General features: G+C 61.5%; 48 protein-coding genes, 2 other RNA genes and 1 pseudogene (1 of these 51 cut by a window edge). 24 read left to right on the top strand and 27 right to left on the bottom strand.

The genetic code is table 11. The features are described from left to right. A protein-coding gene (locus ABOA88_RS08930) for a nitroreductase family protein (RefSeq protein ID WP_196169037.1) crosses the window boundary here: on the top strand, positions 1-382 show its 3' portion. It extends 176 nt beyond the left edge of the window; the window shows 382 of its 558 coding nt (coding positions 177-558); its start codon lies off the left edge, out of view; its stop codon occupies positions 380-382. Between the two features lie 33 nt (positions 383-415). On the opposite strand, the gene ABOA88_RS08925 is transcribed toward ABOA88_RS08930, so the two are convergent. The 6 genes from ABOA88_RS08925 to ABOA88_RS08900 form a co-directional block, all read right to left on the bottom strand. Beyond that, positions 416-1,753 carry a sensor histidine kinase gene (locus ABOA88_RS08925; RefSeq protein ID WP_367851274.1) on the bottom strand — a complete coding sequence of 446 codons (1,338 nt, stop codon included), beginning with the start codon at positions 1,751-1,753 and terminating at the stop codon, positions 416-418. A gap of 60 nt (positions 1,754-1,813) precedes the next feature. Continuing rightward, complete coding sequence (locus ABOA88_RS08920) at positions 1,814-2,230, bottom strand: LTXXQ domain protein (protein WP_043214328.1); 417 nt, start codon at positions 2,228-2,230, stop codon at positions 1,814-1,816. A gap of 158 nt (positions 2,231-2,388) precedes the next feature. Next, positions 2,389-3,066: a response regulator transcription factor gene (locus ABOA88_RS08915; protein ID WP_196169039.1), complete on the bottom strand. Its 678-nt coding sequence runs from the start codon at positions 3,064-3,066 to the stop codon at positions 2,389-2,391. 7 nt (positions 3,067-3,073) lie between these two features. Next, positions 3,074-3,460: a translation initiation factor 2 gene (locus ABOA88_RS08910; RefSeq protein ID WP_196169040.1), complete on the bottom strand. Its 387-nt coding sequence runs from the start codon at positions 3,458-3,460 to the stop codon at positions 3,074-3,076. 96 nt (positions 3,461-3,556) lie between these two features. Next, complete coding sequence (locus ABOA88_RS08905; RefSeq protein ID WP_070092114.1) at positions 3,557-3,856, bottom strand: YciI family protein; 300 nt, start codon at positions 3,854-3,856, stop codon at positions 3,557-3,559. A 1-nt stretch (position 3,857) separates the two neighbouring features. After that, positions 3,858-4,454 (bottom strand): septation protein A, encoded by a 597-nt coding sequence (locus tag ABOA88_RS08900; RefSeq protein ID WP_196169042.1) that lies wholly within the window; start codon positions 4,452-4,454, stop codon positions 3,858-3,860. A 67-nt stretch (positions 4,455-4,521) separates the two neighbouring features. Here ABOA88_RS08900 and ABOA88_RS08895 point away from each other — a divergent pair, with 67 nt between their 5' ends. The 5 genes from ABOA88_RS08895 (at position 4,522) to rluB (ending at position 8,896) form a co-directional block, all read left to right on the top strand. Then, positions 4,522-5,382: a PHP domain-containing protein gene (locus ABOA88_RS08895; protein WP_070092112.1), complete on the top strand. Its 861-nt coding sequence runs from the start codon at positions 4,522-4,524 to the stop codon at positions 5,380-5,382. A 13-nt stretch (positions 5,383-5,395) separates the two neighbouring features. Next, positions 5,396-6,025, top strand: coding sequence for an L-threonylcarbamoyladenylate synthase (locus ABOA88_RS08890; protein WP_196169043.1), 630 nt, complete (start codon positions 5,396-5,398; stop codon positions 6,023-6,025). 125 nt (positions 6,026-6,150) lie between these two features. Beyond that, on the top strand, positions 6,151-6,849 hold the full coding sequence (locus ABOA88_RS08885) for a segregation and condensation protein A (protein WP_367851323.1): 699 nt from the start codon (positions 6,151-6,153) through the stop codon (positions 6,847-6,849). Positions 6,850-6,872: 23 nt separating this feature from the next. After that, positions 6,873-7,634 carry an SMC-Scp complex subunit ScpB gene (gene scpB, locus ABOA88_RS08880; RefSeq protein WP_196169044.1) on the top strand — a complete coding sequence of 254 codons (762 nt, stop codon included), beginning with the start codon at positions 6,873-6,875 and terminating at the stop codon, positions 7,632-7,634. A 194-nt stretch (positions 7,635-7,828) separates the two neighbouring features. Beyond that, complete coding sequence (gene rluB, locus ABOA88_RS08875) at positions 7,829-8,896, top strand: 23S rRNA pseudouridine(2605) synthase RluB (RefSeq protein ID WP_196169045.1); 1,068 nt, start codon at positions 7,829-7,831, stop codon at positions 8,894-8,896. A 342-nt stretch (positions 8,897-9,238) separates the two neighbouring features. On the opposite strand, the gene ABOA88_RS08870 is transcribed toward rluB, so the two are convergent. Continuing rightward, a complete protein-coding gene (locus ABOA88_RS08870; RefSeq protein WP_196169046.1) occupies positions 9,239-9,523 on the bottom strand; it encodes a hypothetical protein in 285 nt (94 codons plus the stop codon). On the opposite strand from ABOA88_RS08870, the gene ABOA88_RS08865 reads away from it, so the two are divergent. Further along, the gene (locus ABOA88_RS08865; protein WP_196169047.1) at positions 9,522-10,940 is read left to right on the top strand and encodes an amino acid permease; all 1,419 of its coding nucleotides are present in this window, start codon (positions 9,522-9,524) and stop codon (positions 10,938-10,940) included. The two genes, ABOA88_RS08870 and ABOA88_RS08865, sit on opposite strands and share 2 nt — an antisense overlap. A gap of 96 nt (positions 10,941-11,036) precedes the next feature. Here ABOA88_RS08865 and ABOA88_RS08860 read toward each other — a convergent pair whose 3' ends face one another. Beyond that, entirely contained in the window at positions 11,037-12,386 is a 1,350-nt protein-coding gene (locus ABOA88_RS08860) for an NCS2 family permease (RefSeq protein ID WP_196169048.1), read from the bottom strand. 358 nt (positions 12,387-12,744) lie between these two features. On the opposite strand from ABOA88_RS08860, the gene ABOA88_RS08855 reads away from it, so the two are divergent. Continuing rightward, positions 12,745-13,500 carry a GntR family transcriptional regulator gene (locus ABOA88_RS08855; RefSeq protein ID WP_070092105.1) on the top strand — a complete coding sequence of 252 codons (756 nt, stop codon included), beginning with the start codon at positions 12,745-12,747 and terminating at the stop codon, positions 13,498-13,500. Between the two features lie 238 nt (positions 13,501-13,738). Further along, positions 13,739-14,437, top strand: coding sequence for an aquaporin Z (gene aqpZ, locus ABOA88_RS08850; RefSeq protein ID WP_367851275.1), 699 nt, complete (start codon positions 13,739-13,741; stop codon positions 14,435-14,437). Here aqpZ and guaD read toward each other — a convergent pair. From guaD to xdhA, 4 genes are all read right to left on the bottom strand, one after another. Further along, a complete protein-coding gene (gene guaD, locus ABOA88_RS08845; RefSeq protein ID WP_182818281.1) occupies positions 14,434-15,738 on the bottom strand; it encodes a guanine deaminase in 1,305 nt (434 codons plus the stop codon). The genes aqpZ and guaD overlap by 4 nt on opposite strands. A 10-nt stretch (positions 15,739-15,748) precedes the next feature. Next, positions 15,749-16,594, bottom strand: coding sequence for a xanthine dehydrogenase accessory protein XdhC (gene xdhC, locus ABOA88_RS08840; protein WP_196169050.1), 846 nt, complete (start codon positions 16,592-16,594; stop codon positions 15,749-15,751). Between the two features lie 117 nt (positions 16,595-16,711). Next, positions 16,712-19,111, bottom strand: a complete 2,400-nt coding sequence (gene xdhB, locus ABOA88_RS08835; RefSeq protein ID WP_196169051.1) for a xanthine dehydrogenase molybdopterin binding subunit — start codon at positions 19,109-19,111, stop codon at positions 16,712-16,714. Beyond that, a complete protein-coding gene (gene xdhA / locus ABOA88_RS08830) occupies positions 19,104-20,558 on the bottom strand; it encodes a xanthine dehydrogenase small subunit (RefSeq protein ID WP_367851276.1) in 1,455 nt (484 codons plus the stop codon). Before xdhA ends, xdhB begins: the two co-directional genes overlap by 8 nt. 267 nt (positions 20,559-20,825) lie before the next feature. On the opposite strand from xdhA, the gene ABOA88_RS08825 reads away from it, so the two are divergent. The 6 genes from ABOA88_RS08825 (at position 20,826) to ABOA88_RS08800 (ending at position 30,480) form a co-directional block, all read left to right on the top strand. Next, positions 20,826-21,485, top strand: coding sequence for a GntR family transcriptional regulator (locus ABOA88_RS08825; protein ID WP_196169053.1), 660 nt, complete (start codon positions 20,826-20,828; stop codon positions 21,483-21,485). 3 nt (positions 21,486-21,488) lie between these two features. Then, positions 21,489-24,977, top strand: a complete 3,489-nt coding sequence (gene smc, locus ABOA88_RS08820; RefSeq protein WP_367851277.1) for a chromosome segregation protein SMC — start codon at positions 21,489-21,491, stop codon at positions 24,975-24,977. A 203-nt stretch (positions 24,978-25,180) separates the two neighbouring features. Further along, positions 25,181-26,053 carry a cell division protein ZipA gene (gene zipA / locus ABOA88_RS08815; RefSeq protein ID WP_196169055.1) on the top strand — a complete coding sequence of 291 codons (873 nt, stop codon included), beginning with the start codon at positions 25,181-25,183 and terminating at the stop codon, positions 26,051-26,053. A 99-nt stretch (positions 26,054-26,152) separates the two neighbouring features. Then, the gene (ligA, locus tag ABOA88_RS08810) at positions 26,153-28,507 is read left to right on the top strand and encodes an NAD-dependent DNA ligase LigA (RefSeq protein WP_367851278.1); all 2,355 of its coding nucleotides are present in this window, start codon (positions 26,153-26,155) and stop codon (positions 28,505-28,507) included. Between the two features lie 119 nt (positions 28,508-28,626). Beyond that, positions 28,627-28,723: signal recognition particle sRNA small type (ffs, locus tag ABOA88_RS08805), an RNA gene on the top strand. 80 nt (positions 28,724-28,803) lie between these two features. Further along, positions 28,804-30,480 carry a DUF6538 domain-containing protein gene (locus tag ABOA88_RS08800; protein WP_367851324.1) on the top strand — a complete coding sequence of 559 codons (1,677 nt, stop codon included), beginning with the start codon at positions 28,804-28,806 and terminating at the stop codon, positions 30,478-30,480. Here ABOA88_RS08800 and ABOA88_RS08795 read toward each other — a convergent pair. From ABOA88_RS08795 to ABOA88_RS08780, 4 genes and pseudogenes are all read right to left on the bottom strand, one after another. Further along, positions 30,427-30,657: pseudogene (locus ABOA88_RS08795) on the bottom strand (Rha family transcriptional regulator); the annotation flags it as partial. The gene ABOA88_RS08800 and the pseudogene ABOA88_RS08795 sit on opposite strands and share 54 nt — an antisense overlap. A gap of 103 nt (positions 30,658-30,760) precedes the next feature. Beyond that, entirely contained in the window at positions 30,761-30,997 is a 237-nt protein-coding gene (locus tag ABOA88_RS08790; protein ID WP_135192622.1) for a hypothetical protein, read from the bottom strand. Positions 30,998-31,328: 331 nt separating this feature from the next. Then, positions 31,329-31,472, bottom strand: a complete 144-nt coding sequence (locus tag ABOA88_RS08785; protein ID WP_367851279.1) for a hypothetical protein — start codon at positions 31,470-31,472, stop codon at positions 31,329-31,331. Then, positions 31,472-32,293, bottom strand: a complete 822-nt coding sequence (locus ABOA88_RS08780; protein ID WP_367851280.1) for an antA/AntB antirepressor family protein — start codon at positions 32,291-32,293, stop codon at positions 31,472-31,474. Before ABOA88_RS08780 ends, ABOA88_RS08785 begins: the two co-directional genes overlap by 1 nt. A 1,074-nt stretch (positions 32,294-33,367) precedes the next feature. Between ABOA88_RS08780 and ABOA88_RS08775 the strand changes: the two genes are divergently transcribed. The 3 genes from ABOA88_RS08775 to ABOA88_RS08765 are packed head-to-tail and all read left to right on the top strand — an operon-like array spanning position 33,368 to position 39,381. Beyond that, positions 33,368-34,930: a type I restriction-modification system subunit M gene (locus ABOA88_RS08775; protein WP_367851281.1), complete on the top strand. Its 1,563-nt coding sequence runs from the start codon at positions 33,368-33,370 to the stop codon at positions 34,928-34,930. After that, the gene (locus tag ABOA88_RS08770; protein ID WP_367851282.1) at positions 34,927-36,183 is read left to right on the top strand and encodes a restriction endonuclease subunit S; all 1,257 of its coding nucleotides are present in this window, start codon (positions 34,927-34,929) and stop codon (positions 36,181-36,183) included. Before ABOA88_RS08775 ends, ABOA88_RS08770 begins: the two co-directional genes overlap by 4 nt. Before the next feature lie 15 nt (positions 36,184-36,198). Beyond that, a complete protein-coding gene (locus ABOA88_RS08765; RefSeq protein WP_367851283.1) occupies positions 36,199-39,381 on the top strand; it encodes a type I restriction endonuclease subunit R in 3,183 nt (1,060 codons plus the stop codon). A gap of 49 nt (positions 39,382-39,430) precedes the next feature. On the opposite strand, the gene ABOA88_RS08760 is transcribed toward ABOA88_RS08765, so the two are convergent. Then, positions 39,431-40,015 carry a recombinase family protein gene (locus ABOA88_RS08760; RefSeq protein ID WP_367851284.1) on the bottom strand — a complete coding sequence of 195 codons (585 nt, stop codon included), beginning with the start codon at positions 40,013-40,015 and terminating at the stop codon, positions 39,431-39,433. 595 nt (positions 40,016-40,610) lie between these two features. Here ABOA88_RS08760 and ffs (ABOA88_RS08755) point away from each other — a divergent pair. From ffs (ABOA88_RS08755) to ABOA88_RS08745, 3 genes are all read left to right on the top strand, one after another. Further along, an RNA gene (ffs, locus tag ABOA88_RS08755) (signal recognition particle sRNA small type) lies at positions 40,611-40,707 on the top strand. Between the two features lie 165 nt (positions 40,708-40,872). Beyond that, positions 40,873-41,283, top strand: a complete 411-nt coding sequence (locus tag ABOA88_RS08750) for a hypothetical protein (RefSeq protein ID WP_196169066.1) — start codon at positions 40,873-40,875, stop codon at positions 41,281-41,283. A gap of 17 nt (positions 41,284-41,300) precedes the next feature. Continuing rightward, on the top strand, positions 41,301-43,235 hold the full coding sequence (locus ABOA88_RS08745) for a hypothetical protein (protein WP_367851285.1): 1,935 nt from the start codon (positions 41,301-41,303) through the stop codon (positions 43,233-43,235). Positions 43,236-43,483: 248 nt separating this feature from the next. Here ABOA88_RS08745 and ABOA88_RS08740 read toward each other — a convergent pair whose 3' ends face one another. Beyond that, entirely contained in the window at positions 43,484-44,272 is a 789-nt protein-coding gene (locus ABOA88_RS08740; protein WP_367851286.1) for a substrate-binding periplasmic protein, read from the bottom strand. Positions 44,273-44,403: 131 nt separating this feature from the next. Here ABOA88_RS08740 and dnaX point away from each other — a divergent pair, with 131 nt between their 5' ends. The 3 genes from dnaX to recR all read left to right on the top strand — a co-directional run bounded on the left by dnaX (position 44,404) and on the right by recR (position 47,818). Further along, a complete protein-coding gene (dnaX, locus tag ABOA88_RS08735; RefSeq protein WP_196169069.1) occupies positions 44,404-46,473 on the top strand; it encodes a DNA polymerase III subunit gamma/tau in 2,070 nt (689 codons plus the stop codon). A gap of 65 nt (positions 46,474-46,538) precedes the next feature. Next, positions 46,539-46,865: a YbaB/EbfC family nucleoid-associated protein gene (locus ABOA88_RS08730; protein WP_043212277.1), complete on the top strand. Its 327-nt coding sequence runs from the start codon at positions 46,539-46,541 to the stop codon at positions 46,863-46,865. A gap of 350 nt (positions 46,866-47,215) precedes the next feature. Further along, positions 47,216-47,818, top strand: a complete 603-nt coding sequence (gene recR, locus ABOA88_RS08725) for a recombination mediator RecR (protein WP_367851287.1) — start codon at positions 47,216-47,218, stop codon at positions 47,816-47,818. 55 nt (positions 47,819-47,873) lie between these two features. Here recR and ABOA88_RS08720 read toward each other — a convergent pair whose 3' ends face one another. The 9 genes from ABOA88_RS08720 to ABOA88_RS08680 all read right to left on the bottom strand — a co-directional run bounded on the left by ABOA88_RS08720 (position 47,874) and on the right by ABOA88_RS08680 (position 57,535). Then, entirely contained in the window at positions 47,874-48,422 is a 549-nt protein-coding gene (locus ABOA88_RS08720; protein ID WP_043212282.1) for an adenine phosphoribosyltransferase, read from the bottom strand. 49 nt (positions 48,423-48,471) lie between these two features. Next, positions 48,472-49,206, bottom strand: coding sequence for a Crp/Fnr family transcriptional regulator FnrA (gene fnrA, locus ABOA88_RS08715; RefSeq protein WP_196169071.1), 735 nt, complete (start codon positions 49,204-49,206; stop codon positions 48,472-48,474). A 187-nt stretch (positions 49,207-49,393) separates the two neighbouring features. Continuing rightward, positions 49,394-50,776 carry an oxygen-independent coproporphyrinogen III oxidase gene (gene hemN / locus ABOA88_RS08710; protein WP_196169072.1) on the bottom strand — a complete coding sequence of 461 codons (1,383 nt, stop codon included), beginning with the start codon at positions 50,774-50,776 and terminating at the stop codon, positions 49,394-49,396. A gap of 114 nt (positions 50,777-50,890) precedes the next feature. Next, positions 50,891-51,574 carry a sulfite exporter TauE/SafE family protein gene (locus ABOA88_RS08705; RefSeq protein ID WP_196169073.1) on the bottom strand — a complete coding sequence of 228 codons (684 nt, stop codon included), beginning with the start codon at positions 51,572-51,574 and terminating at the stop codon, positions 50,891-50,893. Then, positions 51,567-51,779, bottom strand: a complete 213-nt coding sequence (gene ccoS, locus ABOA88_RS08700) for a cbb3-type cytochrome oxidase assembly protein CcoS (protein WP_196169074.1) — start codon at positions 51,777-51,779, stop codon at positions 51,567-51,569. The genes ABOA88_RS08705 and ccoS overlap by 8 nt, the downstream gene beginning before the upstream one ends. Beyond that, on the bottom strand, positions 51,758-54,229 hold the full coding sequence (locus tag ABOA88_RS08695) for a heavy metal translocating P-type ATPase (RefSeq protein WP_367851288.1): 2,472 nt from the start codon (positions 54,227-54,229) through the stop codon (positions 51,758-51,760). Before ABOA88_RS08695 ends, ccoS begins: the two co-directional genes overlap by 22 nt. Positions 54,230-54,353: 124 nt before the next feature. After that, positions 54,354-54,884: a FixH family protein gene (locus ABOA88_RS08690; RefSeq protein WP_196169076.1), complete on the bottom strand. Its 531-nt coding sequence runs from the start codon at positions 54,882-54,884 to the stop codon at positions 54,354-54,356. Between the two features lie 14 nt (positions 54,885-54,898). After that, complete coding sequence (gene ccoG, locus ABOA88_RS08685) at positions 54,899-56,314, bottom strand: cytochrome c oxidase accessory protein CcoG (protein ID WP_367851289.1); 1,416 nt, start codon at positions 56,312-56,314, stop codon at positions 54,899-54,901. Between the two features lie 210 nt (positions 56,315-56,524). After that, complete coding sequence (locus tag ABOA88_RS08680; RefSeq protein ID WP_196169078.1) at positions 56,525-57,535, bottom strand: metallophosphoesterase family protein; 1,011 nt, start codon at positions 57,533-57,535, stop codon at positions 56,525-56,527. Between the last annotated feature and the right edge of the window lie 136 nt (positions 57,536-57,671).

Here is a 57,671-nt window from a genome sequence, read left to right as displayed (position 1 = left end):
TGAGCTGTTCGCCGAAGCGGTACAGAAGAAGGGCGATGCCAGCCAGGCCGCGCTGGACAAGGCGCGGGCCATGCCGCTGCGTGCGCCTTTGCTGATCGTGGTGGTGGCTCGCCTGCAGGACCACTTCAAGGTGCCCAAGTCCGAGCAGCGTCTGGCAGCCGGTTGCGCCGCCCATGGCATCCTCATCGCCGCTCATGCCCAGGGGATCGGCGCGGTGTGGCGTACCGGCGACATGGCGTTCGATGCCCATGTGCATCAAGGCCTGGGGCTTGCCGACAACGAGGAGCTGATCGGCTACCTGTATGTCGGCACGCCCATGACCGAGCCACGTACCGCCCCGGTGCTGGCCACCGCCGACTTCGTCAGCGCCTGGGGCGAGTGATGCACCAGGGCCGCTGCGCGGCCCTGGGCCCTGTCAGCTGGCAATCATCTCGCAGGGCAGCTCCAGCGTCGCGACAAACCCACCTTGCGGGTGATTGCCCAGCATCAGGTTCCCACCGTGGCGTTCCGCCGCCCGCCGGGCGATGGCCAGTCCCAGGCCATGCCCTGGTGCTTCCTGCCCAGGAGCGCGGAAGAACGGCTCGCCCAACTGTGCCAGGTGCTCATCGGCCACCCCGGGGCCATGGTCACGTACGCTCAGTACGATGCGCCCAGGCTCACGAGCGGCATGGATCTCGATCGGCTGACCTGGCGGATTGAAGCGCAAGGCATTGCGCACCAGGTTGTCCACGGCACGCTCGATCAGTGTCGGCCAGCCTTGCAGCGTGAGTCCCGGTGCTGCCTCCAGGCGTATCTCCTGCTCCGGGACGCTGAGCTGGGCGTCCTTGCGCACGCTGCCCAGCAGGGCGTTGAGGTCCACTGGCTCGGCATGGGACTGCTCGGCGTCGACCCGGGCCAGGGCGAGGATTTCGCTGATCAGGTCTTCCAGGCGATCGCACTCGCGGGTCAGGCGCGGCCATAGGGCCTGGCGCTGCTCAGGCTCGGCACGTTCGGCCAAGGCCAGAGCGATGCGCAGCCGCGCCAAGGGTGAGCGCAGCTCATGGGAGACATCGCGCAGCAGCTGGCGCTGGCTGCCGATCAGACTTTGCAGGCGTGCTCCCATCTTGTTGAAGTCATTGGCCAGTACACCGAACTCGTCACGCCGGGCCGCCAGTCGCGCCAAGCTGTTCTGCTGGTAACTGGTTTGTCCCAGGTCGTGCACCGCCCCGCGCAGCCGGTTGAGTGGGCGGGTAATCGACAGCGTGACGAACAGGCTGAACAACGTCAGCACCACCAGCGCGATCCCCAAGGCGCTGAGCGGCCACAGCAGGCTCTCGCGGTGCCAGGCATTGAGCGCCGGATGTGGAATGCGGTAGATCAGCAGGTAGGTCTCGCCACTGTCAGGGCTGGTGTATTCCTGGGTCAGGCGACGCCAAGGCAGGCGGCGCTGGTCGTTGTGCTGGCGCGCCTCGAAGGCGGCGGCGCGACGTGGGAAAGTGCCCGGGACCACGGCCTCGCCACTGTCGTTGAGCACTTGCACGTCGATGCCAAAGCGGTGCTTACGCCGTTCCAGAAAGCGCTGGGCGGACTCCAGGCCTTCCTGCTCATAATGCTGGGTCCAGCGGCTGGCCAGGGTATTGAGGCCCGGATGGCGACTGAGGATCCAGGCGTCCTGGTTGAGCATGTGGCCGAGCAGGATCGACAGGCCGGCGACCAGGGCGATGGCCAGCCAGAAGCTGGCCAGGATGCGCCAGAACAATGACCGCAAGAGCACCTCCTGAAAGCAAGAAAAGCCCGGCCCGCCGGGAGGCGGGTCGGGCGCAGGGCTGACAGCTTACTGGGCCTTGGTGCCTTTTTCAGCTTTCCAGGCCTGGAACTCCTGCCACTCGGCCTTGCGGGCGGCGCGTTCCTTTTGCAGCTCGTCGAACTTCTTCTGCTGGTCGGGCTTGAGCAGGGCGCGGATATCGGCCTGGGTCTTGTCGTGGCTGGCCTTGATCTCGTCTTTCATGGCCTTCTGGTCGGCAGCCGGCAGTTTGGCGATGTAACGTTCGGTGATGTCGCGGCGGTGTTTCATTTGCTCGCCCATCAGCTTGCCGATCTGCTGGCGCTGGTCGCGGCTCAGGTCCAGTTGGGCGAAAGGCGCGTCCCCGCGATGATGCCAGCCACCGTGGTGCGGACCGCCTTCGGGCATGGCCATGGCCACGGTCGGCAGGGTGGCGGCGAACATCAGGGCGATAAGGGTCTTGCGCATGGTGTTTCTCCTTTCATGGGCCGGTGGTTACCGGATGAGCCCAGTCTAGGGAAAGCAAGGTCAAGGGCGGTCAGGTGAGCGTAAAGACTTGGTAAAGGCTCGAGCTGCAAGCTACAAGACAGATCCGTGGTGGTAGGCGGCCTTCTTGCAGCTCGCAGCTAGAGGCTGTAGTAGTAACCGCGGCTACGCAGGGCAACGATGCGAGGACGGCCATCAGGGTGCGGGCCGACTTTCTTGCGCAAGTTGCTGACATGCATGTCCAAGCTGCGGTCATAGAGGGTCAGCTTGCGGCCCAGGGCGATCTGTGCCAGCTCCTGTTTGTCCAGTGGGGCGCCGGGCTGACGCAGCAATGCCTCGAGAATGCGGCTTTCCGAAAGGGTGAGGGTCATTTCGCGAGCATCGACACTGACCACGCCCCGCGCAGGGCTGAAGGTCAGGTCGCCGACTTCGAGCTGGGTGCTGGTGGCTGCCGGGTGGCTGCGGCGCAACACCGCGCGCAGGCGGGCGGTGAGCTCGCGTGGGTCGCAGGGTTTGGCCAGGTAGTCGTCGGCGCCCAGCTCCAGGCCCAGGATACGGTCCAGGGGTTCGCCGCGGGCCGACAGCATCAGCACTGGCAACTCCGCATGCTCGGTGCGTAGTTGCTTGAGCAGCTCCAGGCCACTGCCATCAGGCAGCATCACGTCCAGCACCACGGCCGCCGGCGCATGGGCAGCTAGGGCCTGGCGTGCGCTCTGGCCATCGTGGCAGGCACGTACGTCGAACCCTTCCTGGCTCAGCCAGCTGCCGAGCAGCTCGCAGAGTTCCTGGTCATCATCAATCAGTAACAGCTCGCTCATGACTCACTCAATTCAACCATTGACGGCGTCTTCTGTGTCCGCCGCTGGCTAAGATACCGCAGACAGCCGAAAACAGTGCAACGGCCGAGCCGATCACGAACCACAGCTGCTGGTCGCTGAGCAGCGGTACCGGGGTGCTGGCCTGCAGTTCCTTGAGCGAAAGCTTCAGGCGCTGGTTTTCCTGGCGCAGGCGTGCGAGCTGAGCATTGTCTTGCTCGTTTTGGGTGTCTTGCAGTTGCTGGTTGAGCGCGGCGCGTTGCTGTTCACTGTCCTGCAGGCGTTGCTGCAGCGCGGTGATCTGCGCGGCGGCAGTCAACGACAGTGGTTCTTCGGCAATGGCGAAAGGGGACAGCGACAGCAGGCAAAGCAGCAGGGACATCGGACCTCGGCGCATTGGAACTCCTGATTCCTATCGGTTCAGAAGGTTGTCGGCCGAAGGTCGCAATAGATGAGCGCGGGCCTCATGAACCTGTCATGAGGCCCGGTCCGATCAAGGCAGGACTTGCTTGAAGGGCTTGACCACGACTTTGTCGTACACGCCGGCAGCGATGTACGGGTCGGCATCGGCCCAGGCTTGGGCGGCGGCCAGGGAGTCGAATTCGGCGACGATGAGGCTGCCGGTGAAGCCTGCGGCGCCAGGGTCGTTGCTGTCGATCGCCGGGTGCGGGCCGGCCAGGACCACACGGCCTTCGGCCTTGAGCTGCTGCAGGCGCTCGATGTGCGCCGGGCGGGCAGCCAGGCGTTTTTCCAGGGAACCTTCGACGTCGCTTGCGATGATGGCGTAGAGCATGTCAATCCTTAGGTTTGGAAGTGGAGGGGTCGCTGTCATGCAGATGGCGCGACAGGTACACGCCCTGGGCCACCAGGAAGATCACGGTCATGCCCAGGCTGCCGAATACCTTGAAGTCGACCCAGAAGTCCTGGAAGGTGAATGCGACGAACAGGTTGGCCGCACCGCACACCAGGAAGAAGCCGATCCACGCCAGGTTCAGGCGTGTCCAGATAGCATCGGGCAGGCTCAGGGCGTGGCCCATGATGCGTTTGATCAGGACTCGGTCACCGACGAAGTGGCTGCCGGCGAAGGCCAGGGCGAACAGCCAGTTCACCACCGGTGCCTTCCACTTGAGGAAGGTTTCGCTGTGGAAGGCCAGGGTAAGGCCACCGAACACCAGGCAGGCGACCAGGGTCAGCAACTGGCCCTTCTCGAGCTTGCCGTGGCGCAGGAACAGCGCGCCGTAGACCACCAGGGAGCTAAGGATCAGCACCGCCGTGGCGCTGTAGATGCCGCCGAACTCGACGCTGTGACCAGCGATTTCGACCGCGCGCGGGTCGAGTTTGTAGACGATGAAGAACAGCAACAGCGGGATGAAATCGATGAATTGTTTCACAGTGGCAGCCAGAAGCGGGATGTGACGGCATAATAACAAACATCGATTCCAGCGAAAGCGCTCCTCCATGAATGTTGATCTGCACTGTCACAGCACGGCCTCCGACGGCGCCTTGTCGCCTTCGGCCCTGGTCGCCCGGGCCCACGAGCATGGGGTGCAGACGTTGGCACTGACCGACCACGACACCATCGAAGGCCTGGCCGAGGCGCGTCAGGCCTGCCACGCCAACGGCATGCGCTGGGTCAGTGGGGTGGAGCTATCCTGCACCTGGGGTGGCGCCACGATCCATGTGCTGGGCTATGACTTCCCGCTCGACGCACCGCCGCTGCTCGAGGCTATCGAGGCCTTGCACCGTGGCCGCTGGTTGCGCTCCGAGGAAATCGACCGACGGCTCGCGGCCAAGGGCATGCCCGGCACGCTCGAAGGCGCCAGGGCGGTGCAGCAGGAGCTGGGTGACAGCGGCAACGCCCCGGCGCGTCCGCACTTTGCCGAGTTCCTGGTGCGTGCTGGCCACGTCAAGGACCGCGGCGAGGCGTTTCGCAAGTGGCTGGGCGCCGGCAAGCTGGGCGACGTCAAGCTGCACTGGCCGACCCTGGAGGAAACCGTCGCCACGCTGCGTCGGTCCAACGCTTGGGTGAGCCTGGCCCATCCCATGCATTACGAATTGACCCGCAGTAAGCGCAGACGGCTGATTGCAGACTATATTCAGGCAGGCGGGCAGGCGTTGGAGGTGGTCAACGGGATGATGCCGGCCGAACAGGTGGGCACGATGTCCATCCTCGCCCGTGAGTTCGGCCTGCTGGCAAGTGCCGGCAGTGACTTCCACGGCCCCGGCACCTGGGGCGAGATCGGTGCCTACCGGCCATTGCCCGAGGATCTGCCACCTTTGTGGCGCCGATTCAGCCATGAACAGCCTATGGCGGTATGAACAGGACGACTACGTGAGCCAATTTTTCCAGATTCATGCGGAAAACCCGCAGGCGCGCCTGATCAAACAGGCCGTCGAGATCATCCGCAAGGGCGGTGTCGTGGTCTATCCGACCGACTCGGCCTACGCGATGGGCTGCCAGATCGGCGACAAGACTGCCGTAGAGCGGGTCCGACGGCTGCGCCAGCTGGACAAGAACCACAACTTCACACTGCTGTGTTGCGACCTTTCGCAAATGGGGTTGTTCGCCAAGATCGACACGGCGACCTTCCGTCTGCTCAAGGCGCACATTCCCGGGCCTTACACCTTCATCCTCAACGCCACGCGGGAAGTGCCCAGGTTGTTGATGCATGAAAAGCGTCGCACCATCGGCCTGCGGGTTCCTTCCAACCCCATCGCCCGGGCACTGCTCGAGGAACTGGGCGAACCCTTGATGAGCGTGAGCCTCATCCTGCCCGGTGACGAAGAACCGATGACCGACCCCTATGAGATCCGTGCGCGCCTTGAGCACCAGGTGGACTTGATCATCGATGGCGGCTTCGGTGACCTCAAGGCTTCCACCGTGATCAGCCTGGAAGGTGATGAGCCGGAAGTCATCCGCGTTGGCTGTGGCGACCCCGCGCCCTTCCTGGCGCCCGCGTGAGCCCGGTGCAAGAGGTCGAGGCACCGGTCGCTGACAGCGAGGCGCCGCAACAGCTGCAACTGGCGCTGGTCTATGGCGAGGCCCTCACCGAGCTGCCGCTGGATCTGTACATCCCTCCTGACGCCCTGGAAGTGTTCCTTGAAGCCTTCGAGGGCCCGCTGGACTTGCTGCTGTACCTGATTCGCAAGCAGAACATCGACATCCTCGACATCCCCGTGGCGGAGATCACCCGCCAGTACATGTCCTACGTCGAGCTGATGAAGAGCGTGCGCCTGGAGTTGGCCGCCGAGTACTTGGTGATGGCTGCCATGCTTGCCGAGATCAAGTCGCGCATGCTGCTGCCGCGCTCCAGCGAGGTTGAGGAGGAAGAGGGCGATCCGCGTGCCGAGCTGATCCGCAGACTGCAGGAATACGAGCGCTTCAAGGCCGCCGCCGAAGGCCTTGATGAGCTGCCGCGGGTAGGTCGGGAGGTTGTCGTGCCGCGCCTGGAGGCGCCTCAGGCCAAGGTCCGCAAGCTGTTGCCCGATGTTTCCCTGGAAGAAATCCTGCTGTCCATGGCCCAGGTGATGCGGCGCAACGATCTGTTCGAAAGCCATCAGATCACCCGCGAGACCTTGTCGACCCGCGAGCGCATGAGTGAAGTGCTCGAACGCCTCAAAGGTGGCGGCTTCGTGCCATTCATCGAGCTCTTTACCGTCGAGGAAGGCAAGTTGGGGGTGGTGGTCACCTTCATGGCGATTCTCGAACTGGTGAAGGAATCGCTCATCGAACTGGTGCAGAATGACCCCTTTGCCCCGATCCATGTCCGTGCCCGGGCCGAGTGACCACGAGCAAGCCTTTCCTACCGATGAACCTTAACGAACCCCGTGACCTGGCCTCGCTGATCGAAGCCTTCCTCCTTGCTTCTGGCAAGCCGCAATCGCTCGAGCGCTTGTACGAGTTGCTCGAAGAGGCCGAGCGCCCAGCGCCTGCTGTCTTCAAGAAGGCTTTGGAGATCCTGGCCAAGTCCTGCAATGGCCGCGCCTTCGAGCTCAAGGAAGTGGCGACCGGCTACCGCCTGCAGATCCGTGAGGATTTTGCGCCCTGGGTCGGCCGGCTGTGGGAAGAGCGTCCGCAGCGTTATTCCCGCGCTCTGCTGGAGACCCTGGCGCTGATTGCCTACCGTCAACCGATCACCCGTGGCGAAATCGAGGATGTGCGCGGCGTGGCGGTCAACAGCAACATCATCAAGACCCTGATGGAGCGTGAATGGATCCGTATCGTCGGTTATCGCGAGGTGCCCGGCCGGCCGGCGATGTTCGCCACCACCAAGGCATTGCTCGATCATTTCAACCTCAAGAGCCTTGACGAACTGCCGGCCCTGGCCGAACTGCGCGAAATGGATACCGAGCCGTTGCTGGATCCGGATGACGCGCCCGTGCCTGCGCATCTGCAGGCGCTGGCCGATGCGAGCCTGGGTGAGGACGAGGAGGGCGAGGTGCCGCCGCGGGAGGAGACCAGCTTCCGGACGCTGCTGGTGGAGCTCGATGCGATGGAGGATGGGCTCAAGACCGATTTTGATGATCTGCGAGATGAGGCCGCCAATGTCGAGGATGAGCGTGAGCCCTAGACCGTTTGGGCCGCACAGGTACAGCGGGGTGACTCGTCAATAGGATGCCGCACCTTCGGGCGGAAATTCACAGCCCAGTCGAGAAAACCCGCTAGTCTCCAGTGCGTTCGTCCGCCGAACCGCGTATGATGCGCGCCCCTTTGGCGCATCCTTCGCCAAAAAACGCTTTCACTACTACACCGGGAGGTGCCCAGATGAGTGACCAAGACCTGCAAGAAACCCAACCCACCCCTCCGTCCGGCGAAAAGCTGCAGAAGGTACTGGCGCGTATTGGCGTCGGTTCGCGTCGTGACGTCGAGGCCTGGATCAGCCAGGGCCGTATCAAGGTCAATGGCGTCGAGGCCACTCTTGGCCAGCGCGTCGACCTGCACGATGCCATTGCCGTCGACGGCAAGCTGATCAAGCGCGTGGAGGCCGCCGAGGCCACCCGCCGAGTGATCATGTACAACAAGCCCGACGGCGAGATCTGCACCCGTGACGATCCGGAAGGCCGTCCGACGGTGTTCGACCGCCTGCCACGTCCGAAAGAAGGGCGCTGGATCAATATCGGCCGTCTGGACATCAACACCACCGGCCTGCTGCTGTTCACCACAGACGGTGAACTGGCCAACCGCCTGATGCACCCCTCCTACGAGATGGACCGTGAGTATGCGGTGCGTGTGCGCGGTGAGGTCGACGACGACATGATCGATCGTCTCAAGGCGGGTGTGATGCTCGAAGATGGTCCGGCGAAGTTCACCGACATCCAGAAGGCTCCAGGCGGCGAAGGCTTCAACCATTGGTACCACTGCGTGGTGATGGAAGGTCGCAACCGTGAGGTGCGTCGCCTGTGGGAATCCCAGGGTGTGGTGGTCAGCCGCCTCAAACGCGTGCGCTTCGGTCCGGTGTTCCTCAATTCCGACCTGCCGATGGGGCGTTGGCGCGAAATGACCCAGGGCGAGATCGACATCCTGGCAGCGGAAGTCGGCCTGCAGCCGGTGGCGTTGCCAGCGTTGAACCTCAAGGCCAAGGACAAGCTCGAGCGCATGCAGCGCAAGTCCACCCGGCCGCTGGGTCGGGGCGAACGCGTGCGTACCCTGCGTCCCGCCCAGGATGGCCAGGCCGAGCGCCCGGCGCGTGAACGTCCGGCACGTGAAGAGGCGCCACGCAAGGGCGGTCGCAGCAGCACCGTCGCCGAACGCCCGAGCGAGATGCGCAAGCGTCCGGCCAAGCCGGAGGCCGATAAGCCAGCAGGCCGTGGCCGCGGCAAGCCACGCGGCTGATTGCTCAGCGTCATCAAAAGGGGCCCATCGCGGCCCCTTTTTTGTGCCTCGAGAAATCTAACGTCTTGATCCAACGCGTTTTTTCGTGCGATCTGGAAACCCTGTCGACCGGCTTGTAACAAATTTTTTACGAAATGCCCCGTTTTTTGTCGTCACGCCTACGGCTGTAAACAAATTCTGCCAGGAGCCGCGTTCCAGAGCCGCTTCCTCGCCTCTCCCCCCCTTGCCCAACCCTTCGTCGCACGCTGATATAGCGCTCATGCCGTGTGCAGGGCCTGGCCGTAGAGCCGGGCATCGAAAACAACAAATGGAGGCGCCATGTACGCCGATCATCTTGCCTTTTCAGGCCATCCCTCCAGGATCGCTGCGTTTTTTCATCAGGAAATGACGCAACGCGTTGACGCCTGCGCGTTTGCAGGGGTATACAATGCGCCGCGTTTTACCTGTGACCCCAATGCGTACCGCGCACTCTTGTTGACGCCTGGTTGAGTCGCCCTGGGCCTGCCCCTCGGTGTCATCACCCCCGTCCAAGAAACCCAAGGTAACCACCTTGCCCATTCCGCTGCGCCACGAGCGCGGTGGGTCCGATTCCGTCACAGATAAAAACAAGCAGGTGACTTCGTTCATGAGTGGACAAAACATGCCTTCAGGCGAGCTCAAGCGTGGCCTGAAGAACCGCCATATCCAGCTGATTGCCCTGGGTGGCGCAATTGGTACCGGATTGTTCCTGGGCTCTGCCGGCGTGATGAAGTCCGCCGGTCCGTCGATGATTCTCGGCTACGCCATCTGCGGCTTCATCGCCTTCATGATCATGCGCCAACTGGGCGAAATGATCGTCGAAGAGCCGGTTGCCGGCTCCTTCAGCCACTTTGCCCACAAGTACTGGGGCGGTTTCGCGGGCTTCCTGTCCGGTTGGAACTGCTGGGTGCTGTACATTCTGGTCGGCATGTCGGAGCTGTCCGCGGTCGGTAAGTACATTCACTACTGGTGGCCGGAGATCCCGACCTGGGTCACTGCGGCGGGCTTCTTCATCCTGATCAACGCGATCAACCTGATGAACGTGAAAGTGTTCGGCGAGGCCGAGTTCTGGTTCGCCATCATCAAGGTACTCGCTATCGTCGGCATGATCGGCCTGGGTGCCTATCTGCTCACCAGCGGCAGCGGTGGTCCTGAGGCCTCGGTGACCAACCTGTGGGCCCATGGCGGTTTCTTCCCCAATGGCGTGAGTGGCCTGGTGATGGCTCTGGCGATCATCATGTTCTCCTTCGGTGGCCTGGAAATGCTGGGCTTCACCGCAGCCGAGGCCGACAAGCCAAAGACCGTGATTCCGAAGGCGATCAACCAGGTCATCTATCGCATCCTGATCTTCTATATCGGCGCGCTGGTGATCCTGCTGTCGCTGACCCCGTGGAACAGCCTGGTCGCGAGCATCGATGCCTCCGGCGGCAGCTATGGCAGCAGCCCGTTCGTCCAGGTGTTCTCGCTGCTCGGTAGCGACGTGGCGGCGCACCTGCTGAACTTTGTGGTCCTGACCGCGGCGCTGTCGGTGTACAACAGCGGTACCTACTGCAACGCTCGCATGCTCTACGGCATGGCCGAGCAAGGCGATGCCCCGGCAGGCCTGGCCAAGATCGACAAGCGCGGCGTACCGGTCCGTTCGATCCTGGCCTCCGCTGCCGTGACCCTGGTCGCGGTGCTGCTGAACTACTTCATGCCGCAGCATGCGCTGGAACTGCTGATGTCGTTGGTGGTGGCTGCCCTGGTGATCAACTGGGCGATGATCAGCTACTCGCACCTGAAGTTCCGTCAGCACCTGGACCGCACCGGGCAGAAGGCGCTGTTCAAGGCCCTCTGGTACCCGTATGGCAACTACCTGTGCCTGGCCTTCGTGGTGCTGATCCTGGGAATCATGCTGCAGATCCCTGGTATCCAGGTCTCGGTGTATGCGATTCCGGTCTGGCTGGTGGTGATGTATGCCTTCTACATGCTCAAGAGCAAGCGGAGTGGGCAGGCCTCCGGCGCCGCCGGGTCCGTCGCCAAGTAAAGCTGTTACCCACTAAAAAACCCGATGGCAGGAAACTGCCATCGGGTTTTTTGTGTGTGCGAGGGAGGGCGCGAGGCGCCCTCGGCAGCGCCAGGCTCAGAGGAACACGAACTTGGCGATGAAGATCACGCAGAGCACCCACAGGCTTGCAGAGATTTCCTTGAACTTGCCGGTCCCGGCCTTGAGCGCCACATAGCTGATGAAGCCCAGGGCGATGCCGTCGGCAACCGAGAACGTCAGCGGCATCATGATCACGGTGACGATCGCAGGAATGCTGTCGGTCGCCTCGTCCCAGTGGATGTGTGCCATGCTGCCCATCATCAGCATGGCCACATAGATCAGGGCCCCTGCGGTGGCGTAGGCGGGGATCATGCCGGCCAGCGGCGCGAAGAACATGGCGGCGACGAACAGCAGCCCGACCACCACGGCCGTCAGGCCGGTACGACCACCGGCGGCGACGCCTGCGGCGCTTTCCACATAGCTGGTCACAGGTGGCACGCCGACGGCAGCCCCGAACACGCTGGAGGCACTGTCGGCCTTCAGTGCACGGGACAGGTTCTCGATGCGGCCGTCTTCACCGACCAGGTTGGCGCGCTGGGCCACACCCATCAGGGTGCCGGCGGTGTCGAACATGTGCACGAACAGGAACGCCAGCACCACGCTGATCATGCTGACGTTGAATACGCCCGCCACATCCATGGCCATCCAGGTCGGTGCCAGGCTCGGAGGCAGCGAGAACACCCCGCCATACTGGACCAGGCCCAGGCCCCAGCCTGCCAAGGTAACGGTGATGATGCTGATGAGGATCGCGCCGAACACACGGTGGTAGCTCAGTACCGCGATCATCAGGAAACACACTGCTGCCAGCAGCGGGCCAGGCTCATGGAGAGAGCCCAGCTTGATCAGCGTGGCAGGACTGTCGACGACGATGCCGGCGGTTTTCAGGCCGATCAGTCCGAGGAACAGGCCGACCCCCGCACCCATGGCGTGGCGCAGGCTGACCGGAATGCTGTTGAGCAACCATTCGCGCACGCGGGAGAGGGTCAGGGCCATGAACAGCACGCCGGATACGAACACTGCACCCAGTGCCGCTTCCCAGGTGTAACCCATGGTGCCGACCACGGTGTAGGTGAAGAAGGCGTTGAGCCCCATGCCGGGGGCCAGGCCCACCGGCCAGTTGGCGTAGAGGCCCATCAACAGGCAGCCCAAGGCCGCGGCGATACAGGTGGCAACGAACGCCGCACCATGGTCGATACCGGCATCGGCCATGATGTTGGGGTTGACGAAAATGATGTAGGCCATGGTGATGAAGGTGGTCACCCCGGCGATCAGCTCGGTCCTGACGGTGCTGCCGTGTCGCTTGAGTTTGAAAATCCGTTCCAGCCAACTCGTTTCGAGCGGTGGAGCGAGATCCAGCGTAGGGGCTTCGGATTTGCGGCTTTCCACAGCGAGTACTCCTCAAGTCTTTCTTGTTGTTTCGGAACCTTGGTCCTGCGCCAGTGCACTTGGGCGGTTCCGCGAGGGGATTGGCAGACGTCTGATCGATTTGTTGACTTTCGAGTCAGAAAGTTGCTCGCTGGATTATGCTGTTGTGTACAAATAATGCAAATAATGTTTTATTTTTTGTGTGCGCGATCTGTCGCGTAGTGGCTATATGGGAAAGGCCACCTGCAGAAATCGAATGGCCTGTGTACAATAGGTCGATACCTTGGTCCCTTTATTTTCTATCCAGGACTTGCCAGCCACCCTCTGACAGGTATTACAGTCAAGGTCCCGACTGGCGGATCCTCGTGCTCGAGAACCCATGAACGAACAGCTGCAACCTCTGAAGAAACCTGCGCGCAATGGCAAGGCCGGCCGCAGTGGTACCCAGGACGACATCGTCTATGCGCATATTTTCGAGGCGATCCTCGAGCAGCGTCTGGCACCGGGCACCAAGTTGAGCGAGGAAGCGCTGGGCGAGATCTTCGGCGTCAGCCGCACCATCATCCGTCGTGCCTTGTCGCGTCTGGCCCACGAAAGCGTGGTGCTACTGCGGCCCAATCGCGGTGCAGTGGTGGCGAGCCCTACGGTGGAAGAGGCGCGCCAGGTGTTCTTCTCCCGGCGCATGGTCGAGCGCGCAATCACCGAGCTTGCCGTGCAGCACGCCACGATCGAGCAACTGAACGAACTGCGCCAGATGGTACGCGAGGAGCGCGACAGCTTCTCTCGTGGCGACCGGGGCGCGGGTATCCGCCTTTCCGGCGAGTTCCACCTCAAACTGGCCGAAGCCGCTGGCAATGCCCCCCTGATCAGTTTCCAGCGCAGCCTGGTTTCGCAAACTTCGCTGATCATCGCACAGTACGAAAGCGGCAACCGTTCGCACTGCTCCTACGACGAGCACATGCAACTGATCGATGCCATCGAGGCCCGTGACGCGGAGCTGGCAGTGAATCTGATGATGCATCACATGGATCACATCGACACCAAGCTGAACCTGGACGAGGAGGGCGCCTCCGACGACCTGCATGCTGTGTTCTCGCATTTGCTGAAAAAGCCGAAGGTGCCAGTCAAAGGTTGATCGTTTGCCCGGTCTACGGGCAGACCGTAGCTACCAACGCCATCGTTCCCCACTCGGAGCGGTGGCGTTTTTCATTTCAGCCCCGCAATGATCGCTAATGGGGCGGAAAGCCAGTGCTGATGCGGTGTACGAGGGCTGCTGGCCTTTGGCCAAGGCTCTGCTAGATTGTTTTTTGCAAACCTTCATCAAGCAGTTGGGCTTGCGCATCCAGTGCATTCCACTACTTGAGGATTGGTTCATGAGTATGTCCCTGGGCAAGCGCATGGGTGCCGAGCTGGTCGGCACTTTCTGGTTGGTCCTTGGCGGTTGCGGCAGCGCGGTGCTGGCCGCAAGCTTTCCGACCGGCATCGGTATCCTCGGTGTCGCCTTCGCATTCGGCCTGACTGTACTGACCATGGCGTTTGCCATCGGTCATATCTCCGGCTGCCACCTCAACCCTGCGGTATCGTTCGGGCTCGTGGTGGGCGGGCGGTTTCCGGCCAAGGAGTTCGTGCCCTACGTGATTGCCCAAGTGATCGGGGCGATCCTGGCGGCAGCGGTGATCTACTTCATTGCCAGTGGTAAGGCGGGCTTTGAATTGTCATCGGGGTTGGCCTCCAATGGCTACGCCGATCATTCGCCGGGGGGATACTCGCTGGTGGCGGGCTTTGTCAGCGAGGTGGTGATGACGGCGATGTTCCTGGTGATCATCATGGGCGCCACCGACACGCGCGCGCCAGCGGGGTTGGCGCCCATCGCCATAGGCCTGGCGTTGACGCTGATTCACCTGATTTCCATTCCGGTGACCAACACATCCGTCAATCCCGCACGCAGCACCGGCCCAGCCCTGTTCGTCGGGGGCTGGGCGTTGCAGCAGTTGTGGTTGTTCTGGGTGGCGCCGCTGATCGGGGCGGCGATCGGCGGCGCGCTGTACCGAGGGCTGGCTCGGGAGCCTTAGCGCTGGTGCACGCAGCGACCGGCGGCGTAGGTTTCACGCACGGTGCGGTCGTCGCCCAGGGTGGTGAGGACGAATAGGGTTTCTTCGATGCTGTTGGACTGCTGGATGCGGTAGTCCAGAAGTGGGGTGGCCTTGTAGTCGAGCACCACGAAGTCGGCATCGTTGCCTGGGCGCAGGCTGCCGATGCGGTCGTCCAGGCGCAGGGCGCGGGCACCGCCGAGCGTCGCCAGGTATAGGGACTTGTACGGGTGCAGGCGCGCGCCCTGCAGCTGCATGACCTTGTAGGCCTCGTTCAAGGTGTTGAGCAGCGAGAAGCTGGTGCCTGCGCCCACGTCGGTGCCCAGGCCCACGTTGACCTTGAAGCGCTCGGCCTGAGGCAGGTTGAACAGTCCGCTGCCCAGGAACAGGTTGGAGGTGGGGCAGAAGGCCACAGCCGAACCGGTGTCGGCCAGGCGCTGGCACTCTGCGTCGCACAGGTGCACGCCGTGGGCGAACACCGAGCGCTCGCCCAGCAGTTCGTAGTGGTCGTAGACGTCCAGGTAGCCCTTGCGCTCAGGGAACAGTGCCTTGACCCAGTCGATTTCCTTGACGTTCTCCGACAGGTGGGTGTGCATGTACAGACCCGGGTACTCCTTGAGCAACTGGCCGGCCAGAGCCAGTTGTTCGGGGGTGCTGGTGGGTGCGAAACGCGGGGTCACCGCATAGTGCAGTCGGCCCTTGCCGTGCCAACGCTCGATCAGCGCCTTGCTTTGGGCATAGCTGGACTCGGCGGTGTCGGTCAGGTAGTCCGGGGCGTTGCGATCCATCATCACTTTGCCGGCGATCAGACGCAGGTCCAGACGCTGGGCTTCTTCGAACAAGGCATCGACCGACTCGGGGTGGACGCTACCGAACACCAGCGCGCTGGTGGTGCCGTTGCGCAGCAATTCCTTGAGGAAGATCTTGGCCACTTGGTCGGCATGGGCCTTGTCGGCGAACTGCTTTTCGCAAGGGAAGGTGTAAGTATTCAGCCAGTCCAGCAACTGCTCGCCGTAGGAGCCGATCATGCCGGTCTGTGGGAAATGGATATGGGTATCGATGAAGCCCGGGGTGATCAGAGCGTGCTGGTGGTGGATCACTTCGACGTCGGTGCCGAGGCTCGGCAGCAGGTCGCTGGCATGACCCAGTGCACTGATGCGGCCCTCTTCGACCACCAGCAGGCCGTCTTCGTAGTATTCATGGGAAGCGTCGAGGCCCACCTCGGCCGGGTCGGCGATGCTGTGCAGAATGGCGGCTCGGTAGGCTTTGCGGGTTGCGCTCATAACGGTCTCGTCAATTGGCTTGGCTGCGCCGGGAGGGCGGCAGCAGTTGGGCGATTGGGCCTGAGTTGGCGGCAGCGTCGTGCTGGCCGAAGCAGGCGTTGTAGGTGGCGATGATTTCCGCGGCGATGGACACGGCGATCTCGATCGGCAGCTTGCCCTTGACCTCGGCCAGGCCCATGGGGCAGCGCATCCGCGCCACGACGGCGTCGTCGTAGCCGCGTTCGCGCAGGCGGTGCTCGAACTTGACCCGTTTGGTCTTCGAGCCGATCAGGCCGAACCAGGTGAAATCGTTGCGCTTGAGGATGGCGGCGGTCAGTTCCAGGTCGAGCTGGTGATTGTGGGTCATGACGATGCAATAGCTGCCCGCTGGCAGCTCGGCGACTTCGTCGACCGGTTCCTCGCTGACGACCTTGGTCACGCCATTGGGGATGGCCTCGGGAAACTCATGTTCGCGCGAATCGATCCAGCGTACCCGGCAGGGCAACGCGGCGAGCAAGGGTACCAGAGCACGGCCGACATGGCCCGCGCCAAACACCGCGATCTGTGCCTGCACTGCGGCCATCGGTTCGAACAGCAGCACGGTGACGCCGCCGCAGCACTGGCCGAGGCTCGCGCCCAGGCTGAAGCGCTCCAGGTGCGGGGTGGTGCGCTGCTCCTCGAGCATCTGCCGGGCGATGTGCAGCGCCTTGTATTCCAGATGTCCGCCGCCGATGGTGTCGAACAGACCCGCAGCACTGACCACCATCTTCGAGCCGGCGTTGCGTGGCGTCGAGCCGCGCTCCTCGATGATGGTCACCAGAACGCAAGCTTCACCGCGGGCCTGGTGGTCGGCGAGGGCGTTGATCCATTGGTGCATGATGCAACCTCTCTAAGTTGCGCCACGGACCCTGCAGGAGTGGGTTTATCCGCGAAGACGAAGTTGGATTCGTCGCCGTATTTGCGGGTGAATCCGCGCCCACAGGGTTTCGCGTTGTCAGTGAGTCACGGTTTCCAGTTCCTGTTCGGCAGGCTGCTCGGCGGCTACCGCCTTGCGCATCTGCTCGCAGCCCCACAGCACCCGCTCAGGCGTCGCCGGTGCATCGACCTGCGGCTGCACGCGGTAGTCGGCGATGCTCGCCACGGCATCCTTGATGGCGCACCAGGCTGCGATGCCGAGCATGAACGGCGGCTCGCCTACGGCCTTGGAGTGGAACACCGTGTCCTCCGGGTTCTTGCGGTTTTCCACCAGCTTCACGCGCAGGTCCAGCGGCATGTCGGCCACGGCCGGGATCTTGTAGCTCGCCGGGCCGTTGGTCATCAACTTGCCCTTGGCGTTCCACACCAGTTCTTCGGTGGTCAGCCAGCCCATGCCCTGGATGAAGCCACCTTCGACCTGGCCGATGTCGATGGCCGGGTTCAGCGAAGCACCGACGTCATGCAGGATGTCGGCCCGCAACATCTTGTATTCGCCGGTCAGGGTATCGACGACCACCTCGACGCAGGCAGCGCCGAACGCGAAGTAGTAGAACGGGCGGCCGCGGGCCTGGTCGCGGTCGTAGTAGATCTTCGGCGTGCGATAGAAACCGGTGCTCGACAGCGACACCTGGGCGAAGTAGGCCTGCTGCACCAACTGCTCGAAACTGACGATCTGGTCGCGCACCCGCACGTGGCCGTTGCGGAACTCCACATCCTCTTCGGTGACCTTGTAGTGCCGCGCGGCGAACTCGGTCAGGCGCTTCTTGAGGATTTCAGCGGCGTTCTGCGCAGCCTTGCCGTTGAGGTCGGCGCCACTGGAGGCGGCGGTCGGCGAGGTGTTGGGCACCTTGTCGGTGTTGGTGGCGGTGATCTGGATGCGCTCGAAATCGACCTGGAACACCTGGGCCACCACCTGGGCGACCTTGGTGTTCAGGCCTTGGCCCATCTCGGTGCCGCCGTGGTTCAGGTGGATGCTGCCGTCGGTGTAGATATGGATCAGTGCGCCGGCCTGGTTGAGGAAGGTTGCGGTGAACGAGATACCGAACTTCACCGGGGTCAGCGCCAGGCCCTTCTTGAGCACCGGGCTGTGTTCGTTGAAGCGACGGATCGACTCGCGGCGCTCGGCGTAGTCGGCGCTGGCCTCGAGTTCGGCGGTCATCTCCTCGAGCATGTTGTGCTCGACGGTCTGGTAGTAGTGGGTGACGTTGCGTTCGGTCTTGCCGTAGTAGTTGGCCTTGCGCACGGCCAGCGGGTCGAGCGCCAGGTGGCGGGCGATATGGTCCATCACCTGCTCGATGGCGACCATCCCCTGTGGGCCGCCGAAGCCGCGATAGGCGGTGTTGGATGCGGTGTTGGTCTTGCAGCGGTGACCATGCACGGTGGCATCGCCCAGGTAGTAGGCGTTGTCGGAGTGGAACATGGCGCGGTCGACGATCGAGCCGGACAGGTCAGGTGAGTAACCGCAGTTGCCGGCCAGGTCCAGGTTGATGCCGTGCAGGCGGCCGGTATCGTCGAAGCCTACGTCGTACTCGACGTAGAACGGGTGACGCTTGCCAGTCATCATCATGTCTTCGACGCGTGGCAGGCGCATCTTGGTCGGCTGACCGGTCAGGCGCGCGATCACCGCGCACAGGCAGGCCGGGCTGGCGGCCTGGGTCTCCTTGCCGCCAAAGCCGCCGCCCATGCGGCGCATGTCGACGACGATCTTGTTCATCGGCACGTCCAGCACCTCGGCCACCAGTTTCTGCACTTCGGTGGGGTTCTGGGTGGAGCAGAAGACGATCATGCCGCCGTCCTCGGTGGGCATCACCGAGGAGATCTGGGTTTCCAGGTAGAAGTGCTCCTGGCCGCCGATGTGCAGGGTGCCTTGCAGGCGGTGGGGGGCGGTGGCCAGGGCGCTGTCCGAGTCGCCGCGCTGGTGGGTGTGGCTGTCCAGCACGAAATGCTTCTTGCGCAGGGCCTCGACCACGTCCAGCACCGGCTCCAGGTCTTCGTACTCGACGATCGCCGCCATGGCGGCGCGGCGCGCGGTATCCAGGTCGCGGGCGGCGACAGCAAGCACCGGCTGACCGAAGAACTCGACCTTGTCGATGGCCAGCAGCGGGTCGCCGGCGACCACCGGGCCGATGTCCTTCAGCCCCGGGATGTCTTCATGGGTGATTGCGATGCGCACGCCTTCGAAGGCGTAGCACGGCGTGGTGTCGATGCGCAGGATGCGCGCATGGGCGCGGTCGGCTGTGCGCGCATAGACATGCAACTGATTGGGGAATTCCAGGCGGTCATCGATGTACACCGCCTCGCCGCTGACGTGCTTGTCGGCGCTGTCGTGCTTGATGCTGCGGCCGACCCCGGTGGTCAGGTCCTGGCTGAACAGTTCGGCCATCTCGGCCTGGCTCTTGGCTACGTGATGGTTAGACATAAGCGGTCACCCGGGTTTCGATGTACGGCGATTGCAGTTCGATGAAGTACTTGCGCAGCAGGTTCTGTGCCGTCAGCAGGCGGTATTGCTTGCTGGCGCGGAAGTCCGAGAGCGGGGTGAAGTCTTCGTCCAGGGCCAGGCAGGCCTGCTCGATGCTGGCCTGGTTCCAGGCCTTGCCCACCAGGGCGGCCTCGCAGGCGCGGGCTCGCTTGGGTATGGCCGCCATGCCGCCGAAGGCGATCCGCGCCTCGCGCACCACACCGTCCTCGATACGCAGGTTGAACGCCGCGCACACCGCCGAGATGTCGTCGTCCAGGCGCTTGGAAACCTTGTAGGCGCGGAACGTCCAGTCTGCGCTGGCACGCGGGACGATGATCTTCTCGATGAACTCGCTGTCCTGGCGCGCAGTGATGCGGTAGTCGATGAAGTAGTCTTCCAGCGCCAGGGTGCGCTGGGTCTCGCCCTGGCGCAGGACCACCTGGGCGTCGAGGGCGATCAGCAGGGGGGGCGAATCACCGATCGGCGACGCGTTGCCGATGTTACCGCCCAGCGTGCCCTGGTTGCGGATCTGCAGGGAGGCGAAGCGGTGCAGCAGGGCGCCGAAATCGGGGTACTCCTCGTTGAGTGCGCCGTAACAGTCGGTCAGCGGGGTGGCTGCGCCGATTTCCAGGTGCGTCGCGGTTTTTTCGATGCGCTTGAGTTCGGCCACGTGACCGACATAGATCATCACCGGTAGCGACTTGTGGAACTGGGTGACTTCCAAGGCCAGGTCGGTGCCGCCGGCCAGCAGACGCGCCTCGGGGTGCGAGCTGTACAGGTCGGCAAGGTCGGCCACGGTCAGCGGCACCAGGCAGCGCTTGTCGCCGCTGTTGAGCTCACCGGTTTCGGTCGGGGCGATCGCCTTGAGGCGGGCGATGGTCTGGGTTTGTTGCTCGTCGAACTGGTCGCGGCAGGGGCGGGCGCAGCTCTGCTCGGCGGCGGCAAGGATCGGGCGGTACCCGGTGCAGCGGCACAGGTTGCCTGCCAGGGCCTCCTGGGCTTGGTGCAGATCATGGCCGTCGCTGTTCTTTTGCAGGGCGAACAGGGACATGACGAAGCCTGGGGTGCAGAAACCGCACTGGGAACCGTGGCAATCCGCCATGGCTTGCTGCACGCTGTGCAGTTCACCCTGGTGCTTGAGGCCTTCGACGCTGATCAGTTGCTTGCCGTGCAACGACGAGACGAACGTCAGGCATGAGTTGAGACTGCGGTAGCGCAGGGTGTCGCGGCCCTGGTCGTCCTGGGTCAGCTCGCCGACCACCACGGTACAGGCGCCGCAGTCGCCACTGGCGCAGCCTTCCTTGGTGCCGGGTTTGCCCAGGTGCTCACGCAGGTATTGCAGCACCGTCATGTTCGGGTCCAGGGCGTGCTCACTACGCAGCTCCTGGTTGACGAGAAACTGGATCACGGGGAAGGCCTCGCAATGGTTTTATTGTTGTTCGGTCGGACTCTAAGCACGCTTGACCATTTGGTCAATAAATTTCTGACTCAAAGGTCAAGAATTTGCGTGCGCCACGTCCCGACGGGGCAAGATCGTCATATTCAAAGCATAGAACGCGCCGGCTTCGCAGCACGTCCGCAGGTCGAATAAAGCGCAACGATCCCCTGCGCGACGGTCAGGCAAGTAGGCTACAATCGCCTCCTTGTGCCCCGTTCAAGATTTTGAAGGAAAACCATGACGTTCAAGGCGCCGGACAGCCTCTCCGAGCAGATTGCCCACTACCTGGCCGAACGGATCATTCGCGGCGAACTCAAGCCGGGCGAACGGATCCAGGAACTGAAGGTCACCCAGGCACTCAACGTCAGCCGCGGCTCTGTGCGCGAGGCGCTGTTGATCCTCGAACGCCGACATTTGGTGGCGATCCTGGCGCGCCGCGGCGCCCACGTCACCGAACTGGACGAACGTGGCGTGCGCAGCCTGTGCGCCTTGATGGGCGAGTTCTACATCTTGCTGGGCAACGCGGTAGCCAGCAGTTGGCGCAACGAGCGCGATCTGGAACCGTTCCTTGAGATCCAGCAGCGCCTGCAGCGGGCTCACGCCAACCAGGACATCGAGACGTTCGTCGCCGAGAGCTTCGCGGTGATGCGCGCTGCCTATCCGTTCGCCGACAATCCCTATCTGCAGGAAACCGTCGAAAACCTGCAGCCGGCCATGAGCCGCGCCTATTACCTGGCCCTGGACCAGCGCCAGGCCAACATGGCCGACTACCTTGAACTGTTCGCTCGCCTGCTCGAAGCCGTGGTCGCCCGCGACCAGGTACGCATCCGCGAGGTCTTGGTCGCCTACACCCAGCGCAGTTGCGAGCTGGTGCTGGCGGCCCTGGCGCAGGTCTGATCGATGCGCCTGAAGTGCATTCGACTGGCCGGGTTCAAGTCGTTCGTCGACCCGACCACGGTCAATTTCCCCAGCAACATGGCCGCGGTGGTGGGCCCCAATGGCTGCGGGAAATCCAACATCATCGACGCGGTGCGCTGGGTGATGGGCGAAAGCTCAGCCAAGAACCTGCGCGGCGAGTCGATGACCGACGTGATCTTCAATGGCTCATCCGGCCGCAAGCCCGTGAGCCAGGCCAGCATCGAGCTGGTGTTCGACAACAGCGAGACCACGTTGCTGGGCGAGTACGCCGCCTATGCCGAGATTTCCATCCGCCGCAAGGTCACCCGCGACGGGCAGAACACCTATTACCTGAACGGCACCAAATGCCGGCGACGTGATATCACGGACATTTTCCTCGGCACCGGCCTCGGGCCGCGCAGCTACTCGATCATCGAGCAAGGGATGATCTCCAAGCTGATCGAGGCCAAGCCTGAGGAGCTGCGTAATTTCATCGAAGAAGCCGCGGGCATCTCCAAGTACAAGGAGCGTCGCCGCGAAACCGAGAACCGCATTCGTCGTACCCAGGAGAACCTGGCGCGCCTGACCGACCTTCGCGAGGAACTCGAACGCCAGCTTGAACGCCTGCACCGCCAGGCCCAGGCCGCTGAGAAATACCGGGAATACAAAGCCCAGGAGCGCCAACTCAAGGCGCGCCTGTCGGCCCTGCGTTGGCGCGAGCTGGATGAGCGCGTGCGTCAGCGCGAAGGGGTCATCGGCGATCAGGAGGTGGCTTTTGAAGCCCTGGTGGCCGAGCAGCGCAATGCCGATGCGAGTATCGAGCGCCTGCGTGACGGCCATCATGAGCTGTCCGAGCGCTTCAATCAGGTCCAGGGTCGCTTCTATTCCGTCGCCGGCGACATCGCCCGGGTGGAGCAGAGCATCCAGCATGGCCAGCAACGCTTGCGCCAATTGCAAGACGACCTCAAGGAAGCCGAGCGCACCCGCCTGGAAACCGAGTCGCACCTGGGGCATGACCGCACGTTGCTGGCGACATTGGGTGAAGAGCTGGCAATGCTCGAGCCCGAGCAGGAACTGACCCTGGCGAGCGCCGAAGAAGCGACGGCCACCCTCGAGGAAGCCGAGCTGGGCATGCACGCCTGGCAGGAGCAATGGGACAGTTTCAATACTCAATCCGCCGAGCCGCGGCGCCAGGCTGAAGTGCAACAGTCCCGCTTGCAGCAGTTGGAGGCTGGCCTGGAGCGTTTGGCCGAGCGTCAGCGCAAGCTGGAGGAAGAGCGCGAGCAGCTCGCGGCCGAACCTGAAGACGCCGCGTTGTTCGAGCTGACCGAGCAAGTGGCCGGTAGCGAGCTGGAGCTCGAAACGCTTCAGGTAAGCGAGCAACAGATGGTCGAGCAACTCGACGCGGTACGCGAGCAGTTGCAACAGGCTACTGAGACTCATCAGCAGTCCCAAGGCGAACTGCAGCGTTTAGGCGGGCGCCTGGCATCCCTGGAGGCATTGCAGCAGGCGGCCCTGGAGCCCGGTGCAGGTACCGGTGACTGGCTGCGCGGCCAAGGGCTGGAGCACAAGCCGCGACTGGCTGAAGGGCTGCGGGTCGAGCCAGGCTGGGAGCTGGCGGTCGAGACTGTGCTGGGTGCCGATCTGCAAGCAGTGCTGGTCGAAGACTTCGCCTCGCTGGATTTCACTGCCCTGGAGCAGGGCGAACTGCGGCTGCTGCTGGCTAGCACGGAGGGAGCCCGACTGCCGGGCAGCCTGCTGGACAAAGTCGAGGGGCGCACGGATCTGGCGCCCTGGCTCGGTCAGGTACGTCCGGTGGAGAGTCTCGAGCAGGCCTTGGCCTTGCGAGCCGGGCTGGCGGAAGGTCAGAGCCTGGTCAGTCGAGACGGGTATTGGATCGGGCGACACTTTTTGCGGATTAGCCGGGGTGGGGAGTCCCAGGGCGGGGTACTGGCCCGTGGCCAGGAAATCGAACGCCTGGGTCAGGAGCAGCTCGAACTTCAGTCGCGTCTGGAGCAACTGGATCAACACCTTCAGGACCTGCGCGGACAACAGCGCGACCTGGAGGCGCAGCGCGAACAACTGCGCCGGCGCAGCCAGGACGAGAACCGCCAGCTTGGCGAGCTCAAGGCGCGACTTTCGGCCGGGCGAGCCCGCGCCGAGCAGGTGCAACTGCGCTGCCGCCGCCTGCAGGAAGAATTGGCTGAGTTGCAAGAGCAGCGGGCCATCGAGCATGAGCAACTGGGCGAGGCCCGTCTGCTGTTACAGGAAGCCCTGGAGCGGATGGCTCAGGACACCGAGCAGCGCGAGCAACTGATGGCCCGTCGTGACACCCTGCGCGAAGGGCTCGATCGTATCCGCCAGGAGGCCCGTCAGCACAAGGATCACGCCCACCAGTTGGCGGTACGTCTGGGCTCGTTGCGAGCCCAGCACGACTCTACCCGTCAGGCCCTGGAGCGTTTGGAACTCCAGGCGGCACGCCTGAGCGCGCGCCAGGAGCAACTGAGCCTCAATCTGGAAGAGGGCGAAGCGCCACTGGAAGAACTGCGCCTGAAGCTCGAAGAGCTGCTGGAGCGGCGCATGAGCGTCGATGAGGAAATGCGCCAGGCTCGTCTGCACATGGATGAAGCCGACCGTGAACTGCGCGATGCCGAGCGTCGTCGAACCCAGGCCGAACAACAGGCTCAGTTGCTGCGAGGTCAGCTCGAGCAGTCCCGCCTGGAGTCCCAGGGTTTGGATGTGCGTCGCAAGACGCTGCAGGAGCAATTGCTGGCCGATGGCTATGACCTGCAGGGTGTGCTGGGCACCCTCGAACCCGAAGCCAGCGAGCAGGGTACCGAGCAAGAGCTCGAGCAACTGGACGGGCGGATCCAGCGCTTGGGCGCAATCAACCTGGCGGCCATCGAGGAATACCAGCAGCAGTCCGAACGCAAGCGTTACCTGGATGCCCAGGACGCCGATCTGGTGGAGGCACTGGAGACGCTGGAAAGCGTCATCCGCAAGATCGACAAGGAAACCCGTAACCGCTTCAAGGATACCTTTGATCAGATAAATGCCGGTTTGCAGGCACTTTTTCCAAAAGTTTTCGGTGGCGGCAGTGCTTACCTGGAACTGACGGGCGAAGATCTACTCGATACAGGGGTGACGATCATGGCGCGCCCGCCGGGCAAGAAGAACAGCACCATCCATCTGCTGTCCGGTGGCGAGAAGGCGTTGACCGCCCTCGCGCTGGTGTTCGCCATCTTCAAGCTGAACCCGGCACCGTTCTGCATGCTCGACGAGGTCGATGCGCCGCTGGACGATGCCAACGTCGGACGTTACGCCAGGTTGGTGAAGGAAATGAGCGAAAGCGTGCAATTCATCTACATCACCCATAACAAGATTGCCATGGAAATGGCCGATCAATTGATGGGGGTGACCATGCACGAGCCAGGCTGCTCACGTCTTGTTGCAGTTGATGTGGAGGAAGCGTTGGCCATGGTCGATGCCTGATGAGCGAAGATAAGGCAGGATACGTGGGGAAATCCCCCCGACATGTGCGACAGACGGTGTAAAGTTGCCTTTGGTCGTGCTAGCTTTATGTCACTTATTTTTTGCGTGGGTAAAACGCCTGTCAGAACATAGAGTTGGCGCCACGTGTTAAAGGGCTTTGAAGCCTTTGTTTTCAAGCATATTTTTTAGAGGCACGGGATTACATGGAAATCGGTCTGCGCGAATGGCTGATCGTCATCGGCGTCATTGTCATCGCCGGTATTCTTTTCGACGGCTGGCGCCGCATGCGCGGCGGCAAGGGCAAGTTGAAATTCCGTCTGGATCGCAGCTACTCCAATCTGCCGGACGACGAGGGCAACGCCGAGGTGTTGGGCCCCGCACGCGTACTGGAAACCCAGAAAGAACCCGAGCTGGACGAAAGCGATTTGCCTTCGGTCAGCGCCCCTGCGCGTGAGCGTGAACCCAAGCCAGCCAAAGCCAACAAACGTGGCAAGCGCGCCAGCGAGCCACAGCAGGGCGACCTGAACCTAGCTGCCGAGCCACGTGAGCCGGACCTGTTTGCCGACGCCGATGATGACCGTCCTGCCGAGCACAGTCGCCACAATGGCGCAGGTGCGGGCAATACGGTCAAGGAACTGCCTCCGGCCGAGGAAGTGCTGGTGATCAGCGTGATTTCCCGCGACGAGGGTGGTTTCAAGGGGCCGGCCCTGCTGCAGAACATCCTCGAAAGCGGCCTGCGTTTCGGCGAAATGGACATCTTCCATCGCCACGAGAGCATGGCCGGTCACGGCGAAGTGCTGTTCTCCATGGCCAACGCGGTCAAGCCAGGGGTGTTCGACCTGGACGACATCGACCATTTCAGTACTCGCGCGGTGAGCTTCTTCCTGGGCCTGCCAGGCCCACGTCACCCCAAGCAGGCCTTCGACGTTATGGTCGCTGCCGCCCGCAAGCTGGCCCATGAACTCAACGGCGAGCTCAAGGATGACCAGCGCAGCGTGCTGACCGCCCAGACCATCGAGCACTACCGCCAGCGCATCGTCGAGTTCGAGCGTCGCGCGCTGACCCAGAAGCGTTGATGGCCCCTAGCGGGCGGACCTGCCTTGATCCTGCCCGCCCGAATTGAGCAAAAAGAGCAGCCCTGTGCTGCTCTTTTGCGTTGCAAGAGAAGATGAACGATGAACGCCGAAAACCGTATCCATGAACTGCGTGCCGAACTCGAACAGCACAATTACCGCTATTACGTGCTGGACGAGCCGAGCGTGCCGGACGCCGAATACGACCGCCTGTTCAACGAGCTCAAGGCGCTGGAAGCCGAGTATCCGCACCTTGTGACCCCCGATTCGCCAACCCAGCGTGTCGGCGGCGCGGCGCTGGCGGCGTTTAGCCAGGTGCGTCACGAAGTTCCCATGCTCAGCCTGGGCAATGCCTTCGAGGAAGACGACCTGCGCGACTTCGATCGGCGCGTGGTAGAGGGGCTGGACCTGCCGGCCGGCGATCTGTTCGCCGAGCAGGCCGCGATCGACTACAGCTGTGAGCCCAAGCTCGATGGCCTGGCAGTCAGCCTGCTGTATCGCGACGGCCAACTGGTGCAGGGCGCCACTCGGGGTGATGGCACCACGGGCGAGGACATCAGCGCTAACGTGCGCACTGTTCGCAACATCCCGCTCAAGCTGCACGGCGAAGGCTGGCCGGCGGTGCTTGAAGTGCGCGGCGAGGTGTACATGAGCAAGGCCGGCTTCGAGCGCCTGAACGCCGCCCAGGCCGAGAGCGGCGGCAAGACCTTCGCCAATCCGCGCAACGCCGCTGCTGGCAGTTTGCGCCAGCTGGACTCCAAGATTACCGCCAGCCGCCCCCTGGAATTCTGCTGCTACGGCCTGGGCCAGGTCTCCGAGGCCATCGCCGACAGCCATATCGGTATCCTGGAGAAGCTCAAGACCTGGGGCTTGCCCATCAGTCGCGAGCTGCGCCATGCCGCAGGCGTGGAGCAATGCCTGGTGTACTACCGCGACATTGGCGCCCGGCGCAACGATCTGCCTTACGAGATCGACGGTGTGGTGTTCAAGGTCAACAGCCTGGCCGCCCAGCGCGAGCTGGGCTTTCGGGCCCGGGAGCCGCGTTGGGCCATCGCTCACAAGTTCCCGGCCATGGAAGAACTCACCGAAGTGCTCGACGTGGAGTTCCAGGTCGGCCGCACTGGCGCCGTCACCCCCGTGGCGCGGCTCAAACCGGTCAAGGTGGCCGGTGTCACGGTCTCAAACGCCACGCTGCACAACATGGATGAAATCGCCCGCCTGGGCCTGATGATTGGCGATACCGTGATCATCCGTCGGGCCGGTGACGTCATTCCACAGGTGATGCAGGTGGTGACCGAGCGCCGTCCCGACAACGCCCGGCCGGTGGCTGTGCCCAGTCAGTGCCCGGTCTGTGGCTCGCAAGTCGAGCGCACCCAACTGGTCAAGCGCAGCAAAGGCAAGGAGACCACCAGTGAAGGCGCGGTGTACCGTTGTGTAGGGCGCCTGGCCTGCGCTGCCCAGCTCAAGCAGGCGATCATCCATTACGTTTCGCGCCGAGCCATGGATATCGACGGCCTGGGCGAAAAGAGCGTCGAGCAATTGGTTGACGAAGGGTTGATCCGCTCTCCGGCCGACCTGTACGACCTGAAGTTCGAGCAAATCGTCGAGCTGGAGGGCTTCGCCGAAGTGTCCAGCAACAAGTTGCTGGAGGCGATCCAGGCTAGCAAGCAGCCCAGCCTTGCGCGCTTCATCTTCGCTTTGGGGATTCCGGATGTCGGCGAGGAGACTGCCAAAGTCCTGGCCCGCTCCTTGGGCAGCCTGGCTCGGGTGCAAAGGGCGCTGCCGCAGGTGCTGACCTACCTGCCGGACATTGGTCTGGAGGTCGCTTACGAGATCCACAACTTCTTCGAGGATGACCACAACCGTGAGGTCATCCAGCAGTTGCTCGACAGTGGCATGCAGCTACAGGATGAGGGCGAACTGGCGGCCGAGTTCGCCGCCAGTACCACCTTGGCGGGCATGATCGCCAAGCTCGATATCCCCTCGGTCGGGCCGACAGGCGCGGAAAAACTGGTGGCCAAGCTGGGTAGCCTGGACAAGATCATCGAAGCCGATGGCATTGACCTGCGCCAGGCCCTGAACGCCAAGCAGGCTGAGGCGGTGCGGGAGTTCTTCAGGGTCGAGGCCAACCAGCAACTGGCCCGTGCCATTGAAGCGCAACTGCTCGACTTTGGCATGCACTGGGCCAGCGAGAAGAAGGTCGCGCAAGGCCTGCCCCTGGCCGGGCAGACCTGGGTGCTGACCGGTACCCTGGAGCGCATGAGCCGTGACATCGCCAAGGACAAGCTGGAAAGCCTCGGTGCCAAGGTGGCGGGCTCGGTTTCCGGCAAGACCCACTGCGTCGTCGCCGGGCCCGGTGCGGGCTCCAAGCTCGCCAAGGCCAGCGAGCTCGGCGTCAAGGTGCTGGACGAGGATACGTTCGTCACCTTCCTCGAGGGCCACGGCATCGCCGTCTGACCGGCGGAGGGGACAAGTCATTGAGAAATGATGGTTTTTTCTTGATGCAGAGGTTGTAACTTCGCCCCAGACCGGTACAATGGCGCGGCTCGTCACATGGCGAGCCGTCGTGGTGGCCCCATCGGTCCCCCCGCAACGATTACCCGTTAACCTGGTCAGGCCCGGAAGGGAGCAGCCATAGCGGGAACATCGTGTGCCGGGGTGTGGCTGGTGGGGCCGCCTCCATTTATTTAAGTAATTGATTTCTAACGGTTTTTCGCTCCCTAGCACGCAAGTGATCCAAGGGGTGATCCACCGTGTCTTCCGTACCTTCCTACCTCTGGTTGTCCCGACACTCGATCTTCTATTTCAGGATCGTGGTGCCAGAAGTCCTTCGTCCGTTGTTCCCCTGTGCCGAGATTCGTCGCTCCCTGCAGACCCGCTGCAAGCGCGAAGCCTTGATCCGTGGCCGTGAGTTGCTCCTGCAGGTTCAGCGCCTCTACACCCAAGCCTTCCAGGGTGTTCGTCCTTGCCTTGATGCCTTGCGTGGTGCCTGGGAGGCTGGAGGCAAGCGAGTCGCCAGTTGGGCCTCATGGCTCCGTCAGCAGCAGTTGGTCGAGATGGCGGCTGCTGGAGTGCCCCCACAGGGACAGCCCGGAGCGAATGGCGATGTGGGGCAAGGTAGAGCGGCGGAAGGCTCTCAGAAGCTCCGCAGAGCCTCTACAAGAGCTTCTTCAGGTCAGGGCATGGGGTTGGTGCCAGATTCGCCCAGTACGTCTCCTCGCTTCTCCAAAGTGGTCGAGGAGTGCTTGGGGCAGCAGGGGCAGGAAGGCGTCTCGACCAAGACCATCGACGACAAGCGATCCGTTGCAGCCCTACTGGTGCGGATCATCGGTGACATGCCCATTGATCTGATCACCCGCCAGGATGCCAGGAAGTTCCGCGAGACAGCTCTCAAGCTGCCCCCGCGTCTCAATCAGCTCCCCGAAGGTCAATCCTTGGAGGAGATCATCAAGACGGCAACGAGCACGATCAGCCTCACCACGTTCAACAACTACGTGAAGAACCTGACGACCTTTTTCTCCTATGCCATCCGTGAGGGCTACTGCGAGCGCAACCCGTTCGATGGGCTTCGAGTCAGAAAGCGCGGCAAGGTCAGCGAGGAGCGCAGCGTCTTCAGCGAGGACGATCTGCGCCGTCTGTTCTCGAAGCAGGTTTACGCATCAGCCAACTCAGCTCAGCCGCACAAGTACTGGCTACCGTTGCTCGGCCTGTACACCGGGGCGAGACTCAATGAGCTATGCCAGCTCTATCTGGATGACGTGGTCAGCATCAATGGTATCGACTGCCTACACATCCGAGCGACCAGACCCGATCAGAAGCTGAAAACCGTCACCTCGGAAAGGCTCGTGCCGATCCACTCGAAGTTGAAAGCGCTGGGGTTCCTTGAGTTTGTCCAAGCACAGCGGGAGGCTGGCCACCAACGTCTTTTCGCGGAGCTGACCTTGCACAAGTCGCATGGCTACGCTGCCGCTCCCTCCAAGTGGTTCACTCGGGTTCGTGACCAGTTGGGCTTCCGTGATGGGGCAGAGCGAAAAGACTTCCACAGCTTCCGCCACACGCTTGCTGATCACCTGAAGCAGAAGGGAATACCACACCCGGTACTGATTGGTTCTCTTGGTGCGGTACAGGTAGCCCAGGTCAGCCAGATCACCCTTGATGGCCATCGTGTTGACGCCTTCCAGGGTACGCACGAAGGTGGCCAGGGACTCCTGACGCAGCGCCACGCAGTTGTCGAAGACGACAGCCTTCGGTGCCATCTCCTTGTTCTCCAGGGCGAGCTGCTCGTTCTTCTCTGCCAGCTCGGCAGCCAGACGCAGGGCGTCCGGCAGCGACTGCGGGACACGGAAGGCTGCGCCCTTGGCTTGCTCCTCCAGTTCATGCAGACGGTCGATGACCTTGGCGCGGAGCGGGATGCTGTAGCCGGTCAGTAGGATCTCGACCTCGCGGCGCGGTAGGCGGTACTCCTCCTGCTTTCGATTGCGGGTATCGAGGTAGATGCATCCAAAACTGGATGGATCTTTTCCCAGCTCGGAGAGCATGTTTTCGATGTCTCGCTTCACATGGAAATGCTGCTTCCCGGTCAGCTCTGCGATCTCGCGGCTGCTCATGGTTACCGGCTTGTTGGTCAGTGCGTTCATGTTCTGTCCTCCAGAAAAGACGAAGCCCGCTCAGAGGCGGGCTATGGGTGTTCGTTGGTAGTGAGGGGGTTGTTTACTGACCGATCAGGGCTTTGAGGCTCTCGACGGTCTCCCTGGCTTCGTCGATTTCTGCAATCAGCAGCAGGTTGCGCTCTTCCAGTCGGTTGGTCTGCTCGGCGTTGCAGAAAATCTGTTCGTTGTTGCAGCTGATCTCCACATCGTTGTCGGCGATCTGTTGTTCGAGCACGTCGATAGTCTTCTGGATCAGTTCATGTTTGATGGACAAAGAGCGGATTTTCGAATTGATCATGAGTTTTTCCTCACAGTTGTCGTAGGTCTTGAAACAGAAACCCCCGGCAGCGCGGGGCGTAACGGGGGCGGGTCTTCCATACCTGTGTGGTAATTGGGTCAGATGTACTGGTTAGCCTGGATTTCCTGATGTTCTGTTCAGTTGGCTGCGGCTCTTCGTAAAAGCCGGAGCACCGGAAGGTTCATCTGCTGGGCTGCTTTCCATCTGCGTTTGTCTGCGGCCAAGATCTCGCTCAGCAGCGGATGTTGGGCGGTGCCTCCGGCAGTCGTAGCCAATAAGCCCGAAGTGCTCCGACTCCTGGCCTTCCTCACTTCACTGGCGATGCTCTTCATCAGCGAGACCCTTCTGCAGTTCTCTGCTTGGATCGAGCAACCAACTTGAAGTCGGTCTGCCAGACGATGCAGAGCAGGTACACTAGGGGAACCAAAGGCCAGAGCAGCAGGGCGCCCAGGAAGATCAGTTCAGGCAGACGCATCAGGCTACCTCCTCTGGGGTCTTGATGTAGTCGCTCGGGTCGACGCTGTTTCCGTAGGGCTGGTTCAGTACTGCCTCGATCTGCGACAGTGTCATGCCGCCAGCCAGCATGGTCAGGGCGGAGTCGTAGGCTCGACTGTACTGATTGAGGTCGTCGGTAGTGAGCGAGTCCCGAATGTGACGGCCTATCTTGGCTCGCCATTCGCTGGCGGACAGTCCGGTCATCACTCGGCACACGAGCGACATCAGGCGCGCTTTCATCTCCATCGCCTTTTGGCTGACGAGACTCTTTGGCAGCTCTCCTGACTTCGCCTTTTCGCCAGCGATGACGAATGCCTGATGAGCGACCTGATTGTCGATGCTTGTCAGCATGGAGCCCCGGATCGGGGTATAGCGGATGAGCTTGAAGGCCAGTTCTTCCATGTCGAGGAAGTAGTCTCGGACGTACTCGCCCTCAGCTGTGTCAGCTCGCATCGCTAGGTGAGCTGCACAATCACGGCTGACTATGTAATCACTCCGTGGTCTTCCTCTCGTCGTAACCGATTGCTCAAAGACTTCGGACTTTTTCGCGAATCTGCGAAAAACTCCAGATGCTCCCCGAGCGACCCAGTCAGCGAACTTGCTTTCAGGGCGTCCGATCTGATCCCAGAGCTTCCGGGCGTCAATACACGGCTCTGTTCTGCTCTCGACAAAGGGAAGTATCCGGCGAACCCGGATCATCCTCTCGGCCTGTTCGTCGGTGAAGCCGAGAGTCAGCATCACATGCTTCGGACAATCAGCCGGGGTGTAGTTGAAGGACTTGCCAGTTCGTTTGCTTTTCATGGCGTAGATGTTCCTTTTTGTTCAGCCGTCAGAGTCCCTTCCATCCATGCCACCAGCTCCCATCTACAAGGGAAACATGGACGGCTCGGACGGCTGGACAAAACGGGCTGGGTTTCAGGGGGAATCTGCAAGGGATGCAGGGTTGATGCTTGGCGACTTGCCCAAGAGTTCCCTGGTGCCTGGAAGCCATCCATGGGCCAAAGCCTGGGCAGCAGTGGTTGCCTAGGTCGCTACTGTGCTGAGGCCAGGGCTGATGGATGACAGAGGCGAATGGGGAAACTCCTGGGCGGAGTCATCTGGAGGTACATGAAGATGAGCAGGAGGTGGTCTGACAGAGGGGCTTGGGCTTCCTGACAACCACTGACGGGGATGGTCACTGACAACATAGTCATCGGTGATCATCGATCCTGTGTCAGCAGAGTTGGGGAGGCATCAAGAGCAACTTGCGGTGCAGCTTGAAGAGCATCTGTCAGTGTCCTCCGCAAGACAGGCTTGATGCTGTCTCATTGCTTCATTCTTCATTGATGGATTGATGGTAATGACTATGGATGAAGGACAGCTCAAAGACACTCTTAGAGTGGCTTCGCCATCCACCGCTACACCCCGCGAGTCATCGCAGGTAGCCAGCCTCGACTAAGTGCCATCACCTCTTAGCCAGCTATGTCAGGTTCGTCATCACCCGTGACTGCTGGCCGGTTGGTCGGGTCAGTGAGAGGGGCTGTACGCCTGAAGCTCAAAGTAGCAGTAGGTACTCGGCGGTCGCCTCGCTGGGCTGTTGCCTTTCCCTGGCTCGATCAGCTCCTCCGGCGGTTTGCGGCGGTGAAGATCGAGCGTCATGGTTGAAGATCGAACGTGCGAGATTGCGCGTTCTTTCCTCCATAACTGTGTGTTAATCGATCTTCGTCGAACGTGCTGCGATCTTGCTGGTATGGCGTTGGTGGCAAGTTGGCCCTCCTCTTGGGTAGCAGAGCGCGTGATGGCACTCTGGTCTGCTCCGGTTATAGCCATGCGTTTGATCAGCTCTCGTCTGTAGTAAGCTCTCGGCATTTCTGTATTACTGCGTGGAGATGTGCCTTGGTCACTGGAGATGTAGAGAAGCGTTTGTGGGCTGTAGCTGACCAGCTATGGGCCAACACGGGGTTGAGGCCGGGGGAGTTCTCGGTGCCTGTCCTAGGGCTGATCTTCCTGCGATATGCCGAGAAGATGTACGCCGCTGCCGAAGAGAAGCTGGGGCCGATTGGCTCTGGTGGTCGCCGCAAGGTCAGCAAAGATGACTATCTGGCCGAGGGCGTGATCTTCCTTCCAGAGAAGGCCCGCTTCTCCTATCTGCAGACCCTTACCGAGGGCGATGTTATCGGTCTGGCGATCAACGAAGCCATGAAGGCCGTTGAGGAAGAGAATGTCGACCTCAAAGGCGCTCTGCCTCGCAACTACGTCCAGCTTGGCAACAAGGTGCTGCTGGAGCTGATCAAGCTGCTCGGCCCGGTGGATCTCAGTGGGGATGCTTTCGGCAAAGTCTACGAGTACTTCCTGGGTAACTTCGCGCTGAAGGAAGGCCAGAAAGGCGGGGTCTTCTATACCCCCGAGTCCATCGTGAAGCTAATCGTCGAGATCATCGAGCCGTTCCATGGGCGGATCTTCGACCCGGCTTGTGGTTCTGGGGGCATGTTCGCCCAGTCGGCTGACTTCGTGAAACGCCACCACAAGACGGCGATGGAAGAAATCTCCATCTTCGGCACCGAGAAAGAGCAGGTCACGGTCAATCTGAACAAGATGAACCTGGCTGTGCATGGCCTGTCGGGTGATGTGCGTATCGCCAACACCTACTACGAAGACCCGCATGAGGCCGTTACTCGTGATGGTGGGCGCTTCGACTTCGTTATGGCCAATCCACCGTTCAACGTATCCGGTGTCGATAAGGAGCGCCTTGAAGGTGATCTGCGCTTCCCGTTCGGCGTACCGAAGACCGACAACGCCAACTACCTCTGGATCCAGCTCTTTTACGCATCGCTGAACAAAAATGGGCGCGCTGGTTTCGTTATGGCGAACTCAGCAGGTGATGCCCGAGGCAGCGAGCAGGTGATCCGGCAAAAGCTCATCGAGAGCGGCGCAGTAGATGTGATAGTGTCGGTAGGCTCGAACTTCTTCTACACCGTGACTCTGCCTTGCACTTTGTGGTTCTTCGACCGAGCGAAAGAACGTGATGCAGAGAGAGCAGACAAGGTTCTGTTTATCGACGCTCGCCACATCTACCGGCAAATCGACCGGGCTCACCGTGATTTCATGCCTGAGCAGATCGAGTTCATTGCCAATATCGTCCGGCTTTACCGAGGCGAAGCCCCTGAGCTAGAGCAGGGCAGTGCTGACTTGCTTGCCGAGCGAGGACTGAGTGAGGGTTACGTGGATGTCCCAGGACTTTGCAAAGTAGCAACTCGTCAGCAGATTGAGGGGCATGGGTGGTCGTTGAATCCTGGACGTTATGTTGGTGCGGCGGAAAGAGATGCTGAGGATGTGGACTTTTTAGAGCGATTGGAATCGCTTGCAGAGGAACTGGAAGTGCTCAATGCAGAATCAAGCGAGTTGGAGAAAACTATCGAAGGCAACATTGCTTTTTTGCTTGGAGCAAGTGCTGAATGAGTTCGAATGCAATGCTATGGCGAACCGCGCCCTTGGGCGAGTGGCCTATTAGCTTCATTGATGGCGATCGTTCATCTAAGTACCCTAAGCGCTCGGAATTAGTGGCTGAGGGTGTTCCTTTTCTCAATTCGACTAATATCTCAAATGCGACTCTTGGAAAACATGGGCTCGATTGCATAACTGTTGAGAAGGCCGCATCAATAAGGAAAGGGAAAGTTCAAGAGGGTGATATTGTTATGACCACGAGAGGGTCAATTGGCAAGGTTGCCATTTGCCCCTCATGGGCTTCTGGTTCTGTGATCAATGCACAGATGCTCCTGTTAAGAGCCGATGGTGTTGACTTGGAAGCTAAGTATCTTTTTCATGCGCTTCGTAGTCAGCCCTTTCAGGATCGGATAAAGGGTTTTGCATCAGGCTCTGCTCAACCGCAGATTCCGATGAGAGACCTAAAGCAGATTGAGTTTTCCGCTCCTGACATATTAAGTCAGAGGCGTATTGTCTCTATCCTCTCCGCCTACGACGACCTCATCGAAAACAACACGCGCCGCATCGAGATCCTCGAAGAAATGGCGCGGCGGTTGTACGAGGAGTGGTTCGTTCAGTTCCGCTTTCCGGGGCATGAGGAGGGCGTTTTTGAAAATGACATGCTTCCGCAGGGTTGGGTGTACGCCCAGTTATCAGAGATTGCTTCTTATATTAGTCGAGGCATCTCGCCAAAGTACGATGAAGAAGCGAGCTGTCGAGTTATTAATCAGAAGTGCATACGTAATCAGCGACTAGATGTTCAGCTTTCTCGGCGACAAAATAAGAAGGTTCCTGCTGAAAAGTTAATTCAGCTTGGCGATGTTCTGATCAATTCAACCGGGGTCGGAACTCTAGGCCGAGTTGCACAGGTGCATGAGGTGCTTGAGGATGTAACGGTAGATAGCCACGTAACCATTGCTCGTGCAGGTGATTCGGTTGATGTGGATTACTTCGGTTCTACCTTGCTCAGTCTGCAGCATTTTTTTGAGTTGCAAGGTGTGGGTTCTACAGGTCAAACGGAACTTTCCCGTTCGCGTATTGCTGAGGCGAATGTGATTGTTCCACCTTATGAGTTGCAGGCTCAGTTTGGTAAATTAATCCGACCAATGCGGGTTCTAGGCACGTGGCTTGCTAAAAAAAACTCCAATCTAAGAGCGCAGAGAGACCTACTACTCCCCAAGCTAATCTCCGGTGAGATCGACGTATCCGACATCCCCATGCCGACCTAAAAGGAGTTCAGGCGCATGAGTCCAGCAGCACCACATTCGCATGACTATTCCGAGGACACGCTGGTCGAGCAGCCAGCCATTGCGCTGTTCGAGTCTCTCGGCTGGGAAACGGGGAACCTCTATGCAGAGTGGACAGGTAGCTCCTCCAGCGAAGGTCGCCAGACTCAGCAGGATGTGGTGCTGGAGGGGCGTTTGCGGGCTGCGCTCAGCAAGCTCAACCCTGACTTGCCCAGCGATGCCATCAATCTGGTGGTCGAGGAATTGGCCCGAGATCGTTCCAAGCTGCTGCCGGTCAACGCCAATCAGGAGGTCTATCGGCTGCTGAAGGATGGAGTGCCCGTCTCGGTCACCGATGAGCACGGGCATAACACGCTCAAGGTGGCCAGGGTCATCGACTGGGGCAATGTCGAGGAGAACGACTTCTTCCTCGCCTCCCAGTTCTGGGTGAAGGGGGACTACCACACGCGGCGCACTGACCTGCTGGGCTTCGTGAACGGTATCCCACTGTTGTTCGTTGAGCTGAAGGCAACGCACAAGACGCTCAAGGCCGCCTACGACGACAACCTCACCGACTACCGGACTGTCATCCCGCAGCTCTTCACCTACAACGGCGCACTGATGCTGTCGAACGGTTCCCAGACGGTGGTGGGTAGCACCTTCTCGCCGTGGGAGCATCTGTTCGAGTGGAAGCGGATCAACGATGAGGGTGAGAAGGGCGTTGTCTCCCTGGAGACGGCCATCAGGGGCATCGGTGAGCCTTCTAGGCTGCTGGATATCGTCGAGAACTTCACCGTCTTCGAGGATGTGGCTGGTGGCGTGATCAAGAAGATCGCCAAGAACCACCAGTACCTGGGTGTCAATAAGGCCATCGCTGAGGTCTGGCGCACCAAGGATCGCCCCAAGGATCAGGCTGGGCGGCTGGGCGTCTTCTGGCACACCCAGGGGTCAGGCAAGTCGTTGTCGATGGTCTTTTTCGCTCAGAAGATCCTGCGCAAAATCCCTGGCAACTGGACGTTCGTGATCGTCACTGACCGCAATGAGTTGGACGAGCAAATCTACAAGACCTTCGCCGCTACAGGTGCTGTGGGGGAAGTCGAAGCCCATGCCACCAGCGGTGCTCACCTCAAGCAGTTGCTCAGCGAAGACCACCGCTACGTCTTCACGTTGATCCAGAAGTTCGGCACGAAGAAAGGCGAGGTCTACCCGCAGCTCTCTGACCGCCAGGACATCATCGTCATCACCGACGAAGCTCACCGTTCCCAGTACGACACCCTGGCCATGAACATGAGGACGGCACTCCCCAATGCCGCCTTCCTGGGCTTCACCGGGACGCCACTGATGGCTGGCGAGGAGAAGACCAAAGAGGTCTTCGGTGACTACATCTCCGTCTATGACTTCGGCCAGTCTATCGCTGACGGTGCCACGGTTCCGCTGTACTACGAAAATCGCATTCCCGAGATGCAGCTCATCAACGAAAACCTCAACGAGGACATGGCGGCGCTACTCGAAGAGGCTGAGCTGGACGAGGAGCAGGAGCGCAAGGTAGAGCAGGTCTTCGCCCGTGAGTACCACCTGATCACCCGAGAGGATCGCCTTGAAGCCATCGCCAAGGATCTGGTGAACCACTTCGTTGGTCGTGGTTACCAGGGCAAGGCCATGCTGGTGTGCATCGACAAGGCCACCGCCGTTCGCATGTACAACAAGGTTCAGGATCACTGGAAGACGTATCTGGTTGACCTGAAAGCTCAGCTCGCAAAGGCTCCCAAGGAGCAGCAAGAGGAATTGCAGCACAAGATCCAGGTGATGACATCAACCGACATGGCGGTGGTCGTCTCCCAAGGTCAGAATGAGGTGAAGGAGCTAGCCGACAAAGAGCTGGACATCATCCCACACCGTAAGCGCATGAATGAGGAGAACCTGGGCGAGAAGTTCAAGGATTCCAAGGATCCTCTGCGGTTGGTCTTCGTGTGTGCCATGTGGATTACCGGCTTTGATGTGCCGTCTTGCTCGACCATCTACCTCGACAAGCCGATGAAGAATCACACCCTGATGCAGACCATTGCTCGGGCTAACCGGAAGTATCCGGGCAAGGAAGCGGGATTGATCGTCGACTATGTGGGGGTCTTCCGTAAACTGCAGGAAGCCTTGGCGATCTATGGCGGTGCTTCTTCTGGCGAAGGTGGTGAGGGGGAGCCAATCAAGAACAAGGCCGAGCTGGTCGAGTACTTGAAGCACCTGCTTGCCAGGGGGATCTCGTTCCTGTCCGAGCATGGTGTGAATGCCCAGGCCATCAAGGATGCTCAAGGCTTCGAGAAGGTGGCCAAACTGGATGATGCGGTTGAGCAACTCATTGCCAATGAGGAAACCAAGAACAGCTTCTTGAGTCAGGCCCGGATTGTGTCTCGGGTCTACCGAGCGATTCTTCCCGATCCTGATGCCAATGAGCTTGCTCCTGATGCTGTGCTGATCTCCGTGATTGCCCAAAAGATCAAGGCACTGGCTCCACCCGTCGACATCTCCGAGGTGATGCAGCAGGTCGAGGAATTGCTGGATCGCTCCATCGCTCCGGTGCCTTACATCATCAAGGAAGCCGACGATCAGCCACTACATGACCTCAGCCAGATTGACTTCGAGAAGCTCAAGGAGAAGTTCAATCAGGGGCGCAAGCGCACCGAGGCCGAGAAGCTCCGGGCCTTATTGAGCATGAAACTGGAAACCATGCTGACCGAGAACCCCACTCGCAAGGACTTCATGGAGAAGTTCCAGAAGCTGATCGACGCCTACAACTCTGGCAGCCTGAACATCGAGGTGTTCTTCAAGGAACTGGTGGATCTCACTGCTGATCTGCAGGTCGAGGATCAACGAGCTATCCGCGAGAACCTCTCGGAGGAAGAGCTGGCTCTGTTCGACATCCTGACCAGGCCAGTACCGGTACTTGCGGAGAAGGAAAAGGCGCAGGTGAAGAAGGTCTGCAAGGAGCTTCTGGAGACCCTGAAGGCCGAGAAGCTGGTGCTCGACTGGCGCAAGAAGGATAGGGCCAGAAGTGATGTGCGGCGTACTCTGGAGATCGTCTTCGACCGGGGCTTGCCTGAGAGCTACGACGAGGGGATCTACAACGAGAAGTGCGAGCTGGCCTTCCACCACATCTTCACGAGCTACTACGGGGCTGGTGAGAGCGTGTACTCAGCCATGCGGTAACGGTGCTTTGGGGGAGCAAAAAATAATGCCCCCCAACACGCAACCTCGTCTATACGGCTGCCCCCTGTGGCACTCGCAGCACCCTGCAAGCCCGCTTCACGGCAGCCGTTGAGATCCCCCAGTGCTTGGCGGTATCCGCAATGCTGGCCTCGTTCTCTTTCCTCCAGATGGCCACGGCCTGATCATCGATCACCTTCGGTGCCCCCAGCTTCTTGCCCTGTGCCCTGGCTCGCTCGATCCCGGCCATCTGACGCGCCTTGATATTGGCCCGCTCCAGCTCAGCTACCGCAGCCAGCATGGTGAGCATGGCTTTGCCGACCGGGCTGGAGAGGTCGAAGCCTTCGCGCATCGATACCACGGTCACGCCCTTGGCTTTCAGGGCTTCCACTGTTTCCAGCACGTCGATGGTATCCCTGCCAAGGCGGTCGATGGCTGCCACGGCAACCGTGTCTCCCTTCCTGGCATAGGCGTGGAGTGCCTTGAAGCCCTCCCGCTGAAGTGCCTTCGTGGCCCCGCTGGTGGCCTCATCGGAGAACCACTCGTTGACATTGAAGCGTTGGCTGATGGCGTGGCGCTGGGCCTCGGTGGTTTGGTCGTCGGTGCTGACTCGAACGTAGGCGATGGTGGCGGTCATGGCTAATAGCTCCTTGAGCGCTAGATGGATCACAAAGCTAGCTCAATATACTATTGGATGGATCATTGAAAATCAACAGTTCTGATCCTACTTAGGGCCGCAGCGCTTCGTTTGGCTCAAGCTGGCTCGGAAGGTACACCTTCTGATCCGCCCCCTTAGTACGCACGGGAACCCATCTCGCGGTCTTGCGGGCTGATCTGTCCTTCCATCGAGACCTCTGGCCAGAGCGCGGTACTCGTTCACCTGGAAGTGAGATCGAGGCCCGTGGGTGGTCGTCGTGCCCCGGCTCACCCTCGCTGTCGACAGGGAAGCCTGAGCATCGTGTTTGATCGGGGAGGGGGTGCCCTGTTTTTTCAGGCGAGGAGGGGTGGGTACCGGGGGGAATCGAGTGGGACGGCTCGATGGATAGGGGCTCGCATTTTTTGCAAAAAATGGCCGGTGGGGTGTGGCCAAGTGATCCAAAAGGGATCCAGAAGTGATCCGAAACGGTGATCCAAAGCGCTCCCAAAGGCTCATGCCAGCGCTATAGAATGTGGTCTCCGATTGATAGTCGTGCGACGAGCAGAAAACGCTAGAAGTCAGGAATGGCGAGGCTTTCAGGCCTTCCCGCAACGATTACCCGTTAACCTGGTCAGGCCCGGAAGGGAGCAGCCATAGCGGGAACATCGTGTGCCGGGGTGTGGCTGGTGGGGCCGCCTCCATTTCTGGCGTCCGCCAAGCGATTTACCTGTCACTCCCACCTCTCTCCCTGCGCCAGTATTCAACGTCTGGTAATGCCGCGCGTCTTTCTCCCGCCCCTGCGAGCGCCTTATCATGCAAGGCATTCCGTTTGTTGTTTCACCTCCTGAGGTACGCCCATGGATCACCTAGACGACCAGACCCGCCACAAGATCCGTGATTGGCAAATCCGTCGCCTGGAAATCAAGGACCTGATGGCTGCCCATCCCGAGCGGGTTCTGGAGCTGTCGAAGGTGCTCGACCAGATGGAAGAGGAGCATGAGCGCATCCTCGGCGAAGCCGAAGTGATTGCAAGCACTGAGCAGGACGTCGCCGCTCAAGGGGCTTTGGGTTTCGAGCTCAAGGTTTCGGCGGGCAGCGCCCGGGACCTGCGCAAGCTGCTGGAAATGGCACTCTATGAACTCGACGGCATGCTGGACGCCGAGCTTCCCGAGGCACGCAGCTATCCGGGCGGCATGTCGGGCAGCCTGGGGATGTACGAGTACACCCTGACAGTGGCCGAGGCCGGCGGGCCTTGCCGCGTTGAATGATTTTCCCGTGAGCGCGTATGCAACCTGAACATTACGATTTCACCAACCCCGTGTTCCTGCCGGTCACCCTGCAGACCTGCCAGGGGTTGCTCGATGCCCAGGATCACAGCGCGCTCGATGCGCTGGGCGATGCGCAGTTGGCCGCGGTGTTGGTTATCCAGAATCTTGTCGAGGCCAAGGGGCAGGTGCTCGATCCGGCAGCAGCCGAAAAAATACTGGCCAGGCTGTTGGCCTGGTCGGTCGATGTTCGCCATTCCCCTGGGGTGGGGCTGTTGACGGAAGCGCGGCGGTTGTTCGATGCGCGAAAACTGTATTTTGGGCTGGAGCTCATCAAAGGCTCGAGGCTGCATTTGCTGATGGCTGACGAAGTGGCGGCCGGCGAGTACCTGTTGCCAGATGGCAAGTGGGATTTCGAATTCAAGATCCGCCGTCACCTACAGAACAATCCGTTTCGTCAGCAAGCGATCACGAGGTTCGACAGGGAGCGCTGGCTCACCGCCGAGCAGGACAGGCTGGTCAGGATAGTGCGGGCCAATCCGGACGAGGACCTGCACGTTCAAGGCTATGCGGGGATCGGCAAGAGCTACTTGCTCGGGGCATTGATGGACTGCCTACCAGCGGGGAGTGTGCTGCCGCTGGCGCGTACCTCGGGAAAATTGCATGCCCTGCGGCGTCGCCTGGGTGTCGCTGCTGATAGCAAGCGAGGCAAGACATTTGGCGAGTTCGCCCAAGAGTTGTTGCAGGGCTCGCGGCGCGCGCCCGCCAAGGCCATGAGGGTTCCGCGCAAACGTGCCTTGGCCGAGGAGCTGGGCATTCTCGGTTTTCGCCAGTATGGACCGGAGAAAACGCTGGAGATCTGCCTTGAGCTGCTGAAGAACTACTGCGAGTCCTGGGACTACAGCATCACTGCCCGGCACCTGCCATTTTTCGAACACCCTTTGTCCAACCTCGATAGCCGGGTACTGCTGGAGTACTCAAGCCGGCTGTGGACCTACCTCCAGGCTAATCCTGCCTGGGACAGCCATACGGGGTTCCTGGCACTGTTGCTGATCAAGCGTGCAAGCCTTGCCGGTTGCAGCGTGCCGGCCCGCTATAGCCACGTGATCATCGATGAGAGCCAGGACGTGCCGGCGTCATTGTTGCAGATCATCGAACGTGGCCGTCAGGTCCTGATTACCCTTGGCGATGAGTATCAGCGCGCCTGGGGGCCAGGATTGCGTAGGCAGCGCGAGGTGCGTCAGCGCGATATCGCCTTCTCCGTGCGTAGCGGTCCTCAGGTCGAGCGCTTGATCAATCCGCTGATCAGCGTGCATTCGCAAAAGTCCAAGCTGGCGTTCGAGGGGGCGGGTAGCGCTGAGGTCGGCGTGGAGTTCTATCCAGAAGGCTTTGTGCCGCCGGAGGGCTGCGTGGTGTTGACCGCATCGCACTGGGACGCGATGAAATGGGCGATGGAACTGACCGGCAAGCATTACGCAATCGCCTTTGCCGAGCAGATGAATCTGCAGGGTTTCATGGAAACCGCGATCAGGTTGTTCAGGGGTGAGCAGGATAGCGACGAGTCGCACCCGTACTTCGCTCACACCACGGACTGGCGGCAGGTTCGCGATATCCATCTGCACGATGCGGCATTCGTGTGGGTCGAGGCCAGGCTGCAGGAAGGCTTCCGTATCGCTGAGCTGAACAAGGTCAAGGCTCGGGTTTCCGGCCAGCCCGGCAGCGTCCTGTTGATGCTGGCCCAGGACGCGGGAGGGCTGGAGTTCGAGCGCGTGCTGTTGACGCCGGAGCTGATGAGCACCGACCCCTTCAAGGACGCCTATGCGTTCGATGCTCGGGTCTGTGCGGTGTACATCGCGCTTTCGCGGGCGCGGCGTCAGCTTTACCTGCCCTACGAGGTGGAGGAATGGGTGGCCTATCATAAGAGCCAACCGTTCCGGGAGTCGCACGGTTACTGAGACTTGGCCTGCTTTTTCGCGCATGTACCGGCGATGGCAAGCTTCAGCAGTCGCTGAAGTGTCGGGCGCAGGACATGCCGCTGCAGCGCGCAGGCCTTTGCTCATCGCTTGCAGGCGATTGATTCGTTTTTGCGTCGCGTACGCCGAAGCCGCTGGTCAGTCTTCTACGCAGCGTGGCGACTGATGCGATGTTCGGGGTGGGGGTATTCTTGAGCGCAGTGTTGGTGCAGGCGGGCTCGTGGTGAGGGTCAGCGATCGGGAACCTGGGACGACATCACGGTCTGCGAGCTGACCGGATGTGTGAGTGGGGTGCTGTAGCGCTGCAGGATCCGCTCGATCTGCCCTGATTGCTTCATGTGCGCCAGGGCCTTGAGTACTGCCTGGGTCAGGACTGTCGGGTCATTGCGCACGATGCAGCGCAGGTCCTGCTCTTCTAGCACGGCGAGGGCCTGTAATTGTTGCTCGGGGGGGAGTGTGCGATTGAACCATAGCAGTGAGAATTCGTTGCTCACTGCATGGCGGTAGCGGCCAGCCTGGAGCTTTTGCAAGGCGAGCACCTGATTGCGGCTGTCCTCGCGGCGTAGCCGACCTTGGGCAAATAGCGGGTCCAGGGCGGGGTAGCGATAGCCCAGCACCGTGCCGACGGCCTGTACCGGCAGTTGTTCAAGGCGGGTAGGGGTGTACTGGCCGGGGCTGCCGACCAGCAGGTCGCGCTGGTGAAGAAGGGGTACACTCCACAGGAACTTGTCGAAGCGGTCCTCGAACCATGCCGGGGTCACATGGCAGCGCACATCGACTTCGCCCGCGTCCATCGCCTGTTGCACCCGCAGACGGGCCATCACGTGATACTCGGCTCGTGCGCCTGTCTCTTGGGCCAGTGTCTGCATCAGGTCGAACAGGATGCCCTCCACGGGCTGGTCCTGTTCGATGCGAATCAGGGGCATGCTCCAGCTTTCGGCGACGGAAAATCGCAGCACTGGCTGCTCGGACTGGGCATTGCCGGCCCAGAGCATGAGGATGAGCAGGGCTCTGTGCACGTCAATCCTCCTTGATCGCTGCCAATGCGTGCGTTTGTCCTTAGCTTAGACGAGTTCGGCAGGGTGCAATTTTGCCCCCGCTCCGCTAGCATTAGCGATCTTCCGCTTGTTCAGGTTGCGATGGTTTTTTGATGAGTTATCAGGTTCTTGCACGTAAATGGCGCCCGCGCTCGTTCCGCGAAATGGTCGGCCAGGCCCATGTGCTCAAGGCTTTGATCAACGCCCTGGACAACCAGCGCCTGCACCATGCCTATCTGTTCACCGGTACTCGCGGCGTCGGCAAGACCACGATCGCGCGCATCATCGCCAAGTGCCTGAACTGCGAAACCGGTATCACCTCAACACCCTGCGGTACCTGTTCGGTCTGCCGGGAGATCGACGAAGGGCGCTTCGTCGACCTGATCGAGATCGACGCCGCGAGCCGGACCAAGGTCGAGGACACCCGTGAACTGCTTGACAACGTGCAGTACGCGCCAAGCCGTGGGCGTTTCAAGGTCTACCTGATCGACGAAGTGCACATGCTCTCCACCCACTCGTTCAACGCCCTGTTGAAGACGCTGGAAGAGCCTCCGCCTTACGTCAAATTCATCCTCGCAACCACCGATCCGCAGAAGCTTCCGGCGACCATCCTGTCGCGTTGCCTACAGTTCTCGTTGAAGAACATGAGCCCGGAGCGGGTGGTGGAGCACCTGAGCCATGTGCTGGGTGCCGAAAACGTGCCGTTCGAGGAAGATGCCCTGTGGTTGCTCGGCCGTGCGGCTGACGGCTCCATGCGCGACGCCATGAGCTTGACTGACCAGGCCATCGCTTTTGGCGAGGGCAAGGTGCTGGCTGCCGATGTCCGGGCAATGCTCGGTACCCTCGATCATGGTCAGGTGTATGGCGTACTCCAGGCGCTGCTGGAGGGCGATGCCCGGGCGCTACTGGAGGCCGTGCGCAACCTCGCCGAACAGGGGCCCGACTGGAACGGCGTGCTGGCCGAGATGCTCAATGTGCTTCACCGGGTCGCCATTGCCCAGGCGCTGCCGGAGGCCGTGGACAACGGTCAGGGCGATCGTGACCGCGTGCTGGCCCTGGCCTCGGCATTGCCGGCCGAGGATGTGCAGTTCTATTACCAGATGGGCCTGATCGGTCGGCGGGACCTGCCGTTGGCGCCGGATCCGCGGGGCGGATTCGAGATGGTGCTGTTGCGGATGCTGGCTTTCCGCCCGGCGGATGCCGACGATGCGCCAAAGCCGGTACTAAAGCCGGTGGGGATCAGCCAGGCCACAGCTGATCCGGCAAAACCGGTGGCAGCTGCGGCGCCTGTCGTCGAGCCGCCTGCCGCGAGTGTTCCCGAGCAGTCCGAGACTACGGCCCAGGTACCTGTTGCTGCTGAGCCAGCGGTTGTGCCGCCGATCGAGCCACCGTCAGCGGTTGTCGAACTGGCACCTGTGCCCGAGCCCGAGCCGCAGGTCGAGGTCGCTGCGCCGGAGCCGGATGTGGTGGTGGAGGATGTCATCGACCTGCCGTGGGAGGAACCCGTCGCGGCACCTGTACCCGACGTCTCGCCCGCGCCTCAGCCTGTTCCAGTGTCCAGTCAGAGCCAGCCCAGCTATGACGAGCCGCCCTTCGATCCGTCTGCCTACGGATCGGCGGGCATGGACCGTGACGACGAACCGCCGCTGGATGAGGATTACTATACGCCGGACAGCGACCCGGTAGGTTTCAGCTACCTGGACGAATTGGCCGAGCATGTGCACGAAGCCGAGCCGGCGAAGGCCCCGGAGCCTCTGCCTGCAGCCAAGCCGGCCACGGGCCTGGCTCTGCAATGGCTGGAATTATTCCCACAGTTGCCTGTCTCCGGTATGACAGGCAACATCGCCGCAAACTGTACGCTGATTGCCGCTGATGGTGACGATTGGCTGCTGCATCTGGACCCGGGGCAGGGAGCGCTATTCAATACGACCCAGCAGCGCCGTCTGAACGATGCGCTGAACCAGCACTTGGGGCGAACCCTGCGACTGAAGATTGAACTGATCCGCCCCGAGCAGGAAACTCCGGCCCAGGCCGCTGCCCGCAAGCGCGCGGAGCGTCAGCGCGAGGCTGAGGTATCGATCGAGCAAGACCCGCTCATCCAGCAGATGATCCGGCAGTTCGGTGCGACGGTACGACAGGATACTATTGAGCCTGTGCAAGCCCTGGTCAGCCAGGGCGAATGAACGGATAACCATGCGCCCGGTAGCGAGCCGGGGCGCATCACATGACCCAATCGAGGTGTACCCCCATGATGAAAGGTGGCATGGCCGGCCTGATGAAGCAGGCCCAGCAGATGCAGGAAAAAATGGCCAAGATGCAGGAAGAGCTGGCCAATGCTGAAGTGACAGGCCAATCCGGTGCCGGCTTGGTCAGCGTGGTGATGACCGGTCGTCATGACGTCAAGCGCATCAGCATCGATGACAGCCTGATGCAAGAGGACAAGGAAGTGCTGGAAGACCTGATCGCCGCTGCTGTTAACGATGCAGTGCGCAAGGTCGAGCAGAACAGCCAAGAGAAGATGGGCAGCATGACTGCAGGCATGCAGCTGCCACCAGGCTTCAAGATGCCGTTCTGACTGTTGCCTGGCCAGGCAAAGACTGGCTGCGCATTGAAAAGCCGCTACCGATGATCGGGGCGGCTTTTTTATGGGTTATGAAAAAAACTACGGACCCAACATACCCCCGTCACAACGAGTTTGTTGCTCGTGCTGGTAGCTTTTGCTGTTCGTACGCGATGTTCCAGGCACCGCCAATCGCGACTTCAGGAGGTCCAGTGGAGTCGCAATCGGCGGCGCCTGGGAAGAGCAAGAGCGGGAGGCGCGAAGAGGCGAAGGCTTCGCTTGCGGCAGCTTGAATGGGTGTGTATTTGACGTATATGACCCTGGCCGGTATAAACCGCCTCCTATTGATCTGTCAGGTCTTTCCCATGAGCTTCAGCCCCCTGATCCGCCAACTGATCGACGCCTTGCGTACGCTGCCCGGCGTCGGCCAGAAAACCGCCCAGCGTATGGCCCTGCAGTTGCTCGAGCGCGACCGCAGTGGTGGCCTGCGTCTGGCCCAGGCCCTGAGCCAGGCCATGGAAGGCGTCGGCCACTGCCGTCAATGCCGCACCCTGACCGAGCAGGAGCTGTGCCCGCAATGCGCCGACACGCGCCGGGACGACACTCAACTCTGCGTGGTGGAAGGGCCGATGGATGTGTATGCGGTGGAGCAGACGGGCTACCGAGGCCGCTACTTTGTCCTGAAGGGACATCTGTCACCGTTGGATGGGCTCGGCCCGGAGGCGATCGGCATTCCGCAATTGATGGCACGGATCGAGGAGCAAGGAAGTTTCACTGAAGTGATTCTGGCGACCAACCCTACCGTGGAAGGGGAGGCGACTGCTCACTACATCGCCCAACTGCTGACCGAGAAAGGCCTGATTGCCTCGCGAATCGCCCATGGCGTGCCGTTGGGTGGAGAGCTGGAGCTGGTCGATGGCGGAACCTTGGCCCATGCCTTCGCCGGGCGTAAGCCAATCTCGCTCTGAATCATGAACAGACCCGCGCCTACAGTTGCCTGCAGGCGCAGGGCTCTGACAAAAATCAAAACTCGCTCAGCGAGAACTCGGTCAGGCAGAAGGTCGGCACGCCGGCAGCCTGCAGGCGACGGGACCCGTCCAGCTCAGGCAGGTCGATGATCGCTGCAGCCTCGAATACCTCGGCACCGGTGCGACGGATCAGGTTGGCGGCCGCCAGCAGGGTGCCGCCGGTGGCGATCAGGTCATCGAAGATCAGCACCGAATCACCCTCGCACAGGCTGTCGGCATGCACTTCGAGGAACGCTTCGCCGTACTCGGTCTGGTAAGCCTCCGACAGCACGTCGGCCGGCAGCTTGCCTTGCTTGCGGAACAGGATCAGCGGCTTGTTCAACTGGTGGGCAATGATCGAGCCGATCAAAAACCCCCGGGCATCCATGGCACCAATATGGCTGAACTCGGCCTCGACATAACGCTCGATGAACTGGTCGGCCACATAGCGCAGCCCGCGCGGCGACTGGAACAGAGGGGTAATGTCGCGGAAGATCACGCCCGGCTTGGGAAAGTCCGGGACCGGGCGGATCAGGGCTTTGAGATCGAAGGTATCGCTGTGCATGTGGCTTTCCTGGAAAACGGATGCACCAGTATACCTTGCTGGTGCGGCTTCAGGCTTCCATCGCACCGCCCGCCAGCGCGCACAGCTGGATCGGGTCGAGGATATGCACTTCTTTGCCCTCGGCCTTGATCAGGCCGTTTTGCTGGAAGCGGGTAAACACCCGGGACACGGTTTCCACCGCCAGGCCTAGATAGTTGCCGATTTCGTTGCGCGACATGCTCAGGCGGAACTGGTTGGCCGAGTAGCCGCGGGCGCGGAAGCGGGCGGATAGGTTGACCAGGAAGGTGGCGATGCGTTCGTCAGCGGTCTTTTTCGACAGCAGCAGCATCATCTGCTGGTCATCGCGAATCTCCCGGCTCATCACTCGCATCAACTGGCGACGTAACTGTGGCAGCTGGACCGACAGCTCATCCAGCCGCTCGAAGGGGATCTCGCAGACCGAGGTGGTTTCCTGGGCCTGGGCCGACACCGGGTAGGCCTCGGTGTCCATCCCCGACAGCCCGACCAGTTCGCTCGGCAGGTGGAAGCCGGTGATCTGCTCTTCGCCACCATCACTGAGGCTGAACGTTTTCAGGGCGCCGGAACGTACGGCGTAGACCGAGCCGAAATTGTCACCCTGGCGGAACAGGAACTCACCCTTTTTCAGGGGACGGCCACGCTTGACGATTTCATCCAATGCATCCATGTCCTCCAAATTGAGCGACAAGGGCAGGCACAGGGGGGCCAGGCTGCAGTCCTTGCAATGGGCCTGGTTGTGTGGGCGCAGTTTGACTGGCTCGGACATTTCTATCGATCCTTGTGGGAAAGCACGCATAAGCTGTAAGGGTAACTCACAGCATAGGCTGTAGGCCAGCGCGCGCTATTTGGGTGCGACCTGGCCGGGCCTTGGCGGGAGTGTGCCAAGGCCTGTCAACTGCCCATAGTGTGCCTGACAAGGCGTTCTGTCCATGCGGTTGATCGACTCGGTCTGTTCATATCACCCGAGAGAAGCGCTGCTGGTTGTGCATGGCCAAGTAGGCGTCGAACACCATGCACACAGAACGTACCAGCAGTCGCCCGGCAGGAAGTACCCGAATACCCTTGGCATCCAGGCTGATCAGGCCATCACGCTGCATGGCCTGCAACTGCGGCCATTGGTCCTTGAAGTAACCACGAAAGTCGATGGTGAAGGCATGCTCGATGCTGTCGAAGTCCAGCTCGAAATGGCAGATCAATTGCTGGATCACCGCGCGGCGCAGGCGGTCATCCGGGTTGCACAGCAGCCCGCGCTGGGTGGCCAACTGGGCGCTGGAAAGGGTGTCCTGGTAGGTGGCCAGGTCGCTGCTGTTCTGACAGTAGAGATCGCCGATCTGGCTGATGGCCGATACGCCCAGGCCAATCAGGTCGCAGTGACCGTGGGTGGTATAGCCCTGGAAGTTGCGCTGCAGGGTGCCTTCCTCCTGGGCGATGGCCAGCTCGTCATCGGGGAGGGCGAAGTGGTCCATGCCAATATAGCGATAGCCGGCGGCGGTCAGTTGCTCAATGGTGCCCTGGAGCATTTCCAGCTTGGCCGAAGGCGCCGGTAGCTCGGCGCTGTCGATGCGTCGCTGGGGCATGAAGCGCTCGGGCAGGTGGGCGTAGTTGAATACCGAGAGGCGGTCAGGCTGCAGGCGGATCACTTCCTCGACGGTGCGGGCGAAGCCTTCCGGGGTCTGGCGGGGCAGGCCATAGATCAGGTCGAGGTTGACCGAGCGGAACTGCAAGGTGCGTGCGGCCTCGATCAAGGTGCGGGTCTGCTCCAGGCTTTGCAGGCGGTTGATCGCGCGTTGCACGGCCGGGTCGAGATCCTGCACGCCCAGGCTGACGCGGTTGAAGCCCAGCTCGCGCAAAAGGCCCATGGTCGACCAGTCGGCTTCGCGTGGGTCGATCTCGATACCGTAGTCGCCGGAGTCGTCGTCCAGCAGGTGGAAGTGCTGGCGCAAGGTGGCCATCAACTGGCGCAGTTCGACATGGCTGAGGAAGGTGGGCGTGCCTCCACCGAAATGCAGTTGCTCGACCCGCTGTTTGGCATCCAGATGGCAGGCGATCAGCTGGATCTCCTGCTCCAGGCGTTGCAAATAAGGCTGGGCCCTGGCGCGATCTTTGGTGATGACCTTGTTGCAGGCGCAGTAGTAGCAGATGTTGGCGCAGAACGGCACGTGTACGTACAGCGACAGTGGGCGGATCGCGCGACGGCTCTCGCGCAGGGCGTGGAGCAGGTCGAACGAACCCACTTCGCCGTGCAGTTGCATGGCGGTCGGATAAGAGGTGTAGCGTGGGCCGGCCAGATCGTAGCGGCGGATCAGGTCGCAGTCCCAGCGTAGGTCGTCGAGCATGGTGGTCCCCGGAGAGAGCGGCAGTGTCCGGAGTCTAGGGCGGCCCGCCGGGGCTCGTCTTGATTTGCATCAACGGGGTCTGGATGGGAACGTGTAGCAGGGGCTGACGCCCTGTCAGTGTCCCATCAACCAATGCTGGTGCGGCCCTGGCAGGGTCCACAGGCCGAACAGGATCACCAGCAGTCCCCCGGCCATACGTACGCCGCGCCGGCGCAGCAAGGCGCCGATGCGTTCGGCGGCCAGCCCCGTGGCAACCAGCACCGGCCAGGTCCCGATGCCGAACGCCAGCATCAAGGCTGCGCTATGAGCGGCGTTGCCCTGACTGGCAGCCCATAGCAGAGTGCTGTAGACCAAACCGCACGGCAGCCAGCCCCACAGGGCCCCGAGCAATAGAGCGCGAGGCAGGCTGGAGACCGGTAGCAGACGGGTTGCCAGGGGCTGGATGTGGCGCCACAAGCCGCGGCCCAGTGCTTCGATGCGGGTCAGTCCGCTCCACCAGCCCGCCAGGTACAGGCCCATGGCGATCAACAGCAGCGCGGCGACTACACGTAGGCCTTGGGCCAGAGGGCTGCTGGCCAGTGCCACGCCAGCCAGCCCAAGCAACAGGCCGGCGGTGGCGTAGCTCAGCACGCGTCCCAGATTGTAGGCCAACAGCAGGCGCAGGCGACGGCTGCGTTGCTCTGGGGGGATGGCCAGCGTGAGGGCGCCCATCAGGCCGCCGCACATGCCCAAGCAGTGCCCACCACCGAGCAGGCCGAGGACCAGTGCCGAGCCGAGCAGGGGAAGCAGGTCAGGCACGGGTGGGCGGTTCCTTGTCGTCTGGCTGGCTTTCGTCGGGTTTGACAGCGGCCTGGTGGCGTGGGTCCTGGTCGTCGAACAGGATACTGTGGGCAGGGCTGTCGAGGTCGTCGTATTGGCCGCTGTCCACTGCCCAGAAGAAGATGTACACGGCCACGCCGACGATCAGCAAGGCCGCGGGGATCATGACGTAGAGGGCGGGCATAGCGGTTTCCTTTCGGTCGCGGGCGTCTGGCTCGCTGGCAGGCTCGCGCCTGTTGGCCGGGTCAGGCGCAGGGCATTGAGCACCACGATCAGCGAACTGACCGACATGCCGATGGCTGCCCAGACCGGGGTGATCCAGCCGAGGGCGGCGAACGGCAACATGAGGCCATTATACAAGGTCGCCCAGAGCAGGTTCTCGATGATATTGCGGCGAGTGCGCCGGGCCAGGTCGAAGGCTTGCACCAGAGCGTCCAGACGGTTGGACAACAGCACCGCGTCGGCGCAGGTCTTGGCAAGATCAGTGGCCGAGCCCATGGCGATGCTGATGTCGGCGGCGGCCAGCACCGGCACGTCGTTGACCCCGTCGCCCAGCATCAACACCTTGCGACCCTCGGCCTGCAGTGCCTTGAGTCGTTCCAGTTTGTCGTCCGGGCGCAGGCCGCCAATGGCCTGGTCGATGCCCAGTTGCGTGGCCACTTCGGCGACCATCGGCGAGTTGTCACCCGACAGCAGCAGGGTATGCCAGCCGCGGGCTTTGCAGGCGGCCAGCAGGGCAGGCGCGTCATCACGCAGCCGATCATCCAGGCCGAACCAGGCCAGCGGGCCTTGGTGATCGCCCAGCAGCAACCATTGGCCACGGGCCTCTGGTACTGACGGGATCTGGGCACCACTCAATGTGCAAACGAACGTGGCCTGGCCAATGCGCAGATGCTGTCCGTCGACTTGCCCCTCCAGCCCCAGCCCAGGCACGGTTTGCACCTCCTCGGCTGGCAGCGCGGTGCGTCCGAAGGCGCGGGCGATGGGGTGCTCGGAGCGGTTCTCCAACGCGGCGGCGAGCGCCAGGCAGCGATCGGCAGGGAGCGCCCCCAGGGGGTGGATGCTGCGCAGTGCCAAACGGCCCTCGGTGAGGGTGCCGGTCTTGTCGAAGATTACCGTATCGACCTGGTTCAGCCCTTCCAGCACATGGCCACGCGTCACCAGCAGGCCCAGCTTGTGCAGGGTGCCGGTGGCGGCGGTGAGGGCGGTCGGAGTGGCCAGGGACAGCGCGCAGGGGCAAGTCGCCACCAACATGGCCAGGACGATCCAGAAGGCTCGCGCGGCATCGAGCTGCCACCACAGCAGGCCAATGGCTGCGCTGGCCACCAATGTGAACAGCAGGAACCATTGAGAGGCGCGGTCGGCGATCTCGGCCAGGCGTGGTTTTTCCGATTGGGCCCGCTCCAGCAGGCGGACGATGGCTGAGAGGCGTGAGTCCTGGCCGATGGCTTCGACCGCCACGGTCAGGGTGCTCTCGACATTCAGGGTGCCGCCGGTGACACGGTCGCCGACCTGGCGCGCCAGAGGCAGGTATTCACCGGTGAGCAGCGATTCGTCCACGCTGGAGCGGCCATCGACAATGCTTCCGTCGGCAGGGATCACCGAGCCAGGCAGCACCTGGACCCGATCGCCTTGGTTGAGCTCGCCCAGCAGGATGCGCTCGGCGTTTCCGGCGCTGCCCAGGCGCAGGCAAGAGGCGGGGAGCAGGTTGACCAGTTGGGCGGTGGCCGCTGCTGTGCGTTCCCGCGCGCGGCGTTCCAGATAGCGGCCGGTGAGCAGGAACAGCGCGAACATGCCGACGGTGTCGAAGTACAGTTCGCCGCTGCCGGTGATAGCGGTCCAGATGCCGGCGCCATAAGCCAAGGCAATGGCCAGCGACACCGAGACGTCCATGGTCAGGTGGCGTGTGCGCAGGTCGCGAGCGGCACCTTTGAAGAACGGCGCGCAGCTGTAGAACACGATCGGGGTAGTGAGAAACAGCGCGACCCAACGCAGGATGGTGTGCAGCTCGGGGCTCAGGTCGATGTTGAATTCCGGCCAGGTGGCCATGGTCGCCATCATCGCCTGGAACCACAGCAGGCCCGCCACGCCCAGGCGGCGCAGGGCACTGCGGTTTTCCTGGGCCAGGTGTTCGGCGGCTTGGTCCGGTTGATAGGGGTGGGCGGCATAACCGATCTGGCGCAGTTCGGCCAGCAGCTGAGAAAGGGGTAACTGGCGGTCGTCCCAGGTCACCAGCAGGCGATGATTGGACAGGTTCAGCCGTGCTTCGGTGACGCCGGCCAGGTTACGCAGGTGCTTTTCGATCAGCCACCCGCAGGCGGCGCAACTGATGCCTTCGATCATCAGTGTGGCTTCGGACAGCTCGCCTTGGTGACGTACGAACGCCTGCTGCACATCGGCGCGATCATAGAGCGCCAGTTCGTCCTGCAATTGGCGCGGCAGGGCTTCGGGGTTGGCGCTGGTGTCGCTGCGGTGCTGATAGTAGTGCTCCAGGCCACCTGCGACGATGGACTCTGCCACCGCCTGGCAACCCGGGCAGCAGAACTGACGCGGCTCGCCAAGGACTACCGCGGTGAAATGGCTGCCGACAGGGATGGGGAGGGCGCAGTGGTAGCAAGGGGTGGGTTGGGTCATGTGATGTCTTCTGGCTGAAGCTCAACCCTGTGGGACGGGTTCACCGCGTAATGGCGCAAGACGGGCTATCAGATCGCCAAGTCGGACGCCATCGTGCGGTAAACCTGCTCTCACGGGAAATCGCTTACTCTTGGTGCTCAGCGCCCTGCAGGGCCTCGTCGCCCAGCGTCAGGGTCACGCCGTGGGCGACTTTCTCCTCCTCGAACAGGCGCCAGACGTGGCCGTCTTCGCTGCCCAGCAGTTCGACGAAACGCCTGCCTTCGACCCGGTCGTCGAGCTGGCCGAGGTAACGACCGGGTTCGCTGCGGGCCAGTTGTACCTTGCGGTCCTTGTCTGGCTGGGTGGGCGAGATCAGATTCAGCTCCAGCGTCTGAGGGGCGCTGTTGCCGGTCAGGCGTACGTCGACTTCGCCGGTCAGCTCGTCCAGGTGCACGCTGGCCTTGAGTTTGAGGGTCTGGGCCAGCAGTTCACGATCCAGGGAGCGATTGATGCCTTTGCCGGCCTCGTAGTAGTTGTCGTTCACCAGGTTGTCGGGGTTGCGCACGGCGATGCTGACCATGGTCAGGCTCAGGCACACCGAGGTGACCAGGATGCCGATGATGATCCACGGCCAGAGGTGCTTGTACCAGGGGCTGTCGGCGGTTGCGGCAGGCATTGTCGAATTCTCTCTCAGCGTATTTGCGGGCCGATGAAGCGGCTCTTGGCTTCAACCTGGGTGGCGCTTTGATCGGCGTCCTTGAGGATGAAGATGATTTCGTTGGTGGTCGAGGGCAATTGCTCGGGTGCGACCGACAACTGCACCGGCAGGCTGACGATATCGCCGGCAGCGACGCGGATCTCGCGATGGCCTTCGAGCTGCAGGCCCGGCAGGCCAGTGGCGTCGAGCACGTAGACGTGGTCACGCTGGTCCTTGTTCATGACCTTGAGGCTGTACACGTTCTCGATCCGCCCCTGGGCGTTTTCGCGATACAGCACCCGGTCCTTGCTGACGTCGAAGCCCACCAGCGAGCGGGTGGCGAAGGCGGTGGCGAGCAGACCGATCATCACCAGCAGGACCACGGCGTAGCCGATAAGGCGCGGACGCAGCATGTGGGTCTTCTGCCCGGACAGGTTGTGCTCGGTGGTGTAGCTGATCAGCCCTTTGGGATAGTCCATCTTCTCCATGATGTTGTCGCAGGCGTCGATACAGGCCGCGCAGCCGATGCACTCGATCTGCAGGCCATCGCGGATGTCGATGCCGGTGGGGCAGACCTGCACGCACATGGTGCAGTCGATGCAATCGCCCAGGCCTTTGGCCTTGTAGTCGATGTCTTTCTTGCGTGGGCCTCGGGTCTCGCCGCGGCGTGGGTCATAGGAGACGATCAGGGTGTCTTTGTCGAACATCACGCTCTGGAAGCGGGCGTAGGGGCACATGTACACACACACCTGCTCGCGCAGCCAGCCGGCATTGCCGTAGGTGGCGAGGGTGAAGAACGCGACCCAGAAATACGCCCAGCCATCGGCTTGGCCGGTGAAGAATTCGGTGACCAGTTCGCGAATGGGCGAGAAGTAGCCGACGAAGGTCATGCCAGTGACGAAGCCGATCAGCAACCACAGGCTGTGCTTGGCGGCCTTGCGCAGAAACTTGTTGGCGCTCATTGGCGCCTTGTCGAGCTTCATGCGCTGGTTGCGGTCACCCTCGGTGACCTTTTCGCACCACATGAAAATCCAGGTCCAGACGCTCTGCGGACAGGTGTAGCCGCACCACACGCGTCCGGCGAACACCGTGATGAAGAACAAGCCGAAGGCCGCCACGATCAGCAGGCCCGAGAGCAGGATGAAGTCCTGCGGCCAGATGGTGGCGTCGAAGATGTAGAACTTGCGCTCGGGCAGGTTCCACCAAACAGCCTGGTGATCGCCCCAGTTCAGCCACACCGTGCCGAAGTAGAGTAGGAACAGGATGGCCCCGCCGACCATGCGCAGCCTGCGGAACACGCCGGTGAAGGCACGGGTGTAGATTTTTTCCCGGGAGGCGTAGAGGTCGACGGATTCCTTGCCTTTCTTGGCGGGCGGGGTGACGTCATGTACCGGAATTTGCTTGCTCATCATCATGTCCCACGGCAGTGGAAAAACGCTGCGGCCAGTGCATGCCGACCGCGTTTGTTACCCATCAGGTGTCTGTGCATGATACGCGCGTCATGGCACCTGGGGTGTGGCTGCGGCGTTAAGTCGCATTGGGTTGCATTTGATTATCGTGTATTGGGGCTCGCCTTGACGCAGGTCAATTGACAAGGCGTGCCCGCCGCAGGCAAGTGCCTATGGCCGATACAGCCTCAGGTGCCTCAGCGTTTCAGCCTGGGTCCAGTCATTGTTCCTTACGCGTTTGATGGCCAACCCCTGGGCATCGTTGTCCAGTTCGGCCAGCAGGTAGGTGCGCTGGGAGGCCGAGCCACTCAGGAAGACTGGAACCGCGCCATATTGTCTGTTGGAGCGATGCCAGCCTCCGGCTTCAGTGTGATAGTGGCCACCGAACACCGCGTTGACCTGGAAGTGGTTGATCATGTCCCTGAAATGCATCAGGTCCTCCTCGGTGCCGTCCCAATCGTCTGGCTGATGCAGGTTGAGCAGGACGATCTGGCCGTTTTCATAGGCTTCTTTCAATTGCCCTTCAAGCCAGCCCAGTGCATCGCTGATCTTGAACTTGTCGCGGGACTCGAATGGCCATGCCCAGCCACTGTCAAAATCCACACGGTAGGTGGGTTCATTGTTCAGCTGGATCAAGCGAACCTGGCCGAAACTGATGCTGTACGCCAGGCTGCCTCTGTAGTTGGTCAGCCTGTAGCTGCTCGAAGTCGCGACATCCATCGTGTCCACGACATTTCGGTGGTGATTGAGCAGATCCATCACGCTGTCCCGGGGCCCGCCGTTGTTGAATGAGCCCCCGGAGTTATCGGTGACGTTGTTCTTGTAGTCATGATTGCCCAGGCCAAAGTAATAGTTCTTGTGCAGGTGGCGCTCGATGATCGGGTAGAGGACTTTGCGTTGCCAGCCGTGCCCGTATGCAGTCATGTCGCCATTGATCATCACCGGGATGCCCGTGCCGCCCAAGCTGTCGCGGTAGCTCGCAATGCTGGCGTACTGCTCGTTGATCAAGGCTTGTGATTCTTCGTTGCGTTCAGCGTCGCTTTGATAATCGCCGTAGTCGGAAGCAGGCGTCCACGGATACTGGGGGTCGGATACGAACACGAACGCTCTGGGCGTCGGGCGGTTGCCATAGCGGCCAGGCTGTTTCGGGGGTAGGGCTACGGGATAGGTGGGGTAGGTCATTTCTTAAATCCTCTGGGTAAGTCAGGCTCGATGCCTGTCCACCAGAGAATTTCCTAGTGCCCTGTCCCTCGGAATCCGGTAGCGATTCCTCCTATCAATCCTGCCAGCCCAGAAAAAACGGCCCCGGTGATGATCG

The sequence above is a fragment of the Pseudomonas sp. PKS genome (genome assembly GCF_051913525.1).
GTDB lineage: Bacteria > Pseudomonadota > Gammaproteobacteria > Pseudomonadales > Pseudomonadaceae > Aquipseudomonas > Aquipseudomonas guariconensis_D.
Note: the sequence above shows the minus strand (reverse complement) of the source record. Positions and strands in the feature narration are given on the sequence as shown.

Coding starts and splice junctions, on each gene's coding strand:
- ABOA88_RS08920 (WP_043214328.1), bottom strand. CDS start 2,230: ATGCGCAAGACCCTTATCGCCCTGATGTTCGCCGCCACCCTGCCGACC.
- ABOA88_RS08915 (WP_196169039.1), bottom strand. CDS start 3,066: ATGAGCGAGCTGTTACTGATTGATGATGACCAGGAACTCTGCGAGCTG.
- ABOA88_RS08910 (WP_196169040.1), bottom strand. CDS start 3,460: ATGCGCCGAGGTCCGATGTCCCTGCTGCTTTGCCTGCTGTCGCTGTCC.
- ABOA88_RS08905 (WP_070092114.1), bottom strand. CDS start 3,856: ATGCTCTACGCCATCATCGCAAGCGACGTCGAAGGTTCCCTGGAAAAA.
- ABOA88_RS08895 (WP_070092112.1), top strand. CDS start 4,522: ATGAATGTTGATCTGCACTGTCACAGCACGGCCTCCGACGGCGCCTTG.
- scpB (WP_196169044.1), top strand. CDS start 6,873: ATGAACCTTAACGAACCCCGTGACCTGGCCTCGCTGATCGAAGCCTTC.
- rluB (WP_196169045.1), top strand. CDS start 7,829: ATGAGTGACCAAGACCTGCAAGAAACCCAACCCACCCCTCCGTCCGGC.
- ABOA88_RS08865 (WP_196169047.1), top strand. CDS start 9,522: ATGAGTGGACAAAACATGCCTTCAGGCGAGCTCAAGCGTGGCCTGAAG.
- ABOA88_RS08870 (WP_196169046.1), bottom strand. CDS start 9,523: ATGAACGAAGTCACCTGCTTGTTTTTATCTGTGACGGAATCGGACCCA.
- ABOA88_RS08855 (WP_070092105.1), top strand. CDS start 12,745: ATGAACGAACAGCTGCAACCTCTGAAGAAACCTGCGCGCAATGGCAAG.
- aqpZ (WP_367851275.1), top strand. CDS start 13,739: ATGAGTATGTCCCTGGGCAAGCGCATGGGTGCCGAGCTGGTCGGCACT.
- guaD (WP_182818281.1), bottom strand. CDS start 15,738: ATGAGCGCAACCCGCAAAGCCTACCGAGCCGCCATTCTGCACAGCATC.
- xdhC (WP_196169050.1), bottom strand. CDS start 16,594: ATGCACCAATGGATCAACGCCCTCGCCGACCACCAGGCCCGCGGTGAA.
- xdhB (WP_196169051.1), bottom strand. CDS start 19,111: ATGTCTAACCATCACGTAGCCAAGAGCCAGGCCGAGATGGCCGAACTG.
- ABOA88_RS08825 (WP_196169053.1), top strand. CDS start 20,826: ATGACGTTCAAGGCGCCGGACAGCCTCTCCGAGCAGATTGCCCACTAC.
- smc (WP_367851277.1), top strand. CDS start 21,489: ATGCGCCTGAAGTGCATTCGACTGGCCGGGTTCAAGTCGTTCGTCGAC.
- zipA (WP_196169055.1), top strand. CDS start 25,181: ATGGAAATCGGTCTGCGCGAATGGCTGATCGTCATCGGCGTCATTGTC.
- ligA (WP_367851278.1), top strand. CDS start 26,153: ATGAACGCCGAAAACCGTATCCATGAACTGCGTGCCGAACTCGAACAG.
- ABOA88_RS08790 (WP_135192622.1), bottom strand. CDS start 30,997: ATGATCAATTCGAAAATCCGCTCTTTGTCCATCAAACATGAACTGATC.
- ABOA88_RS08785 (WP_367851279.1), bottom strand. CDS start 31,472: ATGCGTCTGCCTGAACTGATCTTCCTGGGCGCCCTGCTGCTCTGGCCT.
- ABOA88_RS08780 (WP_367851280.1), bottom strand. CDS start 32,293: ATGAAAAGCAAACGAACTGGCAAGTCCTTCAACTACACCCCGGCTGAT.
- ABOA88_RS08770 (WP_367851282.1), top strand. CDS start 34,927: ATGAGTTCGAATGCAATGCTATGGCGAACCGCGCCCTTGGGCGAGTGG.
- ABOA88_RS08765 (WP_367851283.1), top strand. CDS start 36,199: ATGAGTCCAGCAGCACCACATTCGCATGACTATTCCGAGGACACGCTG.
- ABOA88_RS08760 (WP_367851284.1), bottom strand. CDS start 40,015: ATGACCGCCACCATCGCCTACGTTCGAGTCAGCACCGACGACCAAACC.
- ABOA88_RS08750 (WP_196169066.1), top strand. CDS start 40,873: ATGGATCACCTAGACGACCAGACCCGCCACAAGATCCGTGATTGGCAA.
- ABOA88_RS08745 (WP_367851285.1), top strand. CDS start 41,301: ATGCAACCTGAACATTACGATTTCACCAACCCCGTGTTCCTGCCGGTC.
- dnaX (WP_196169069.1), top strand. CDS start 44,404: ATGAGTTATCAGGTTCTTGCACGTAAATGGCGCCCGCGCTCGTTCCGC.
- ABOA88_RS08730 (WP_043212277.1), top strand. CDS start 46,539: ATGATGAAAGGTGGCATGGCCGGCCTGATGAAGCAGGCCCAGCAGATG.
- recR (WP_367851287.1), top strand. CDS start 47,216: ATGAGCTTCAGCCCCCTGATCCGCCAACTGATCGACGCCTTGCGTACG.
- ABOA88_RS08720 (WP_043212282.1), bottom strand. CDS start 48,422: ATGCACAGCGATACCTTCGATCTCAAAGCCCTGATCCGCCCGGTCCCG.
- fnrA (WP_196169071.1), bottom strand. CDS start 49,206: ATGTCCGAGCCAGTCAAACTGCGCCCACACAACCAGGCCCATTGCAAG.
- hemN (WP_196169072.1), bottom strand. CDS start 50,776: ATGCTCGACGACCTACGCTGGGACTGCGACCTGATCCGCCGCTACGAT.
- ccoS (WP_196169074.1), bottom strand. CDS start 51,779: ATGCCCGCCCTCTACGTCATGATCCCCGCGGCCTTGCTGATCGTCGGC.
- ABOA88_RS08695 (WP_367851288.1), bottom strand. CDS start 54,229: ATGACCCAACCCACCCCTTGCTACCACTGCGCCCTCCCCATCCCTGTC.
- ABOA88_RS08690 (WP_196169076.1), bottom strand. CDS start 54,884: ATGCCTGCCGCAACCGCCGACAGCCCCTGGTACAAGCACCTCTGGCCG.
- ccoG (WP_367851289.1), bottom strand. CDS start 56,314: ATGAGCAAGCAAATTCCGGTACATGACGTCACCCCGCCCGCCAAGAAA.
- ABOA88_RS08680 (WP_196169078.1), bottom strand. CDS start 57,535: ATGACCTACCCCACCTATCCCGTAGCCCTACCCCCGAAACAGCCTGGC.